A 45,503-nucleotide genomic window follows, 5' to 3' on the forward strand; every position below is an offset into this window, starting at 1 on the left:
AGATACAAAGCACAGCATCACCCATTCACATCTATCAAAGAAGAGGATATGGAGATGTTCTTGGCTGGAGACCAGATGGATAAAGTAAGAACTAACTCTTATGATATCATCTTAAACGGTTTCGAAATTGGTGGAGGAAGTATCAGAATCCACGATAGAAAAGTACAAAAAGTTGTATTTGAACAATTAGGATTAACTGAAGCTGAGATCAAAGAAAAATTTGGTTTCTTCGTAGAAGCATTTAAATACGGTGCTCCTCCTCATGGCGGATTAGCATTTGGTGTGGACAGATGGTTAATGGCAATGTTAAAGCAGGACTCTATAAGAGACGTAATTCCATTCCCGGTAACAAACAAAGGACAATGTCTGTTGACAGAAGCTCCTGGAAATGTAGATATAGAACAATTAGAAGAGCTGTCATTAACTAGTACTTATGAAGAAGCGACTAAGTAACGCCCTCTAGATCTTCCTCTTTATAAAAGGGGAGACTTGGGAATTGAAAAAAAAATATAAAATTTTAGGAGTGGTGAAAACTACTCCTTTTTGTATGGGGCTTTATTATGTTATAATTAGCATATATAAAACATAATGGAAGGGGATACAAATGAATATTTCAAAGAGAGAAGTAAAATTAATTGCAGGAGATATTAGTAATTATAATCGTGGATTAAAATCTTTTAAAAGTAATCTATGTGAAATTGAAAATGCAGAATATAACTGGGATGATTTGGAAATTGAATTTCAGGGGACCGCTTTAGGAACGAAAATGTATAATTTTGATATTAAACTCAATATAGATGTAAAAGCTAAAGATGATAGAATAATGGATTATAATTGTAATTGCCCGGCTTTTGATCAATATGACAGGGCATGTAAACATATTATAGGTGGTCTATTAACCTTTGAAGCAGGAGGTTATTTAGATGGGATAGAAGAACATATTTTAGAAAGCTCTTATTCCCAACCACTTTTAGAAGTTGAAGATCTAGAACTAATTCATATTGACTGTGATGAACTAGAAGGGCTTGAAGAATTTGAATACTATCCCTATGATGAACCTGATTATAACACTCCAAATAAATCGAGAGAAACTTTATTATATGAGTCATTAAAAAAATATGAAAAGAGTTTAGAAAAGACAGAAAATATAGAAGAAAAGATTGAATTAGAAACAGAATATTATCTCGAGAGAGAAAATATATATTCATACAGACCCAATTATTTCCTAAAAATTAAAATAGGGATTGTTGGGAAAAGAAAATACGTAGTAAAAGATGTAGTTCAATTTATAGATTCCTATAAACATGGAAAAATATTGGAGTTTGGAAAAGAGTTTGAATTTAACCCGGCAGAACATAAATTAACTGATTATGATTATAAATTATTAGATCAAATCTCTAGGATGTGTAAAATTACCGAAGAGTTCTTAACTAAATACAATGGATATCATATTTCTAGTGTTAGAAAAGGAAAAATTAGTTTAACTAATGAATGGTTTAAAATGTTTTTAGAGAATATTAGTGGGAATGAAAATATAAAATTAGATAATGAGAAGATGAAATTATCATCATTAGAAGAAGCAAACTTCACTTTCATAAATAAAAAAAGTTTAGGAGTTGAACCATTTTCTGTATTGACAGATGGAGCAGAGTTTATTGCCACACAAGCAGAGATATATCCCATAAAAAAGAAGGATAGAGAATTAATTAAAATACTATATGATGCTGCATCATTACAAAATGGTAGTATATCGAGAGCCGGTGAGTTAGGGAAAACACTGACAAAATTGGTAAAAAATACCGATTTAGGAACGATAGAGTTTTTAGATCAGGTAGGTGAACCTATAATATTTATTGATGAAAATAGAGTTTATAGGAATGTATTGTCTATAGATATTAAAGTCAGCTATCAAAAAGAAATGATAGTAGAAGGTAAAAAATATTTATTAAATGAGGATAAGAAGAAAACGGCTGAAATATTTAAAGAAGTGACAGGGCTGGATCAAAGATCTGACTTTAATACTAGTCTATATGGTAAAGGGGATGTTTTAGAGTTTTTTTTGAATAAACTGCCTAAATTAAATGAAAAATACAATGTTCAAATAGATGAAAATCTGAATAGAATTAAAATGAAAAAGGTATCTATCGATGGGACTATCATTAAAAATGGAGATCTATTAGAAATAACTTTTGACACTAATGGTATCAGTGAAGATGATTTAAAAGCTATTCAGCTTGGATTATTGAATAAGAAAAAATATGTTAAATTATCTGATGATGGCATAGTAGATCTGGCTGATAAAAAATTAAGAGAATTAGAAGGTACTTTGGCAGAGTTAGATTTTGAATTAGGAACACAACAAATATCTGAATTTACAGCTAGTAAATTAGGTCTGATCTCTCCTAGTTTAAATATGAAAAATGTAGGGGATTTAAAAATAGAAAAACTTTTAAAATCTATAAAGAACAATGAAAGAGAAATTGTTCCTAAAAGCATTAATGCAACTCTCAGAAACTATCAGAACCATGGCTATGACTGGATGAAAAAATTACACGATAGTAATTTAGGAGGTATACTGGCTGATGATATGGGTTTAGGAAAGACCTTACAGGCTATTGCACTATTGACAGCAGTTCACAGTGAACAAAATGGTAGAAGTATTGTTATTGCTCCTACTTCACTGACCCATAACTGGTTAAAAGAAATAAGGAAGTTTTCTCCTGAGTTGAATGCCGTTATAGTTGAGGGCTCTGTTAAGGAAAGAAAAGAATTGTTAAATAATTTTAAAAATGGAGTTATTTTGACTTCCTATGGTTCTTTTAAAAAAGATATAGAAAATTATGAAAATTTAGAATTTTTAGTGGCTATGTTAGACGAAGCACAGAATATCAAAAACAGTGGGACTTTAGTTAAGAAAGCTGTTCAAAAAATTAAAAGTTCTTCAAGGTTTGCATTAACAGGAACACCTATTGAAAATTCTATATTTGAACTGTGGTCAATATTTGATTTTGTACTTCCAACTTATTTACACAGCAGAGAAAAATTCAAAAGAAACTACGGAAAGAAAATAAATCAAGATATGGATGAAGACTGCCTAATAAATTTAAAAAAATTGATAAAGCCGTTTATTTTAAGAAGGACAAAATCAGAAGTTTTGAAGGAATTACCTGAAAAAATAGTAACAAATATGATTTTAGGAATGGACACTGTTCAAAAAAAGTATTACCTTTCATATCTTTCAAAATTTAAAGAAGAATTAAAAGACAACTTAGAGGAAGAATTTGATAAAAGCAGGATAAAAATCCTTGCACTGCTAACCAGATTACGTCAAATTTGCTGCACTCCGGAATTATTTATAGAAAATTATAAGGGAAAGAGTGCAAAGGTGGAAGCTCTGATAGAATTATTAGAAGAATTAAAATCTGGCGGACATAGAGTCTTAGTGTTTTCACAATTTGTTAAAAGTTTTGAAATAATAAAAAAACAACTTGATTTAAAAAAAATAACACATTTTCAAATTGATGGCAGAACTAAAGCGAAAAAAAGGTTAGAAATGTGTGATTCTTTTAATGGTGGTGAAAAAGATATATTTTTAATATCTTTAAAAGCTGGAGGTTCAGGTTTAAATCTGACAGGAGCAGATGTTGTCATTCACTTTGACCCTTGGTGGAATCCTGCTATAGAGGCTCAGGCAACGGATCGTGCCCATAGAATCGGTCAAGATAAAGTGGTGCAGGTAATAAAACTTATAACAGAAGGAACTGTGGAAGAAAAAATTATTGAAATTCAGGAAAAAAAATCACACCTTATTAATTCTATGGTTGACAGTAAAGGGAAAATAGAAAAATTAACAAAAAAGGATATCCTGGAATTATTTGAGTAGAAGCAGTAGTATGCTATAAAGAATTGATGGTCAAAATGTAAAAGAGGGTGAGAAAAGCAGAGTTTCTACTTTTCTCACTCTCTTTTAGTTATTTACAGAATTTCTTCTAATATCTCCTTATAGTAAGATTCCTGATAGGCTCCCCTTTTTTCTTTAACCAGGGCCTCTAAGAGATCTATTTTTATCTCATCTCCGAGTTTTACCTTTTCTAATTTTTTTAATCGCTCCACAGTTAATGTAACTTTTGACATATATTTAAGAAGGTTTTCTTTGGTATATGAAATCAGCTTTATCCATGGGTACCTTTCCTTTAAACTTTGACCTATTAATATACCTTCAGGGTCTATATCACCGCTGTAATAAATCTTTTTATTCTGTCTTACTAATTTTTCCAAAAATAGGTGCCCGCATTGATTTATTTGACCACTTGTGCAAATTAAACTAAGCTCCTCTTTTTTTGTTTCGAGATATTCTCTAATTGCTATAAAAACATTTGGATTTTCTACAATCAATACTTTTGAATACTTTGCCTCCATATGTTTTACTTTATATAAATTTCCTATATTAATGTTGATATTTTCAGAATTTTCAAGAAGGCTGTATGTAGTGTTATCTTTAGTCACTCCTTTAAATCCGTAGATAGTTATAAAATTACTCAAAGAATCTCCTACTAATCCCATCTGTAATAACAGGGACTTCTCTTCCATGCTGTTTTGGGTATCCTCATGGAAATAGTATTTTAAGTAGTTGATTAAACACCTGTAGTTACTGGTGCCTGCATCAAAAAAGTGTGGATCATGCAGCTTTCTTCCGCCAAGATTTCCTAGAGTTATCAGCCTTTCGGGGTTTTCCTGTAAGTCGTCCATTGTTTTCACAAGTTCGTAATGGTGTTCTAACTTTAATATTGATGGAGTTTTCAAAAGATATTCCTTTAGTTTTTTAGTATGAACAGATTTAATCAATAAATCTAGTTTTTTATTTCTTTGATCGATTTCTTTTTCTAAAATGTGTTTTTTTGTTTTTAAAATTACTTTTAGTTCATCCCTCAAAAACCCTTCTAACTCCCTGGATTCTTTCATATCTAACGTTTCTAAAAACTTCTTTATAGTGAACTTAATAGTTTCATCTTTGGTTTTGATTCCCAATTTTTTGACAGCCTCTATCTCAACAAAAGTAGGATCAGATATCTTTATAGTACCCTTGATTTCTCCATAGGAGGAGTATTTTTTTACTAACTCCTTTATTACCCTTTTCATGCCTTCAGAATTAAAAAAATCAACTAACAACTATTACTCACCTCCTTTCAAGGGTTCTAAAATTAAAACCTTTGACGCTGACTAAAATCTGACTATTAAAGTGCGAAAAAATAAGACTTTATAATAGTACTAGTCCTAAAAAGTCATTTTTCAAAAGTCGTTTCAAATCTGCGTCAAGCATTTTCATTCTTTTAATCTGTGTAATCTGCGACACGTATTTACTTTTTTTCTTAGGGTTTCATTGTACATTGTCAATTATACATTATATATTTTTTCCAGATGTTCACGTCATTAGGGCAATTAGTGCGGAATATTAGTTGCTAGATTTAAGATTTCTAAAATCGATATCCCTGGTATCTCTAATCCTTTTCTTTCCATTCCATATATATTTTATAAGGGTAACGAAGGAGTCTTCAGGGGATAAATTTCTCCTTGTTGCGACATTTTCTATATGGACAATAGCAAGGTTTGGAACAGAATGATATGTTCCTGAGAGCTTTTGAGAAGCCAGTAAGTAGTTGATATTTAAACTTTCTAATATCTCAAATAATTTAGAGATATTTTCATCATCCACTACTGAAAAAGCTTCGTCCATCCCCAATATAATAGGAGCTTTACTACCAGCTTTTTTAAATTTAGCATAAAGAGCGGAAAATAGTGGTATATACATGGCCATAGCCTTTTCTCCACCACTATATGAATTTAATTTTCTTTTAGTCAGCTCTAAAGGCTTACTTTCATTATTTGCAGAAACCTTCATTTTAAAATCATACCATTTTCTATAATCCAGGATCTCTTTTATAATCTCATAACTGCTGGTGTACTCTTTATTATCTTCAGCTCTCTTTTTTAATTCATCCATCTTCTTTTTAAAGAATATTTTCAGTGCTTCTTGAGATTCCTTTCCTTTATTAGTAGGATTATATATATTTTCTATATGCTCCTTTAACTTTTTACCGTTAAATCCAAATTGAAGATCTCTGGGATTCCATTCTAAAGTATAACTTTTTCCACTATTGGTCTTGGCATTAGCCATTATCCGATCGATTTGTTTTACCCATTCCCGACTTTCTTTTATCTGAACGGCCACCTCATTATACAGGTAGTTAAACACCATCTCGGAAAAGAATCTCCCCTCTTCATCGGATAATATCTCACTGTGGATCTTAATTATTTCATCTAAATTATTATATAATTCTCCTAAATGTATCTTATTCCCTTGATAGTTTCCCACAATTATATACCGCATATTTTGATTTTGGACTTCTTCTTTCATCAGTTCTTCTATCTCTTCATACATGTATTCATTTTTTTCTATCCTATATTCCTTCAAGATAGAGGTGTTTTCTATCAATGAAGTATTTACTCTGTTGATATAGTGGAATTCATTTTTATATTCATGTTCTTTATATCTGTTATAGAGTGATTTTTTTTCCTCAAAATCTAATATTTCTCCCTCTGTAATATCATGATCGAGTTTTATTTCTAACTTTAATAATTTTTTTTCTACTATTCTTTCCATTTTTCGTGTTTCTAGTAAATCAGCATTTTCTTCCAGTGTTTTTCCCAGTACTTTTATTTCATTTTGAAGTTTTCCAAGAGTTATTGCGTTTTTATGTTTTTTATCTGGAATCTCGGCATTGATACTTTCTCTCAGAGAACATATTCTTTTCTGTAAATTAACGAGGTCTTTACTCTCTACTTCTATTTCCAGCATTTTTTTTCTTTCTATCACTTGATTTCTCTGGTTAATAGAACCTCTTCTTTCTGATCTATATCTGTCACAAATTATCTTGATGTTATCCATTGTGTTTTCTACATCCTCTAACCTGTTATAGTATGAAATGTTAGTTTCCAGGCTGAGTTTAAACATTTCTAAAGTCTGCTCAAATCGTTCCATAGATGACGTAATAGTAAGATAGCTCTCTTTTTTTATAGATATATTCAATTTTTTTTCTACTATCTCTATATTTTTATAGATTTCGGTTTTTATTTTGTTTTTTTGAAATAGCTCTTTTTCTATTTCCAATAGATCTTCTTCTTTGCTTTCTATCAAGGTTAACATCCTTTGATGATTTTCATAGATAGGTTTAAAAATTTCTAGGAATTTATCTATTATATTTTGAGCTTCCTCTTGGAGGACTGCTATCCTTTGAAAGGTCTCTTCTCTGCTAATCTTAACCAAATCTCTTCTTTCCTCTAAAATTTCTATTTCTTTGTTAATTTTCTCTATCTTTGAGAGTCTGAGTTTTTTTCTAGCTTCAATTCCAATATAGATTCCCTTCCACTGATCTACTCTACCGCTAATCAATTTATTTTTATAACTTCCATCACCACTTATGAATACATCTCCTTCTATTTTTGTAGAAATAGACTCTAAGATCCTTATCACGGCTTCTTTTTCCACGCAGTCATCTTCAACCTCTAAATAAGCAGTAAGATTTTCTAGTGTTTTACTACTGGCTTTTGCAAATTTATCAAAGATATCACTAGTACCTACCAAGGCATCTAATAGTCCCATCTCCCATAGAGCTTTTTCAATTTTCCCACTAAGATTTTCTCCTATCCCCTCTTTAAACCTTATACACTTATAAAACGGATATATACCTTCTAGGGTTTCTCTCTCTTTTTTCTTATGGGATAGTAGTTCGATCTCACTATCTTCTGACAGCTCCAACTTCGATTTCTCTTTATGGGAGACTTGTATTTCTTCATCTAATCTCTCGAGACTTCTCTCATAAGTCATCAATTCTTTAGAAAGTTCTTCTTTTTTATATCCTGCTAGCTTCCTAAATAGTTCTATAACATCATCTTTACCGCTATAATCTTCATCGAGTCCACTTGCAGTCTCTTGAAAGTTTTGAATATCTCTGTATTCAAATTCCATTTCCTGATATTTTTCACTGAAAACATCTGAAAATTCAGATACCTTGGTATTATTTAAGACTTCTATTTTATTTTTTTCCTGATAATAAGTTACTAGTCGCTTTTTTTCTGTTTCTATCTTATCCTCTGTATTAGCTATACCGATTTCTATTTTGTCTAGTTCAACAATTAAATCCATTAATTTGTTTATATTTTTTTTATGCTCTTCATATTTTTGTTCTAATATATCAACTTGAGCTATTCTCTTATTTTCAAGAAGCTCATAGAAGTCAATTTCCCACTCTAATCCTATTTCATTTTTTAATTTTTCTAGTTCTTCTATTTTATTTTGGCACTTTAACTTACTGCTATCAAATTCTTTTTTCGTAGAATAAAGTTTTTCATCGGCTTTTTTTAGATTTAATTCCTCATTTTTTATGTCTTTATCCAAAAAAGCTATTTTGCTGTCTAGTTTATTTAACTCATTTATGGAGTTTCCCAACATATTTATCAGGGTGTTATCTTCACTGCCTTCCAATTCCTTTAATTCTTTAGATTTTAATTCCAGCTCATTTCTTAATCGTTCTTCTTTTTCTATTGCTTTTTTGAACATTTCTTCTTTGATAACTTTTTTTTCCATATTTTTATTAAATTTATCATCCATCTCAAAATAATTTTCACGGGCTTTAAAATATGTCTTGAGCCTCTTAACCAGCACTATTTTCTTGTAGGTCTCATAGTCATCCCTGATTTTTTTTAGTACCCCTAATCTAACCTTCACAGATTTTATCTCTGTAGAAATTGATTCTATATTTTCAAGAGTATCTGTCATACCTCTTAATTCGTTATCGGGTATCACTTTTAAGGAATTATTCAGTATTTCATATATTTTTTTAGGATCCAAACTCCCATTTACCTTAAGATCCGGTTTTCTCAATCCCCTAATTAAGTTTAGGGTGTCATCAAATTCATCTATTTCACCAAAGCCAAAGAGAGTTTTATTTACAGCAACCTTATATTCTTGAGGTTTATCATAAAATTCATAGTATCCATCTATTTTATTTTTAAGATTTCTCTTGAGGTTTGGTTTGTCTAGTGGAATCAGGGAGTCTCCCTCGGATTTATATATGTCAAAATCCATCCCGACTCTTTTACCCTTAGTTATCAAAAACCACTTTGAAACTAAAGATTGGTTTTTAGACCTTATTCCAATAATTAAATTTATATATTTTTTATTCCCATTACTATCTGTCCTGCTCAGTTCACAATAAAGATAGGAAATGCCTTCTTTGGGCAGATAATAATCTATCTTTCGGGAGCTGTCTCCCTCTGTGGATAAGTTTCTGGATGACAGATCTCCATCAAAAATTAAGGGGATAAAACTCTGAAGAGTAACACTTTTTCCACTTCCATTTTCACCATTGAGAAGCAGGTTTCCTTCACAGGTCTTTATTTCCTCCTTATCAAACAGCCAAAAATTAAAAAATCCATATTTTTCTATCTTCCATCTACTCATTTTCATCCCCTTCTTCCAATATATCTATTGTGAAATGTTCTATATATTTACTGAGTTTTAGATAAGTTTCATCTACCTCTATGATTTTCAGCTCCATACCTAATTCTAATATTTCATTTAATAGGGTTTCCTCTTTTTTATTGAGATTTCCCTTAGTAAATGTAGGTTTATAAATTTCTTTATACTCTATAAACTCATTTAATACCTCTTCTATCTGATAATTGTCTCTATCTAGATATTTAAAAAATTTCAATCCTATTCTTTCTAAATTATTTTTAGGGCTGGGAAAATTTTGCGATACTTTGATGCTTTCATCACTTCTCAATAAATAAGCAAGTTCATCAAATATAATTAATTTCATTCCAAATAATTCTTCAAATAAATCCTCTACCTCATCTCTAAATTCCAGAAGTGAGCTAAAATACGGGTATTCTTTAGTTATCAAAAAATTTTCCAGAAGACCCCTTCTGAGTATCTGGACTTTTTCTAGATTTTTAATGTTGTATTCCCTGGCACTATTAATATCAAACCCCTCTAAATCATAGGGTAATGTTTCCATGAAGTGCTTTGATATCCCTGTATTTTCATAGAGTACTTCCTCACAATCCTTTTCATAACCATCCTCGGAGCCATCTAATTTATAAATGAAGTTTTTTTCTTGGCAGTATTTAAGAACTCTTACAAGTTTTGAACTTACTCTCCTATTTTCCCAGTCTCTTTTTTCTGGAAAATTATTGACAACATGTTCAGCAATCTCAGATATTAACAGGGTTTCCATATCATACTTATCCTCCAAATAATTTAATACCAGGGGTAGTATTATGTACTCATCTAAGTTACTAAAGCCTTTTATTCCTTTGGTTTTATCACCGATAACACTGTATTTATTGAGGCTTATCACATCGTTAGAAACACATAAAGTATATCCAAAGGTATTTTGTATATATTCCTCTATCTCTTTTTGATATTCCTTGAGTCTATACCATTCATCATAACTGCTTCTATATAGATAGTCTTTAATAAATAAATCTTCCAGGATATCTTTGTACCTTTCTATATTCCACATTAGTCTTCCTCCTCCCTTATAAACTCTATTCTAAAGTTAGGAGCATCATAGTTTCCATCAAATGTTTTTAAAATTGTTCTTTCATTTTCATCTTCAGGTCTAAATAACTTAAATAAAAACACATGATAACGGGCTTTTCCATACTCATAGTAGAGTTTATCGCCTTTTAGGGATATTTTCTTTTCTTCGTATACTTTTGTTAAGCCTGTTTTTATAAGGTTTATTATAGTGTTTTTTATATCTGTAGTGACTACAGGCAGAGAATCTAATGTTAAAGTATCGTTATCTATATACCTTTCTAAGTTTTTTACCTCGTTCTGCTTTTTTTTCTCTTCTATAATCAAACTTTTAAGTTTTTCATTGGTTCGATCTTTTATTTGGTAGCTAACCTTTGTCTTTTTTCTTTCTTTTATAGGTTTCATCATCATAGTAATGTTTGGAGAATCCTCTATTTTTAATACTTCTACTTGCTGCGGGTAATCAGCTTTGAGATGACGGATGTTAAAGTTTCCAAAAATTATAGATGAAATCTCTTTGACCTTCTCTATGTCATTGGTATCTAACAATAACTCTGCCACTCTTAGATAGCTGTCTTTTCTAGAATAACTTACCTTTTTCTTATCTAAAAACATTTTAGCCATCTTAGTAATTTTCTGTATTATATTTATGGTAGCTTTATTTAAAAAATCTACTTCACTGGGTTCTCCATCTACCGATAAAAACCAACTCTTTAGTCTGTTATATTGATTTATATAATTTTTCTTGATTTGGCTATATTGTACATCACCAGTCAGTTCTCTTTTTTTAAACTCTCTATTTATGGCTGTATTCAGGATCTCCTCTACTCTATTTGTTTTCTCCAAGGTAACTATTATAGTTACAATATCTTGGGTTTCATCCAATAAAACCTTAATAAAATCCTCTAAATATTCTCTTAACCGAGCTTTTTTCAGTAAAAATCTATCTTCTTCCATCATCTTTTCATATTCAAAACTATTGAGTTCCATAAGATATCCCTTATAGTTTTCCCTCAAAAGATTGAAGGCATAGATGATGTTATTCCACTTAGAATGTATATCATCTTCTCCACCATGAAATTCTAATAGCCCCTTCAATTCATCTTTGAACCTGATGAGTAAGTTTGGGTCTAAAGTAGTAGACAGCGAATTAACCTTATTTAGTTTATTTAGTATAAACTCCTCTATAAGTCTTCCTCTTTCTGTTAGTTGATACCGATACTTTTTTTTCCTTAACTCTTCTAAACTTTTAATCTGAGAATAGTCATTTTTATACTTTACTACACTCCCTTTTTTAAATAGAAACTCAAGATCTTCATTGCAAGTTTCTTCATCATAGTCACTGTATATAGATTCCATTTTTTCAGCTATCTCATGGGAAAAGAGGTATTCCTTTCTCTCTAAATCTAGATACATTATTCGTATTATATTTCTATAATAACCGCCTCTTCCGACAGATCCTAAATAATCAAATTCACTAAAACCTTTCATTGTTCCAAAGTCATTTTTCATCTCTTCCACCCTAATTTCATTATTCTTTTTATAATTATTGTTTTATTATACTTTAATTGCTTCTTCTAATCTATTTGATATACATTATAGTATATAATCTTTTGATTGTAAAAATTATCCTTTTACTGTATCTTTATTAATTATGATACAATAGTTTCAAAAGAGAGGTTTCTTTTGATTAAGTTTATTATAGACGAAAGGAGGAACAGATGAAAAAAATAAATTTTGGGATAATCGGGACCGGCAGGATAGCCCAGCAGTTTCTGGATGAGGCTCGAAAAAATAAAAAAATAGGCCTGGTTGGAATATGTGCCAGAAATTATGAGAAGACAAAAGATATAGCAAAAAAATATAATATAGATAGAGCCTATGAAAGCAGCAGTGAGATGTTAGAAGATGAAAGTATAGATGCTGTTTATATTGCTACCATGCATCCCACACATTTTGCCTATACTATGAAAGCTCTAAATGCAGGGAAACATGTGTTGTGCGAAAAGCCGGCAGTGTTGAAAAAAGAGGAGCTGGAAGAGGTAATAAAATCAGCTGGAGAGAAAAAACTACTGTTTATGGAGGCTGTGACAGTAGGGTTTAATCCCCTTTATAAGCAGATGAAAGAGTTGATAAAAAGCGGTGAAATAGGAAATGTAGTCCATGTAGAGTCATCCTATGGGAGCAGGAGTACCAAGGTTCATAAACATAACCCTAAACAGGCCGGAGGAGCTCTCTATGATATAGGGATCTATAACATATTTTTCTTGACCGATCTATTGGGTATACCTTCTGAGCTAGGTGCCAGTGCAAGGAAAAATGAGTGGGGAGTAGAGGGGAGTGTCACAGGGCTCCTGGAATACCAGGGAGGAGTTACCGGCAGTTTCTATGCTACTATGGATTCTATCTCTGGAAACAGTGCCAAGATAATAGGGACAGAGGGGATGATAGAGATTCCTGACAGCTGGACAGTGGCTGAAAAGTTCATTTTAAAGAGAGCAGGAGAAGAAGACAGGAATTTTGAAATGAGTGAGGATAAGTGGCTGGGGTATGAGATGGACTCCTTTGTGGAAACCCTTCTAAATGGGAAGACTGAAAATGAAATTATGACCTATGAAAAGTCATTAAAACTCCACGAAACCATAGATATGATTAAGGAAAAATTGGGATTTAAATATGAAGGTGTAGAAGTGGAAGTCTATTAACTAGAAGGAATTATTTTTTATGCTATAATTAGACAAAATTAATAATAAGAAAAAGAGGAGACATATAATGATTGTAGGATTATTTATAAGGCACTACAAAATATTTAAAGGGATGAATTTTATTCCAATTTGTAATAATAAAAATGAAAAATATTCTATGATATTAGGAAATAATGGTGTGGGAAAAAGTTCAATATTAGAAGCAATGGATACATTTTTTAATAATTCAAACTGGAATTTAACAAAAGATGGGAAAAAAGATGAAGCATTAATAGCTCCAATTTTTCTTATAAACAAGAATGAAATAAAAGTAGAGAAAGCTTATAAAGAAGTTTTTGAAGGAATTAGTAATTACTTTTGGAATGTAACTAAAAAAGAAAATTTTAATTTAACAGATAAACCATATCAAGATTTTTTTGAATTAAAAGATAGATTAAAAGAAAAGTATTCTAGTGAGAATTATTATTTAATTTTAGCAGGAGTTCAGTATTCTGATAGACAAAATGCGTTTTTTACTACATTCAATAAGTCTGTAGAGGAAATAATTAGTACGTTTGACTCTACCAATAAAATTAAAGGAAGAATATTATCAAAATTAAAAGAATTTTATTCATATATTTATATTCCTGTAGAATCTAAAATAAATGATATTTTAAAATTAGAAAATAAAGAAATGCAAAAATTAATGAATGAGGACATTTTAGAAAAAATTGATATGGTTTTAAATAAAAAAAGTTTTATACCTAATAAAGGAAGAAATAATAGGGCGAAAAAGAGTTTGATAGATATTATAAATGTCAGTCTTGATGGATATCTTGAAGGTATTAATTCAAAAATAAGCGATATTGATAAAGGGTATGATTTTAAGAGAGAAAGTGGACATAAAAAGAATTTAACTTCTTTAGATGTAAGGGAAAAAATATTAGAAGCATATTTTATAATAAGGACTTTAAAAAAGGATAATAAAGATATATCACAACTAAGTTCAGGAGAACAGAGAATAGCTTTAATAGATATGGCTACAGCATTTTTAACAGGTGAAAAATCGAAGAATAAAAATATTATTTTGGCAATAGATGAACCGGAAAATTCTTTGCATTTATCAAAATGTTTTTCACAAATACAAAGATTAAGTAAATTATCAGAAAACAATCAGGTGATTTTAACTAGTCATTGGTATGGATCACTACCAATAACGCAGAGAGGAATGTTAAATCACTTAGAAAAGAATTTCCAAACTAATAAAATAGATATTAAAAGTTTTGAATTTAAAAATTATTTTGAAAGTAGAAGAGGATTGCCAAAAGATATAATGATCAAAAGTTATTTTGAATTAAGTTCTTCTATTTTAAACTCAATGAGAGCAGATGGAACTAATTGGATTATTTGTGAAGGAAGTTCAGATAAATTATATATAGAGAACTATGTTGGTGATAATATAAAAAATTTAAGGACATTTGCGGTTGGTGGATGCGGAAATGTGAGAAAGTTATATCAATATCTTTTCATTCCATTTAATGAAAAAAGTGAAGATGATGATATAAAAGGAAAAATATTATTATTGGTTGATAGTGATGAAACACTTAATGTTTTAAGTGTTGATTCAGAAACTAATAATAAAAAAATGAAAATAGCTAGACTTCATTTATCAGAGAAAAAAAGAAAAACATGTCTTAATGATTTAAAAGCGAATGGAGAATACTGCCAAACAGAAATAGAAGATTGTTTAAATCCACTTTTATTTTATCAAGCATTTAAGGAATCCATTAGTGAGCATGGAACGGATATGCAAAAAGAAGGGATTAATTATTTTGAGTTAAATATTGATGTTTATGGTTCTAGAATAAAGGGAGAAAATTCGATATTAAAACTTAATGATTTGGCAGGACAAGATCTAAAAAAACATCTTCTTGAATTTATTGATGAGTCAGAGCCAAAAAATATAATTGCAAATCGATATATAGAATTACTAAAACAAGATGAAAAGAAAAATGTTCCAGAATTATTTGAAAAGATAACTGAATTTTTTTGTGATTAATTTAAATATAATTTTGGTTGTGAATTAGGAGGAGTGATGGCAGAAATAAAATTTGAGATAGAGGAAAAAATGGGGATACTCAGTGAAAGAAAGGGATGGACCAAGGAGTTAAACATGGTTTCGTGGAATAACAGGAAGGCCAAGGCTGACATCAGAGAATGGGATGAAACCCATGAGAAGATGGGAAAGGGAATAACCCTATCATGGGAAGAACTGGTAGAATTAAAGAAAATATTGAATAATATGGATTTATAAAGAATAGATCTAGTATAAATTGAAAAGAGCGGTTTTTACCGTTTTTTTTTTGTGCTGAAAACATAAATGTTATGTTATAATGAAGAAAATAAAAGGAGTTGAGATGATGTTTGGAGTAAATAGAAAAACTAAATTGGAAATAAAAAATATCAATATTTTTGGAGGTAAAAATGAGTTTAAAGAAGTTAGGGTGGTTAGGAGAACCTAGAGAAAATTTAGGTCGAATATCCGCAATTTATAGGGACCAATATAGAGTAATTATGGAAAATGAAGAGTTTTTGACAACTATTACTGGGAAGATGAGATTTGAAGGTTTATTTCCTGCTGTAGGAGATTGGGTTATTTTAGAAGAAGGTAGAATTAATAATATTTTAGAAAGAAAAACTAAAATTTCAAGAAAAGCAGCAGGAAATGATGTAGCAGAGCAGGTTATTGCAGCTAATGTAGATTATGTATTTATAGTTTCATCATTTAATGATGATTTTAATCTTTCAAGATTAGAAAGATATTTGACTATAGTATATGAAAGTGGAGCTACTCCAGTATTTATTTTAACTAAAAAAGATATAGGGGAAAATATAGATGAGAAAATATCTAATCTTTCTGATATAGCTTTTGGAGTTCCAATTCACGGAATTACTTCATATGACGATATGGAGATAGATGAGTTGAGAAAATACTTTATAGGAAATAAAACCATAGCCTTGATAGGGTCTTCAGGAGTCGGAAAATCAACTATTATCAATAAATTATTAGGTAAAGAAATTATGAAAACATCAGGAATAAGAGAGTCGGATGCAAAAGGACGCCATACAACAACAACAAGGGAATTATTTGTATTAGAAAAGGAAGGTTTTATTATAGATACACCTGGAATGAGAGAGTTGCAGTTATGGAGTGCAGATATTGAGCAAGGATTTTCTGATATAGAGGAATTTTCAAAACGGTGCAAATTTGTAGATTGTAAACATGAAAATGAGCCTAAATGTGCTGTAAAAAAAGCTGTTCAAGATGGATTATTAACTCAAAAAAGATTGGATAATTATAAAAAATTACAGTCGGAAATAGAGTATATAGAAGCCAAACAATGTGGTGGTCATAAATATGCAGAAAAAGCTAAAATTACTAAGATGATGGGAAGCTTAGGAGCACGTAAACAGATAAAAAAAATTAAAGAACATAGATAAAATATAGAGCTAGAGTCGAGGATAAAGCCCTTTACTCTAGCTTTTATACGAAATTCATGATAAAATTATTATAAATGTTTTATAGTATTTAGGATGTAATTATAGAGAAAATTAGTATATAGGAGATAAATTTTTATGAGTATTTTAGATGTAAGCAGGGTAAGTCACGGGTATGGTGCTAGAACAATTTTAGAGGATGCTTCTTTCAGACTTTTAAAGGGAGAGCACGTAGGATTAGTAGGAGCCAATGGAGAAGGGAAATCTACTTTTTTAAATATAATAACAGGAAAACTTATGCCCGACGAAGGAAGGGTAGAGTGGTGTAATCATATTACTACGGGATATTTGGATCAGTACAGCAGTCTGGAGAGCGGTAAAACTATCAGAGATATCTTAAAGTCAGCTTTTGCTCCCATGTTTGAACTGGAAAAAGAAATTATGGAACTCTATGAAAAGATGGCGACGTGCAACGAAGTCGAGATGGAGATGATCTTGGAAGAGGTAGGAGAGATCCAGAGTATCTTGGATAGTTCTGAATTTTATAATTTAGATTCAAAAATAGAATCTTATGCAGCTGGTCTGGGTCTTATGGACATAGGGCTAGAAAAAGATGTAGCAGAACTTTCCGGCGGGCAGAGAGCTAAGATCTTACTGGCTAAAGTTTTATTGGAAAACCCTATGATCCTGATCTTAGATGAACCTACTAACTTTTTGGATGAGGATCATATTATCTGGCTGAAGAATTTTTTACAAAATTATGAAAATGCATTTATCCTGGTATCCCATGATATCCCATTTTTAAACGATGTAACCAATGTAATCTATCATATTGAGAAAGCAGAATTGACTAGGTATACAGGTGGATACCATCAGTTTCTAGAGATGTATGAATTGAAAAAACGTCAAATAGAGCAGGCTTATAAGAAACAGCAAAAAGAGATAGCACATTTAGAGGATTTTGTAGCCCGGAATAAAGCTCGGATAGCAACTACTAATATGGCTAAGAGTAGACAAAAAAAATTAGACAAAATGGATGTAATAACCATAGAGAAGGATAAACCAAAACCGCAATTTTATTTTAAAACTGCCAGAACCCCGTCAAGGGAAGTTATCACGGTAAAAGACCTGGTGATCGGTTATAATGAGCCGCTGACAAGGGAACTTAACTTTACCATAGAAAGAAATCAAAAAATTGCAATCAAAGGAGTAAATGGACTGGGGAAATCTACCCTGATAAATACAATTTTAAGAAAGATAAAGCCTATCTCCGGGAAGATCGAGCATGGTCAATTTTTAGAAGTGGGATACTTTAAACAAGAGGAAGAGAGCAGTGGAAAGACTGCCTTAGATGAATTTTGGGATGAATTTCCATCAATGACTAATGGAGAGGTAAGATCTGCATTAGCTAAATGTGGGTTGACTAAAGATCATATTGGGACGAAGATGAGAGCTCTGTCTGGAGGAGAAAATGCCAAGGTAAGATTAGGTAAGATAATGAATCGTGAGATCAATTTCTTAGTGCTGGATGAGCCGACAAATCATTTGGACGTGGATGCCAAGGATGAACTGAAAAATGCCATAAAAGAATTTAAGGGAACTGTATTTATAGTGAGTCATGAACCTGAATTTTATATGGATATAGTAACAGATGTTTGGAATGTAGAGGACTGGACAACAAAAATTATATAAGTTGGAATAATTAAATAGATAGTTAACAACTTTTGTGTTTTCATTCAAATCTTAATTAATAAAAAAAGACTCTCAGAATATTTATTCTAAACTGTAACCTTTGTCAAGGACACTAAAAAAAGAGTGGGACAATAATTTATGCAACTAAAAGGTGATTTCTGTATTCTACAGGAGTCATCTTTTTTAAATCCCATTGGTATCTATGATTGTTGTAATAATCCATAAATTTCTTCATTTCTTTTTTCACTTCTTTTAAATTTTTACATTCTTTTAATTCTAAATGATCTTTCATATGACCAAAAAAAGATTCCATAGGAGCATTATCCCAACAATTGCCTCTTCTAGACATCGATTGCTTTATTCCTTTTCGCTTTAATAAATTTTGAAATTTAGGGCTTGTATAATGAACTCCTTGATCTGAATGAATAAAACAGTTTTCTGCTAATTTAAATCGTTTTCTGCATAATTTTTTAATTGTATTAGTTGCTAATTCTAATTTTAAATTACTTGAAACTTCATAAGCTAGTATTTCATTGGTGGAACCATCTTTAATAGCTGATAGATAAGCTCTCTGCCCTTTGCCATAAGGTAAATAACTGATATCAGTTAATAGTACCTTTCGCGGAAGATTCTGTTTAAATTGTCTATTTAAAGTATTTGGTAAAGTGCTATGTTCTTTAGTGGCTTTTGCTATTTGTTTATATTTATTTGCTTTTCTGTGAGGGCAAACAATATTATATTTCCGCATTATTCTACCTATTTTTTTTAAACTATAGATGATGTTAGAATCCCTTTCTAAGTTCATTTTTATTGATCTAGCACCTCTTTTATATCCTTTTTTACCAAAAGCTTTCAAAATGTGTTTTTTAGCTTTTAAATCTTCTTTTTCTTTTAGCATCAAAGAATTTTTAGAATTTAGATAATTGTAAAAACCAGATCTAGAGACTTTTGCTTGATAACATAAAAATGCTGTCATCTTATTCAAATTGTATTTGTTTATTGTTAGTTCGATCATTTTAAAAATATCTAGTTTTTTTACCACCCCCTTCTCATCTTTTTTAACTTTTTTAAAAACTCATTCTCGATTTCCAAAAGTCTGATTTTAGCTTCTAGTTTTTCCATTTTTTCAGCATCAGTTAATTCTCTATTTTTGGGTCTTCCTGATGAGTGCTCTCTAGAGTCCTTTAAACCTAAAAGACCGTCTTTGTTATATGATTTCTTCCACCTTTGCGCAGACTGTTCAATCCTTTTAATACCAAGAATTTCAATATCAAATCCATTTTCTTCAAAGATTATTCTGGGTAATTTACCTTTTGAATATTCTTCAATAAATTTTTCTTTAAATTCAAGAGCATAAATAATAGATTTATGTGAAACTTTTAGAATGTTTTTATTCTTTGACAATATTTTAATTTCTTTTTCAGTAAATAATTTTTTAGACATTTGAAACTCCTTAACCTTTATTTTAAAGTATACAAAAAACCTGTAAACTTTGACACTCTTTTTTTCTAGTGTCTAGTTTACAGGTTACAGTATATTCTGAGAGTCTTTTTTTTATATTTAATTGCCAATTGTCCTAATACCTGATCTCAGCTCCTTTTAAAGCTCCTATTACATTAATCCAACTGTATGTTGCATCATATATATATTCTGACTCTCACGGCTTGCTTTGAGTAGGATTATGCATTTAGATTTCTTATCAACTAATGTTACTATTGTTGATTTTCTTTTTTCTCCGATTATTATATTAAGACCTTTGAAAAATAAGGTCTTTTTTTTTCAAACAAATTTATATTCCTGGAATTTTTTATAAAAATAATAGGGTTTTCTATTTTTAGATCTATTTAAATCTTATTTCGCTATAAATTTATTTTAAATTCTGTAAAAAAAAACAGATTTTTGACAGACTTATCCCATTAGTTTATTATATAAATTTTTTATATAATTTCATTTTGCTACAAGCTACAAGCTATAAGATTAACTTAATAAAAAATATTAGACCATGCAGGAATCTTTATGGTCTGGCGGTAAATAAAATTAACAATTAACAGAAAAAAATTAGGAGGTGAGACCATGAAGGGAAAAAAGGAAGAGGAAAATTTAATGTTTGAAAGAGATGAGATGGAAGACAACACAGACTTTATGAATCTAGAATTTTTCATGAACCTAGTATTTCTACTTCTTAAAAGATGGAAAGTTATCATAATAGTGGCAGTACCGATAATGATATTGGGAGTGAATTATGCTAGAACCAGACCTAATATTTATAAAGCTGAAGCTACCCTTATGCTGTCTAGTGGGCAGCGTAAATTGAACACTGCAGAGATGTCTAGAAATCAAAGAATGATATCCTCCTATACAGAAATAGCCAGAAGTAAGAGTATTATGAGAAATGTAATTGCAAAATTAGATTTAGATATGGAGCCTGAAAATGTGGCTAATTTGGTAAAGGTAACTCCTATAGATGATACAGAATTTATTAAAATTAGTTATATGGATGGTAATCCTCAAAAAGCAGCTCTTTTAGTAAATGAAGTAGCCAGGGAATTTATCACAAAGATAAAAAAAGTGATGATTTTTGAAAACTTAAAAATTATAGAAAAAGCAGAGGTCCCTAAAGAAGCTATACCTATAAAAAGAAAGCTCATTATAGGAGTTTCAACGATATTAGGGCTTATGTTAGGAATCTTTGTAGTTTTGGCGATGGAATTTTTTCATACTAAGTTGAGAAAGGCAGAAGATATAGAAAAAATAATGGGATGTTCGGTAATATTGAATATACCAGATTTTGATATCCTGGAAGAAGGTGAGAAATAATGGCAGAGAGAAACATATTTTTTAAAAAAGGTCAAAATAATCAGATGGCAGAACTATTTAGGATTCTTAGAACTAATATTTATTTTATGGGAAAAAAAAAGAATAGGGTGGTAGTAGTTACCAGTACCATTCCAGGGGAAGGAAAGAGCACTGTAGCGTCAAATTATGCCATGTCTGTGGCCATAGGTAAAGAGAAAGTGCTTTTGATAGATTGTGATATAAGAAAACCTAGAGCTCACAGCAGTTTTGGGATACAAATAAATCATGGTATGGGGGAGGTTCTTTCAGGAGAAAAAAAAATAGATGAGGTAATCCTTAAGGGAGTGGAGAAAAATTTAGATATTCTACCATCGAAACATATGGATCAAAATGTAAGTGAACTTTTCCTGGGAGATAGAATGAGGAATATCTTGGAGAAGTTAAGGAAGAAATATGATCTTATAGTACTGGACACCCCCCCCCTTATGGTAGTCACAGATGCACTAATTCTTTCGCAATATGGAGACGGAGTATTGTATGTTTGTGGATATGATATGGTGACTAAGCAAGAAATGAATCAGGCAAAAAAAATGTTAGATTCTGCAGGGGTAACTCTTTATGGTGTAATTGTAAATAGGATAAACAAGGACGGTTATTCCCATGGTAATTATGGATATTATAACTATAAATATAAAGATTATCAGGATTATTTTAATGGTGATAAACAATGACCGATCTTCATTGCCATATTCTACCAAAGATAGATGATGGAGCTAGAAATATATCTGAATCCATAGATATGGCCTTAGCTGCCAAAAAATTGGGGTATAAAAAATTATGTTGTACTTCCCACTATAGGGTTGGGAGGTATGAAAATCAAAGTTATGAAGGATCTTTTGAGGAATTAAAAAAGGAGTTGAAAACTAGGAAGATAGAGATAGAAATCTTAGAGGGAAATGAACTTTTTTTAGATTTTGAAGGATTAGAAGCTCTTAGGGATGGGAAGGTCAAGACCCTGGGTGGGAGTAAATATATTTTAGTTGAAGAGATGCCAGGGATGACAGTTATGGCACTGAACTCTACTTTGGAAATGGTGAGGGAATTAGGATATAAACCAATCCTTGCACACGTAGAAAGGTATCTTCATATAAAGATAGATGAACTCAGAAAATTAAAAGAAGAAGGTTGTATACTGCAGATGAATTTAAAATCTTTAAATAATTCTTTAAGGGAGAGGTGTAGGATATTGCTGCTCAAAGGATTAATAGATGTAGTGGCTTCAGATGCTCATAGAATAGACAGAAGAAATTATGATTTGATGGAAGAAAAAATGATTCTAGATGAGATAGTTGGGGGAGAAAATGCAAGGATTTTAATGAAAACAAACCCGGATAGAATATTAGAAGATGGAAAATTAATGGAGGTGATAACAGATGAAAAAAAAGAGTCTTATAGGAGTAGTGTTGTTGGGACTTTCCTTACAGAGTTATTCAATCGATTTAGATCTTGAATCTGCAATGAACATGGCGATCCAAGGAAATCCAGATATGAGGGTAAAAAAATTAGAAATTGAAAAGAATGAATTGGGAGAAACTATAGCTAAGAAGGCATTGCTGCCAAACATAGGTGTTAGTTTAGGCTATGATTTTATTGAAGATGAAGACAGTAAGAGTGTGTCAACATCCATTCCAATCTATACGGGAGGAGTCCTCACCAACAATATAAAACTTGCTAAATTAAATAATAAGGTGGGACTTTCAGAATTAGAGATTCTTAAATTGGATATCAGGGAGCAGGTAATCTCTAAATATTTTCAGATACTGAATTTACAAAAAAGATTAGAGATAGGCGGGATTGTGATAGAGACTCTGGAAAAACAAAAACAAAGGCTGGAAAGTCTATTCAATGGAATTAAACTTATTCCGAAATCGGAATTATTAAAGGTGGAGTCCGATCTTTTAGCTGCTCAGGCTTCTAAATTTAGAGATGAAAAGGCCATGGAAATAGCTACTTATGATATGAAGATACTTCTTGGAATAGACATTTCGGAGGAGCTTATCTTAAGAGAATTCAAATATGAAAATATAGATGTGGATTCCTATGATTTGGAATCGGATATAATGATAGCCCTAGCCAATGGGAATAGAGCCGATATAGAAAAACTGAGGATGGAGATAGCAGAGAGGGAATTAGATATTGCAAGGGCGGATTTTAAGCCTACGGTGTCATTAAGCGCCAGTTATAATTTGGATGGTTATGATTTAAGTGGGTATGAGAAAGTCAGTGATGATGAATGGAGGGTATCACTGAGTGCTTCCTGGGAACTTTTTAGTTGGGGAAGCAGTATAGATAATATGAATCGAAGTAAAAAGTCATTGAAACAGGCTAATATAGAGATGAACAAAGGATTGGATCAGCTCTCTGTAGAGATTAGAGGAAGATACAATGAGATGCAAACTCTATATATGGAAGCTGAGACTGAGGAAAAAAAACTGGATATGTCCAAGGAGAACCTGAGAATAGATACAATGAGATATGACAGTGGTATGATCAGTTCCTTGGATTATCTAGATTCGGTAAACAGGTTAAAGGATTCTGAAGAGATGTTTTATCTGCTTCAAAGACAGTTAGTTTTGGCAAGGGTGGAGTATGAAAATTTATTGAAGTAGAGGATATAGAATTATTATAAAAAAAATCAGCCAAGAATGGCACAAACCAACAAAGTTGTTAGGTTTGTTTTGGAGGACAGATATATGAAGACAAATAAAATTATATTGTTAGCTCTAATTATTGCCATTGGAGGAATCTTCATGATGAAAAATGAAGATGTGGATGATGGTAGCAGGGCAATAAAGGCGGTAAAAATAAGTACTGTGAAGACTGGGGATTTAAATGAGAGTCTTTTTTTTGAAGGGGTCGTAACTCCCAGGGAAAGTATACCTATTTATCTGAATTTTCCTGTTATTGTGGATAAGATATTGGTAAGAGAGGGAACAGAGGTAGAAAAAGGAGAAGAACTCATAATTTTTAGTCCCTCAACTAAAATAAATTTCGAAAGAGAACTACAAATGGCAGAGCTAGATATAAAAAATATTGAATTACAACTAGCTGATTTAAACTCGGGATCCATTAAATTAGAGTTAGAAAGTAGGAAACTTGAAATTAAGACATTAAATGAAGATATAAAAGCTCTCAATAGACAACTTTCTATTATAATTTTTGAAGCTAAAAATTCTAGGAAAGAAGCGAATGCAAAGATGAAACTTTTAGATAATGATGCTATTTCATCGACAGATGTTAATATGGCTATTACTGCTGCTAATAGAAATGAGATGGAGGTAGTAGATACTAAGACTGCCCTAGAACTTTCCAAACAAAAATATGAACTTATGATATCGAGTTATGAGAGACTTAAAAGAGAGCTGAATCTTCAAAAACTGAGGATTGAGGGAGAATATCAAAAACAAAAATTAAAAAAACAAGATATAGAGGAAAAATTGGAAAAAGTAGGGAAGCCATTGACAGCTCCTATAAATGGAATAATTACAGAACTTCTTGTAGAAAAAGGAACACATGCAGGAGCAGGAATTAAGTTATTATCTATAGCTGCTATAGGAGATAATATGGTTAAATTGAATATTCCTGTGCAACAGGCAAAGTGGATAAGGAAGGGTCAAAATTCTAAAATAATAGTTAGAGAAGGATTTGAAGAACAGGTTGTTTCAGGAAGGGTAGAGAGTGTAGCTAGAGTTGCCAAAACCATAGGAGGGGCAGATTATACAGAGAGGATAATAGAGGTAGAAATATCTTCAAATAATAAAAATCTTAAACTTGGGTACTCTGTAGGAGTAGAGATAGAGGGAGAGAACAGAATAAATCTTAAGTTAATAGATGCTTTTTCTATTTTTCAAGAAGATGAAAAAAATTATGTATATACAGTAGAAGATAATAGGGTGAAAAAAACCTTGGTAGAAATAGGAGCTAAAACAGTTTCAAAATTTGAGGTATTAAATCTTGCTGAGGGAACTCAAATAGTGGTAAATCCATTTAAAGTAAAGGATGGGGATAGGATAAAAATAAGAAAATAAAGGTAGGAGGGAAGAGGATGAGTTTCTGGATAGCATGGAGATTGATGTGGGGAAATAAAATTAGAATTTTCTTTCCCTTTGCAGGTATTACAATAGGAATAGCTTCTCTTATACTTATATTTTCTTTGGGAGAAGGAGGGAAAAAAGCCATAAAGGCTGACCTGGCAGCCCTTGCAGAAAATAGAATCATGTTAGGAGGGGAACGATTTGACATATCCGATGTTAGGCTTATTGAAGAAATTCCATATATAAGTTATGTCTATCTACCTCAAGGAACTTTAGGAAATAATGATATAAGAATAAAAGGATATTCTCAAAGAGCCCTTTCTCAACTTGGAATAAGTCGGAAATTGAGGGAAGGAGAGGTGCTTATAGAGAAGAATTCAGTAGAAATACTCAAGGGAAACGGACTTTTAAAAGGAAATCAATTGGAGGTTCAATTAGGAGCAAGTAGAGTAAAATTAAGGGTCATAGGAGAATACCACGAAAAAAATCCTGTTGAGATGATTAGACCGGGAGGGAAGGGAATCATAGGGTTAGAAACTTTGGAAAACATTTTGAATAAAAAAAAATATGACCAGATGATAGTAGCTTTTCAAAATGGAGAGAATACAGAGGATCTTCTTCCCATGGTAATCCAACAATTGGAAAGAAAATATGGGAGAAGGGGTGAATTTTATATTTTAGAAGGTTCGGCAGGGTATAAAAAGATTGAGAAGATAAAAAAAACTCTTGATATTTTTTTAAAAGCAATAGGAATTATAGCCATGATAGGGGGAGGGCTAGGAATTAGCAATCTTATGGCAGCAAATGTCAGAGAAAGATCGAGTCATATAGGAATTATGAGAGCTGTTGGAATAAGCAAAAATATTATTTTGAAGATATTTCTTCTAGAAGGAAGTTTTATTTCCTTAGCGGGAGGGATAACAGGTATTCTGGCAGGAATTTTAGGAGGGATAATTATAGGTAGAATTATAGGAGTCCCTCCAATTTTTAAGATAGAACATATAACAGGGATATTAATTTCTGCTCTTTTTACAGGAATTATATTTGGGCTGCTTCCTGCCAGAAGAGCTTCTCAGATGGAAGTGGTGACTGCCCTCAATATAGATTAAAAAAATAAGGTGATGAGGATGATAAAAGATGCTAGGACAAGACACATAATCAAATTATTTTTAGATATGCTGCTACTGAGTTCTGCTTTTGTATTTTCTTTTATAATAAAATTTGAAGGTGATTGGGGGAAATATTTTAAAATTAAATATGTACTTCATTTTTTATTTGCTTATATTATTTTAAATTTAGTTTTAAAAATAAATTTAAAAAGTTGGAGATATATGGATTCGTTGGATGTATTTAATATAATTTCTACAGTTGCATTATCTAATATACTGTATGTCTTAGGAATAGTATTTTTAAATCTAGCTAAATTTCCTATGGGATTATTCTCACTTTTAATAATATTTGAAATAGGATTTTTGTTGATGGGAAGATATATAATCAGGATAAAAAGAACCTTAATGAGTATTCAGAGGAAAAGAAAGTGTGAAATTGATAAAACCAGGGTTTTAATAATGGGTGCAGGAGAAGCAGGAGAAGCACTTTTAATGGAAGCTAGAAAAAATTCTGATTTTAAACTGCAAATAATAGGATTAATAGATGATGATCCTGAAAAAAAAAATATGATCCTTCATGGTAAAAGAGTCTGGGGAAACAGATTTGATATTCCGAGATTAGTGGATGAATTTGACATTAGGGAGATTATAATAGCTATCCCAACTATGAGGGGAAAGGAAATAAAGAAAGTCTATAAATTAATAGATACGGAGAAGGTAGAAGTCAAGATATTACCTGGTTATAATGAAATCTTAGAGGGAAGTTCCTACCTGAATCAAATTAGAAATGTCAAGGTAGAGGACCTTCTGGGGCGTGAAATAATAGATGTAAATAGTAAAGAGGTAGCTAATGGTATAGAGGGGAAGGTAGTATTAATAACTGGAGGAGCAGGATCTATAGGATCGGAACTTTCAAGACAGGTAGCTAAATATAATCCTAAAAAATTAATAAATATAGATCTAAATGAAAATTCTATATATTTTTTAGAATTGGAATTAAAAAGAAAACATCCTAATTTAGATATTATAAGTGAGATAGGAAATATAAGGGAAAAAGAAAAAATGGAGTATTTATTTAAAAAATATAGACCTAATATAGTTTTCCATGCTGCTGCACACAAACATGTACCATTGATGGAACATAATCCAGAGGAAGCCATTAAAAATAATATCTTTGGTACTAAAAATATAATAGATTTATCGGATAAATACGAGGTGGAAAGATTTGTTGGTGTATCTACAGATAAGGCAGTAAATCCTACTAATATCATGGGAGCTACTAAGAGGGTAGTTGAGATGTTGGTGGAGGATAAGGATACAAAAAGTAAAACTAAATTTATAGCAGTAAGATTTGGAAATGTGTTGGGAAGTAATGGGAGTGTGATTCCATTATTTAAAAAGCTAATAAATGAAAGGGAAAATATTACAGTAACTCATCCAGAAATAACAAGATATTTTATGACCATACCAGAAGCCGCAAGTTTGGTTATAGAAGCTGGAATCATGAGTAAGGGTGGAGAAGTATTTATCTTAGATATGGGAGAATCGGTAAAAATAATGGATTTAGCTAAAAATCTGATTGAATTATCCGGATTGACCTTGGGAGAGGATATAGACATAGAAATAATAGGACTGAGACCTGGGGAAAAATTATATGAGGAATTACTCTATGACGTGAAGAGTGCAAAAAAAACAGAGAATAAAAAAATATACATAGCTAAATTAGATGATAAAAATGAAATGGATAATTTAGTTTATTTAGAAAAACTGGAAGAAAAATTAAACTCCCATGAATATGGAAGATTAAAAGAAATCATGAAAAAGATGGTAGTAACCTTTAAAGAACCTGAGGAAGTGAATAAAAACAATTGCGAAAAATAGAAAGAGGATAAATATTCTGATTAATTTACTTTAGAAAAAGTATGAATTAAAAAGGAGAGGAGTCAAGATGGGAATTTATTTTAAAGAAGAGTATGCCAAGATTTATGAGTTGAATGGGGATGGAAAGGTTGAAAAATTCCAATATGAAGGTGGGGATGGGAGGGTAGAATATCTCTTTTTAAAAAGGGATATTGAATTATCAGAAGGAAGATATTATGACATCACTACCCCTTATGGATATGGAGGTCCATTGTTTTTTCCTGAAAGTTCAGAAAAACTCACTAAGTTAATATCAAATTTCAGAGAAGAATTCGAGAGTTACTGCAAAAAAAATAAAATAATTTCAGAGTTTATAAGGTTTCATCCCATATTAAGGAACCACAGGTTTATGGAAAGATATGTCAAGACCATAAATGCCGGGGCTACTGTATACATAGATTTGAGTTCCGAAGAGGAGATCCTTTTAAATATGAAGAGAACTTGTCGCAAAAGTATAAAAAGATCCATGGAAAAGGGGTTCAAGGCAGAAATGGATAACAGCAACCAAGCCTGGGATAAATTTATAGACCTCTATTATATGACAATGAATAAAAATAATGCAGAAAATTATTACTATTTTCCCCGGGAGTATTTTGAAAATATGAGAGCTCTTTTGAGGGAAAGGGCACTCATATTTAAAACTACTTATAAAGATAAGGTTGTTTCTGCTATTCTTGTTTTAGCTGGAGAAGATGGAATACATGGGCACTTACATGCTACCGATCCTGAATATTACAGGGAATCACCCAACAACATTCTCATATATACTGTTGCCCTATGGGGTTTAAAAAATGGATATAAAACCTTTCATTTAGGCGGAGGATACGGTGGAGCAGAGGATACCCTCTTTAAGTTTAAGAGTTCATTCAATAAAAATGGAGCTTTGGAATTTTACATTGGAGAAAAGATACATGATCACAAAGTATATAACAATCTTACTAAACTTCATGAGAAGAAAAGGCCGGAGAAAAAAGGAGAAAATCTTGAATTCTTTCCTCTCTACAGGAGGTAAGATGGGAGGAAAAACATTGAATCAGAGGGAGGTAAATATGAAGGAAATTAAAGGATTCTGGGAAGGGAAACAATCAGATATATCCCTGTCTGTTCCCAATTTATCAGAGGATGCTCTTGAAAATATAAGGGAGTGTATAGGGACAGGGTGGTTAGTTAGAGGGAGATTTGTGACGGAATTTGAGGAGATGCTTGCCAGATATACCAATTTAGAAAAGGTAGTCACTGTACAGAGTGGAACAGCTGGTTTACATGAGGCCTATAGATTGCTCGGCATAGAGGATGGAGATGAGTTTATAGTTCCCAATGTTACTTTTATATCTACTGTAAATGCAGCAGTATATTTAAAGGCTCATCCAATATTTATGGATTGTGACAATAGTCTGAATATGGATCTGGATAAGTTGGAAGAATTTTTGAAAATAGAATGCGAAGAAAGGGAGGAGGGCATCTACAACAAAAAAAGCGGGAGAAGAATAAAGGTCATAGCCGTTGTACACCTCTTTGGCAATCTCATCGATATGGAAAGGGTAATGGAAATAGCTGAAAGATATGGATTGAAGGTTCTTGAAGATGCAGCCCAAGCCATGGGAAGCTTTTATACAGCAGGGGAATACAAGGGAAGGCATGCAGGAACCGTGGGTGATCTGGGAGTTATTTCCTTTAATGCCAATAAGATAATAACAGCAGCAGGAGGAGGAGTTATTCTTTCGAAAGATTTAGATCTTTTGCAGGAAGCAAGGTTTCTTGCAGCAGTGGCAAAAACACCATCTCCTTATATCTCTCATGATGAGGTGGGGTATAACTATGGCCTTACCAATGTTCAGGGAGCTTTTGGTGTAAGTCAGATGAAAAAATTAGAGGAGTTTGTAGAGGTGAAAATAAAAAATTATAACCTTTATAAAACTATGATTGAAGATATAGAAGGTATTGAGCTTCTTTCCGTTAATAAGGGGACCCGCTCCAATCATTGGTTCTATGCGATAGTTATAGATAAGGAAAAGTATGGAATCAGCAGGAATGAGCTTTTTGAAAAACTTACTGAAGCTGGAATCCAGACCTGTCCTCTCTGGGGACTTATGTCTGAACAGAAACCATTTAAAGATTATCAGAGTTATAAGATAGAAAAATCAAAATATTATGTAGAAAATACCCTCAACATACCTTGCAGCACAAACCTTAAAGAAAAGGAAGTGGTGAAGGTGGTTGAAAAACTGAGGGAGTTTTCCAAATAATCTTGGCTAAAATGATAAAGGAGGGAAGGGTGTATAGGAAATATTTCAAGAGATTAATGGATATTGTATTTGCTTTAATAATATTTTCCGGATTCTGGTGGGTCTATCTCATAGTGGGGGTACTGGTGAGAATTAAACTGGGATCCCCTGTCATCTTTAAACAGGACAGACCTGGAAAGGATGGCAAAATTTTCACCCTGTATAAGTTTAGGACTATGCTGGATACAGCGGACGCTCTGGGAAAACTTCTTCCAAATGAAAAGAGGTTTACCAAGTTTGGGTTATTGCTCAGGTCCACCAGCTTGGATGAACTGCCCCAGGCGTGGAACGTACTTAGGGGGGAAATGAGCTTTGTAGGGCCAAGGCCATTATTCATAAGGTATTTAAGCAGGTATTCCAAGGAACAGGGAAGAAGGCATGAGGTGAAGCCGGGGATTACCGGGTGGGCCCAGGTAAAGGGAAGAAACAGTATTTCCTGGGATGAAAAATTTAAAATGGACGTGGAGTATGTAAATAACTATAGTTTTCTCATGGACCTGAAGATAATACTCCTCACAGCGAAGAAAGTATTTTGTAGAGAGGGAGTTTCCCCTGAAGGACAGATAATAGTTGATGAATTTATGGGAAATGAGGAAAAAGAGTAATTGAATGAGAGGTTCTCTTAGGAAGGTGAGGAGGGATGAAAAAGGTTCTCGTTGTGGCAACACTCCAAAAAACCATTAAAGGTTTTTTAATTCCACATATAAAAAAATTGGAAGAAAATGGTTATGAAGTTTGGATAGCAACAAACTGTTCAGAATGTTTAGAGATAGAGGAGCTGAAAGATAATAATTGGATAAATATTGAATTTAGTAGAAACCCTTTTTCTATCTATTCCTTACAAGCACTAAAACAGATAAAAAGATTGCTCTCGGAAGAAAAATTTGAATTCATACATTTCCATACACCGGTAGCAGCTTTTATAGGAAGAGTGGCAGCTAGATTTTTAAAGTTAAAAAATATTACATATACAGTTCATGGATTTCACTTTTATGATGGAGCACCTCTGCTCAATTGGTTGTTATATTATCCGTTAGAGTATATAGCTATGAGATGGACAGACAAAATAATAACTATAAATCAGGAAGACTTTGAAAGAGCACAGAAAATGGCTGGTAGCAGAACCAAAGTATATAAAATAGATGGTGTGGGATTAGATCTAGAAAAATATTCTAAAGGCAATAGAGAAAAGGTAAGAAAAGAATTTGAATTATCAGAAAAAGACTTTATTATTACTACAATAGGAGAGCTTAATAAAAATAAAAATCAAATTCAGCTAATAAAAGCTATTGAAGTGTTAGAGCCTAAATTTAAAGCTTTGATAGTTGGAGTTGGAAACAAGGAAAAAGAATTAAAAAGTTATGTAAAAAATAAAAAGTTAAAAAAAAGAGTATTATTTTTAGGGTTTAGAAAAGATATAAATGATATTATAGCAACTAGTGATGTGTTAGTTTCTATGTCCTATAGGGAAGGACTTCCGAGGAATATAATGGAGGGGTTGGCTCAAGGTAAACCTTTTGTTGTGACTAATATAAGAGGAAATAGAGATATTATAATAGATAATAAAAATGGTTATTTAGTAGAGGTTGATGATTATGGCAAAACAAGTGAAATGATAAAAAAATTGGGAGTGGGAGGAAACTATAGAAGAATAGAAAAGAATAATTTAAAGTATGCAGAAAAATATTCTATAAAAAAAATATTGCAAAATATGGAAGGTATTTATAATGAAGGTAGCATTAGTAAATCATAATTTAGGATCAGGCGGAGTGGAAAAATTAATATATGATATGGCTGTTGAAATGAAAAATAATAATATCGATGTAGACATAGTTCTTTTAACCAGCGTAAATGGAGTATACGATGATTTTTTGAAGGGAAAAGGAATTAATATAATACATCTAAGTAATAAATGGGATATATATAGTCCTAAAAATATTTTTAGATTGGTTAAAGTATTAAAAAAATATGATGTAGTTCATACACATATTTACTCAGCACAATTATGGACAGCTTTTGCCAGTTATTTATTACCTAAAGAGATTAAGTATATTACTACAGAACATAGTACGACAAATAGAAGAAGAGGTAATAAGATATTTAGAATTATAGATAGGTGGATGTATTCTAGATATGATAAGGTTGTCTCCATTACCTCTGAGGTGAAAAAAGAGTTAGAAAACTGGATTGGGAAAAATAAAAACACAGACATTGTAATAGAAAACGGAATTAAATTAAATGATTATATTACTGCAAAGCCAAATAAAAGGGAAGAATTTAATCTAGAAGTAGGGGATAAAATACTGATAATGATATCTAGATTTTCTCCACCAAAAGATCATGCTACACTAATAGATGCAATGGCGCATTTAGATCCTGAATATAAGTTACTTTTAGTGGGGGAAGGAGAATTAAAGGAACAATGTATAAATCAAGTAAAGAATCTAAAAATAGAAGATAGGGTTTTATTTTTAGGGTACAGAAGAGATGTTCCTAATTTGTTAAAGATGTGTGACGGAGCTATTTTATCCTCATTTTATGAGGGATTACCAATATCGGCTCTTGAAATAATGGCCAGTGGGATCCCGTTTATAGCTAGTGATGTTCCAGGATTAACAGATTTAGTTAAGAACTGTGGGATTTTATTTAAACAAGGTAAAACCCTCGAATTAAAGGGGAAAATAAAAGAAGTAATGGAAAATAAAAAAATAAAAGAGGAGGTAGTTGCTAGAGGTACTGAAAAATCAGAAAGATATTCTATTGAAAATAAAGTAAAAGAATATTTAACTCTATACAAAAATTAAAAAAGAGGTGGTAAAATTGAAGTTAACAATTTTTACTCCAACATATAATAGAGCATATACTTTATATAAATGTTATGAAAGCTTAAAAAGACAAAGTGAAAAAAATTTTAAATGGTTAATAATAGATGATGGATCAAGTGATGGGACAGAAAAAATGGTTGAAAAATGGAAGGGTGAAAAAAATGATTTTGATATATTATATTATTATCAAAAGAATCAAGGCATGCACGGGGCACACAATACAGCCTATAGTTTGATAGATACTGAATTAAATGTATGTATTGATTCAGATGACTATATGACGGACGATGCGGTGGAAAAAATATTAAAATTTTGGCAAACAAATAAAGATAAAAAAATCTGTGGTTTCGCAGCATTAAATGCTAAAGAAAATGGAGAATTAATAGGAACAAGATTTCCAAAAGATTTAAAAACTAGTAAGTCGTTTGAACTTTATAGTAAGCATGGTGTGAGAGGGGATAAGAAATTTATTTATAGAACAGAAATAACTAAATTATATCCTTATCCTTTGTTTAAAGGAGAGAAATATGTAGGATTGGATTATAAATATAAAAAATATGACTTAGATTACGAACTGGCATTAATGAATGAAGTAGTATGTATAGTAGAGTATTTAGAAGATGGATCATCTAAAAATATGTTAAATCAATATCTAAAAAATCCAAAGGGATTTTCTTTTTATAGAAAAGAAAATATGAAATATCCAAATACCGGACTACTGTATAAATATAAAGAATGTATACACTATGTAGCCAGTAGTATAATATGTAAAAATAAATCTTTTTTGAAAGAAAGTCCGTTAAAAATACTGACATTTTTAGCACTGCCCGCAGGATATATCTTTTTCCTTTATATCTTAAAAAATGCCGGGGAGGATAACAAAGGAGCATTTTTATGGAAATATTTTATATAACCTTATTCTTTTCTACATTAATATCCTATGCAGGAAGAGTTAATGGAAAAAGGAATGAACTAAATCGTTATTTTAAAGAACCAAATATAATATTTTTTTATATAACAACTAGTATTTTAATTTTAGTCTCAGGACTAAGGTGGAATATAGGAGACACATATTTTTATAAACATAGTTATAGATTAGCAGGACTGGGCTATGATGTAGGATATGAATATGCCTTTAATAGATTAATAATAATATTGAATAAAATATCATCAGATCCACAGCTTTTGTTGTTGGTAACAGCATTAATAACTAATTTATTTATATTGGGGGCTATAAAAAAATATTCCACATATTTTGAACTTTCAGTATATATGTATATAACATCTGGATATTATTTAGTAACTATGAATGGGATAAGACAGACATTAGCGGCTTCTATCTTCTTTTATTTTGGGATCAAATACATAATAGAAAAGAAATTCATAAAATACCTTATTCTTCTGGGTATATTGTCGCTATTCCATTCAACAGTCCCCTTCCTGTTGATTTGTTATTTCTTTGGCCAGGAAAAGCCGTGGAGTAAGAAGATGGGATTATTTATTGTTGGTTCGTTGTTTGGAGCGGTATTTTATAATATGCTAATAGGTGTAGGAGCAGCAGTAATCGGTGAATATTCCATTTATTTAACCAATTTTAATGAGGGGGGAGCTCATATATTAAGAATAATAATCTCAGCAGTACCGGTAGCTTTAGCATTCTATAAAAGAGAAGTATTGGCAAAGAAGTGGAAGTTTTCCAATGTGTTTATAAATATATCATTATTAAATTTTGTATTTATGATTTTTTCACTCCATAACTGGATCTTTGTGAGATTTAGTATGTACTTAAGTCTTGTAAATTTAGTACTACTGCCGTATATAATTAAAAATTGTTTTAAGGGGAACGATAGAAAGATACTTTATATAGGGTGTGTTGTTGCTTATTTTGTATACTTTTTCTACGATCAAGCAATAACAATGGGAATTCATTATAGGAGTGTAATACTAGGAATATATTAGGGAGTATAGCATATGAGAGTAAGAGTTTCATGTATTTAATAACTTTTTAAACTTTAGTGAGGAGGAGTATATGAAAGTAAGTATAGTAGTTCCAATTTATAATGCAGAAAAATATTTGGAAAAATGTATTGAATCAATTATAAATCAAAGTTTTAAGGATTTTGAACTTATTTTAGTTAATGACGGCTCTACAGATAAGAGTTTAAATGTATGTAATAAATATAAGAATAGAGACAGTAGAATAAGGGTGATTGATAAGGAAAATGAGGGATCAATATTAACTAGAAGGAGAGGAGTAAATTTAGCCGAAGGGAAATATCTGATGTTTTCTGATGCTGATGACTATGTTGAAAAAGAAAGTCTAAAAAAAATGGTAGATGAAGCCGAAAAACATGATTTAGATATAGTAATAGGAAATAACTGTCAATTCCTAGATAGATTTTCAATTATAAAGAGAAATTATATTTATTTTAAAGAAAATAAAATTATAGTTGGAGATAAAATAAGAACAGATATTGCATCGGCATACTTGCATGGGGATCCTTTTCCTGCAAGTTTATTTGGAAAGTTGTATAAAAGTGAATTGATAAAAAAATCGGGGAAATATCTCAAAAATATCGAGTTTTTCGGGGATGATTTGTACTTGAACCTAGAAGTATTTTTAAAAGCTAAGAAAATAAAGATCATAACCGATAATGTTTATAACTATAGATATGGCGGAAATACAAGTAGATATATGAGCTATATGTTTAGTGATGTGGTTAATGGATATAAGATACAAAAAGAAGTGATCGAAGAGTTTTACCAAGATAGTAGAGAGAAAAGATATGGAGGGATTAGTATATTGCTTTTAAAGTTCTTAAAAGCCTGTATAGAGAATTGTTTTGCAGGCAAATTACCTAAAAGAGAAATAGAAAGCTCAATTTTGAAATATTTAAGCGATGAAAATATTATAGAAGCAAGTAAAAATAAAGATTCAATTAAATGTTTTACCAAGGAATTCATAGGAGCCATTAAAGATAAAGATATTGGTTATTTTTATGAAAAAATTAATGGCGAATATAAAAAGAAATTTTTATTTAGAAAACTTAAGTATATTGTTTCAAAGCTATAAGGGTTTATTAGGATAATATTAATAATTGAATTCAATAAAGATTTAGGTGTGGGAGGTTTAAGAATGAAGGATAACCCTTTAATAAGCATAATAACAGTATGCTATAACAGTGAGCACTGATGCATCTTTAAATTCTAAGAGAATAATAGAATACTATGGTCGTAGATGGGAAATTGAAGTCATTTCTTATGTATATAAAAAAGCTTTGTCTGGAGGAAAGTTAGAGGAACTTTATGAAGAATTTAGAGTTCCTGCTTAAATTTGCACAAGTTGAGTTAATTAATTTTTTAAACTCTAGTGAGGAGGAGTATATGAAAGTAAGTATAGTAGTTCCAATTTATAATGCAGAAAAATATTTAGAAAAATGTATTGGATCAATTATAAATCAAAGTTTTAAGGATTTTGAACTTATTTTAGTTAATGACGGTTCTACAGATAATAGTTTAAATGTATGTAATAAATATAAGAATAAAGACAGCAGAATAAGAGTGATTGATAAGGAAAATGAGGGATCAATATTAACTAGAAGGAGAGGAGTAAATTTAGCTAAAGGAAAATATCTGATGTTTTGTGATTCTGATGACTATGTTGAAAAAGAAAGTCTAAAAAAATTGGTAGATGAAGCCGAAAAACATGATTTAGATATAGTAATAGGAAATACCTGTAAATTTATAGATAGATTTTCAATTATAAAAAGAAGTAGCAAAAATAATATTTATTTTAAAGAAAATAAAATTATAGTTGGAGATAAAATAAGAACAGATATTGCATCGGCATACTTACATGGGCATCCTTTCCCTGCAAGTTTAGTTGGAAAGTTGTATAGAAGTGAATTGATAAAAAAATCGGGGAAATATCTCAAAAATATCGAGTTTTTGGGTGAGGATCTGTACTTGAACCTAGAAGTATTTTTAAAAGCTAAGAAGATAAAGATCATAACCGATAATGTTTATAACTATAGATATGGCGGAAATACAAATGGATATATGAGCTATATGTTTAGTGATGCTGTCAATGGATATAAGATACAAAAAGAAGTGATCGAAGAGTTTTACCAAGATAGTAGAGAGAAAAGATATGGAGGGATTAGCATAATGCTTTTAAATTACTTAAAAACCTGTATAGAAAATTGTTTTGTAGGCAAATTACCTAAAAGAGAAATAGAAAGCTCAATTTTGAAATACTTAAGCGATGAAAATATTATAGAAGCAAGTGAAAATAAAGGTTCGATTAAATATTTTACCAAGGAATTCATAGGAGCCATTAAAGATAAAGATGTCGGTTTTTTTTATGAAAAAATTAATGGCGAATATAAAAAGAAATTTTTATTTAGAAAACTTAAGTATATTATTTCAAAGCTATAAGGGTGAATTAATATGAGTGATAAAATTAAAGTTTTACATGTTGTTGGAACAATGAATATGGGGGGAGCGGAAACAATGCTTATGAATTTATACAGGAATATAGATAGAAAAAAGATTGAATTTTCATTCCTTCAATATGTAGATAATGGATCCTATTATGATGATGAAATTATAAAACTTGGTGGGAAAATAATAAGATTAAAGCCAGTTCGAGAAAGAGGGGTATTAAAAGCTATATCAGATTTAAAGAGTGTTATTGAAAAAGAAAAATATGATGTTGTTCATGCACATACATTATTTAATTGTGGAATAGCAATGATCGCAGCTAAGAGAGCAGGAGTAAAGATAAGAATCTCACATGCTCATACAAGTCAAGAAACTAACTTTGGATTGGTAAAAAAAATATATTATTTATTTATGAATTTGATGATAAAATATGCAACTACAAAATATGTCGGTGTTAGTGAAGGAGCGGGTAAATTTTTGTTTGGAAACTCTATTGTTAATTCCAATAAATATAGTTTTTTACCTAATTTTATTGAATATAAAACTATATTAAATAATTCTAATAGAAAATCAATAAGACAGGAATTAGGTGTTGATAAAAATGAATTTGTTATTGGAAATGTAGGCAGATTTATTCCTCTAAAAAATCAGAAACTTATAATAGAGATTGCAAAGAAATTAAAATCCAATAATGAAAAAATTAAAGTCTTGTTAGTTGGTGATGGAGATGAAAGAGAAAACTTATTAGCTTTAGTTAGAAAATATAATTTAGAAAAAGAAGTTATTTTTACAGGATATCGAACAGACACGGATAATTTGTTGGGTGCTATGGATATATTTATTTTTCCATCATTATTTGAAGGCTTTGGGATGGTTGGGGTTGAAGCACAAGTTGCTGGATTACCTTGCATTGTTTCGAGCAACCTTCCAAAAGAAATTGATTTAGAATTGGGATTGATAGAAAGAGTAAGTTTAAACGATGCTGTTGAAAAATGGGTTGATGCAGTAACGAGTAAAAAAGATAAAAGAGAATTGGATAAAAGAAAAATAGAAAAAGCTCTAGTTGACGTAAGTTTTACAAAAGAAAAGATAATAGAAGAATTTTATAAATTATACGAAATTATTTAAAGTGGAGGAAATCTATGAATAAAATATTGATTTCGTCTTTCGATATGCAAGTAGGAGGGGTAGAACGAAGTCTAATTAGTATGTTAAACAACTTTGATTATAATAATAACGAGGTTGATCTCATACTCTATAGTCATACAGGGGATTTTATGGAGCTTTTACCGAGTACCCCAAATCTTCTCCCTGAGATAAAAAAATATAAAACATTTAGGCAAGGGATAGGGAAGGTGATAAAGGAAGGAAATATTGGAATAGGGCTGGGAAGATTAATAGCAAAGAAAAAGGGGATAAAAAATCAAAGAAAAAATAAAACTAATAATGAGGATTACTCACAGATGCAATATATGTGGAAATATACTCTTCCATACCTACCTAAGATAGAAAAAAAATACGATGTAGCAATCAGCTATCTTTGGCCGCATTATTTTGTAGCTGAAAAGGTAAATGCTAAAACAAAGATAGCTTGGATACATACAGATTATTCCAATATAAGGACAGATATAGAGTTGGATCTAGATATGTGGAATAAATTTAATTATATAGTTTCTATATCGGATTCTGTGACAACTTCTTTTTTAGTCAAGTATCCATCTTTAAAAGATAAAATTATTCTGATAGAAAATATAACATCACCTGAATTTATACAAAAAATGTCTGAAGAAGAGTTAGAAGAAGACGTATTCAAGGAAAACTTCAATTTACTTTCTGTGGCAAGGTTATCCCATGCAAAGGGAATAGATAACGGAGTAAGGGCTTTAAAGATACTCCATGACAGAGGTTATAAAGATATTAAGTGGTACGTCATAGGATACGGTGGGGATGAAGAGATGATAAAAAGCCTAATAAAAGAAAATCAACTGGAAGACAGCTTTATAGTATTGGGTAAAAAGATAAATCCCTATCCATATATGAAAAAATGTGATATTTATGTACAGCCTTCAAGATATGAAGGGAAAGCTGTAACCGTAACAGAGGCACAGATCCTGGGAAAACCCATTGTTGTAACAAACTACCCTACTGCGAAAAGTCAGGTGAAAGATGGTATAGATGGCTATATTACAGAGATGGGATCTGAAGGGATAGCCGATGGAATAGAAAAACTTTATCTGGGCAAAGAATTAAGAGAAAAATTAGCGGAAAACTGCAGGGATACGGACTATGGAAATAATGAAGAGTTAGAAAAACTATATAATATAATTTAGGGGGTGAAATAGCATGAAGATGATATCAGTGTTAGATACAAGTGTATGTACAAGAAATGTGGGAGATGAAATAATTATGGAGTGTGTAAAATCACAACTTAGAGATATTTTTCCTAGAACAATGTTTTTAAAAGTTCCAACTCATGAGAGGGTTACAAAAATAAGCTCTATTAAGATGAGGGAGACAGAAATAGGATTTGTAGGAGGTACAAATTTATTAGCATTTAATATGTGCTATCCAATAAATCAATGGAATATACATCTATGGAATATTAAAAATTTTAGTAATAATGATATAGTATTGATGGGAGTAGGTAGTCAAAATTATGGAGATAAAATCAATTGGTATACCAAATTGCTATATAAAAAAGTACTAACACCTAAATATTTACACTCTGTAAGAGATAGTTATACAGAAAATATGCTTAAAAAAATGGGTATAAATAATGTAATTAATACAGGGTGTCCTACTTTATGGTCATTAACTGAAAAACATTGTGAAAATATACCTACTAGAAAATCCAAAAATGTAATATGTACTTTTACTGATTACAGGAAAGATATCGATAAAGATAAGGAATTAGCAGAAATATTATTTAAAAATTACGAAAATGTATATTGTTGGATACAAGGATCGAATGATTTTGATTATATAAAATCTATCTCAGATAAATTTATATTAGTTGATCCCCATTTGGAAGAGTATGATAGGATATTAGAATCGGATATAGATTTAGACTATGTTGGAACTAGACTACATGCAGGTATTAGAGCTATGCAAAAAGGAAGAAGAACTATAATACTATCTATTGACAATAGAGCAAGAGAGATGGGGAAAGATTATAATATGAATGTTTTAGATAGAACGGACATAGATAAATTAGAAAAATATATACATAGTGAATTTAAAACTAATATAAAATTAAACATAGATAATATAAACATGTGGAAAAACCAATTTAATAAGAAGGAGTGATTATATGAAAACTCAAGGACATGTTAGGTTAGATAAAGTAGATATAATAGGAAATAGAATAGATTATTTTTTTTCAGTATCAGATGACCTTAAAAAGTTTTTTGAAGATGAACTTCATATGTTTGTAGAGTATGAAGAAAATATTGAAAATATCCCACTAAGCATATTAGTAATACCATTTGTAGCAAATATTATGCCTTTAATGTGGATTACAAATTGTATTTTATGGATAGAAGAAATTGACAGAGAGTATTATGATTCACTTAAACAAATAAAAAATGCATATCAAGATATGTATTTTAGCTATAAACTAGGTGGAGTAATAGTTCCAGTAAAAGTCATTACCAATAAATATGAAGTGAAGAGACCAGCAGCACAATTATTTAGTGGAGGATTAGATTCAATAGCAACATGTATAAGGATTGTTGGCAAAAACCCTTTATTAATAAATATATATGGCTGGTATAAGAATAAGATTATACAAAATGATGTATTCGATTCAGATAAAAAAAATATAACAGATTTCGGCATAAAAAATAACCTTGAAACGAAGTTTGTAAAGTCAAATTTTGCTACTTTTATTATTTCAAAAGAAGTAGATAAAAAGTATAGTAAAAAATTAAAAAGTTCATGGTGGTTTGGTTTACAACATGGAATGTCATTTATAGGACATGCTATACCATTAGCATATAAATATAATGTAGAAAATATATATATTGCTAGTAGTTATTCTTTAGGAGAAGAAAGAGGTTCTTGTTCATCTGATCCAGTAGTAGATATAGAAATTAAATATTCTTCGGGAGGAGTTATACATGATGGGTTTGAATTAATTAGACAAGATAAAATAAGGTTAGTTGTCAAAAAACAAAATGAAATAAATGATAAGTATACTCTTAGGGTGTGCTCGTTTAATGACAGAAACTGTTGTAAATGCGAAAAATGCTTTAGAACTATTTTAGGATTAGTAGCTGAAGGCAAGAGCAAAAAAGAACTAGAGCAATTTGATTTTTATATTGACAAAGAATTAAAAGAACATTTTAGTGAATTAATGGATGAAAAAATACATTTATTTGGTGTAGATGAAGAATATAATGATTATTGGATTGATATAAAAAAAAGAATATTAGAAAACAAAAATAATATAACTGAAGAGGAATTTGTGAAGTGGTTTTTGGGTTATAACTTTTTTAAACAAAGAAAAAGAGCTGTACTAAGGTATAGGATAACTAATATAGTTCCTATATTAAAAAGAAAAATATTTGGAGAAAATAAACAATAAGAGTAAGAAATTCTATTAACAATATGGTATTTGGAATAGGAAGTCAAATAATAAGTAGTATTTTAGCATTTATTACTCCTAATATATATATTAGGAGTTGAATATTTAGGGATAGAAGGATTATTTACTGATATATTATCTATTTTATCATTAACAAATCTAGGGATAGAGTCAGCGATTATATTTAGCCTATATAAACCACTTAATAGAAATAAAAGGATACATGGATTTATATGGAAAAGCATATAGAACTATAGGTGCAATAGTATTAATATTAATACTAATTCCATGCTTACCTTATATTATAAAAACTGATATAGGAATAAAAGAAAACATAATATATATATACACTATGTTTTTGTGAAATTCAAGCATTTCATACTTCTATGTATATAAACATTCAGTACTTAGAACTAGTCAGCAAGTTTACTTAATTTCTAAAACACACACTTATTTTATTTTTATATCCAATATTTTACAAATAATTTCACTTGTTGCATTTAATTTGATAATCTAGGAATTATTAGGAGTAAAATCCGACCCTTATCCATTTATAAAAAACTGTGATATATATGTTCAAAGCTCCGGATTTGAGGGGTTTGATATTACAATTGCAGAGGCAAGAATACTTAACAAACCAGTAGTAGCAACGGAATTTAATGCTGTATATGATCAGATGGTCAATGGAAAAAATGCATTAGTAGTTGAAATGAGTTTAAACGGAATTTATGAGGGAATAAAAAGGCTTGTTGAAGAGAATGAATTAAAAAAAATTTATCATTTGATAGAAAACTAAAATGAGATGCCTAAGGATAAATATAAGATAACTATATTAATGTTAGAGAAATATGGAGATTTTTTAGAAAATATTCCTAAGGATGTTGAAGTTAAATATTTAGAAAATTTATTAAAAAGGATTAAATTATGAGAATTGAAAATTCAATAAAAAATATATATATGAGTTTATTAACCCAGGTAATAATAACAATTCTAGGCTTTATATCAAGGAAGATATTTTTAGATAATCTTGGATTAGATTATTTAGGTGTTAATGGAATATTGTCTAGTATTCTTTCTATGATGAGTTTAGTGGAAGGTGGAATAGGATCAAGTATAGTCTATAATTTGTATAAGCCGTTAGCTGAAAATAAGGAAGAAGAAGTTATAGCATTAGTTCAATTATTTAAAAAGTTATACAGTATACTAGCTTTAGTTATATTTGGATTAAGTTTATTAGTATATCCATTTATAGGTTTTGTAATGAAGGGAAATAAGGGAGTTTCATTTATAGGAATAATTTATTTTATATTTGTTTTCAAGAATATGATAAGTTATTTAAATGCACATAAATGGGCGCTAATAAGTGTAGATCAAAAGGAGTATATTTTAGCCAAATATAATTTGGGTTTTTATATAATAACAACGATAGTTAAAATAATGGTTTTAACAATAACTCAAAATTATATATTATATCTATCGATAGAAGTTGGAATATTTATAATTCAAAATATTTACAATGGAGCTATTGTAAATAAAAGATATTCTTATATAAAAACTAAGAAAAAATATGAAGTTGATAAGGCAACAAAAGAAAATTTAATAATGAATGTAAAAGCAATATTTTTACATAATATAGGGATTTGGATTGTTTTTGGAACGGATAATTTGCTAATCGGTGGATTTATAGGTGTTGTAACTGTGGGACTATATTCAAATTATACAATGATTATAGGACAATTAAGAACATTATTAACTCCGATTATTGATAGTATTGGTGCGAGTGTTGGAAATCTTGTTGCAACTGAAAGTAAAGATAAAAGTTTTAAGATTTTTAAAATAATTTATTTGATTAACTTCTGGATATATTCATTTACTGTAATATTTTTATACAATCTTCTGGAACCATTTATAAATTGGTGGTTAGACAGAGGGCTTTTATTGAATAAATTAGCATTTGTTTTTATATTGATTAATTTATATATAACGGGATTGAGAGAATCTATTCTTATGTTTAAAAATAAAGCAGGAATATTTACTCAGGATAAATATATGCCATTAGTAGAATCAATAATAAATCTAGGAACTTCTTTAATGTTAATTAAATATTTCGGATTAGCAGGAATATTTATGGGGACGACTATAAGTACAATCGTAATTCCGTTCTGGATTCAACCAAATTTAGTTTATAAGTATGTGTTTAATAAATCCTCAATAGAGTATTTTAAAAAATATGTTTTTTATATAGTTTTAACTTTAGGAGTTGGAACTTTAACTACTTATCTATGTAACTTCATAGAGAAGGGGAGTTTGTTAGCTCTAGTCATAAGAGGATCAATATGCGTATTTGTAGTCAATTTAACTTATTTAATAATATTTTTTAAATCGGAAGAATTTCAATACCTACTAGGAATTGTAAAAAATATTGTGGGAAGCAAAATTAAAAAAAATCAAACCGTGAAAATAAAATTAAAAAGTTTTAAGCTAATCTTAAAGAAAACAAAAAAAAGAAAGGATATTTAAAAATGGATTTTATTTTTTTATGGTCATGGCTAAATATGATGGTAAAAATTTTAAATGTTGGATTATCAAAAGAAGAGCATCACTTTAGGTGTATTATTGAAACAAGTACACCACCTAAAATAAAAAATCCCTCATAAAGAAAATCCCATAAAATGTAATCACCAAAACAACCTTTAAAAGGAGTTCCCTATAAAAGAATATAATTATGTTAGCATAACCGAAAGAGAAAAAATGGTAATTCTTTATACTTAAAATTTTTCTAAAAGAGAAATAAGTTAGAAGAATCAAACATTCACACTATTGTTTTTATCTATAGAACTTAAAGGAGCATTCCTGTATAATAAAAAAGTAAATGGTTGAAAAAAAAAGATACCTCGATGTAAAATTAAGACGACTAAACCCTAATATTTTACGGAGGTATCCACATGAAGTTTAACCAAAATAGCAAA

Annotated in this window: 34 protein-coding genes and 1 pseudogene (1 of these 35 only partly in view); 30 read left to right on the plus strand and 5 right to left on the minus strand. The window is 30.5% G+C overall.

What is annotated here, in order from left to right:
* On the plus strand, positions 1-453 hold the end of the coding sequence (aspS, locus tag DYH56_RS06655; protein WP_233500002.1) for an aspartate--tRNA ligase. It extends 1,332 nt beyond the left edge of the window; only the last 453 of its 1,785 coding nucleotides appear in the window; its start codon lies off the left edge, out of view; its stop codon occupies positions 451-453.
* Between the two features lie 151 nt (positions 454-604).
* Positions 605-3,883, plus strand: coding sequence for an SNF2-related protein (locus DYH56_RS06660; RefSeq protein ID WP_114642089.1), 3,279 nt, complete (start codon positions 605-607; stop codon positions 3,881-3,883).
* Positions 3,884-3,975: 92 nt separating this feature from the next.
* Here DYH56_RS06660 and DYH56_RS06665 read toward each other — a convergent pair whose 3' ends face one another.
* From DYH56_RS06665 to DYH56_RS06680, 4 genes are all read right to left on the minus strand, one after another.
* Complete coding sequence (locus DYH56_RS06665; protein WP_114642090.1) at positions 3,976-5,169, minus strand: DUF2399 domain-containing protein; 1,194 nt, start codon at positions 5,167-5,169, stop codon at positions 3,976-3,978.
* 283 nt (positions 5,170-5,452) lie between these two features.
* A complete protein-coding gene (locus tag DYH56_RS06670; RefSeq protein WP_158539086.1) occupies positions 5,453-9,520 on the minus strand; it encodes an SbcC/MukB-like Walker B domain-containing protein in 4,068 nt (1,355 codons plus the stop codon).
* On the minus strand, positions 9,513-10,586 hold the full coding sequence (locus tag DYH56_RS06675; RefSeq protein WP_114642092.1) for a DUF2398 family protein: 1,074 nt from the start codon (positions 10,584-10,586) through the stop codon (positions 9,513-9,515). Before DYH56_RS06675 ends, DYH56_RS06670 begins: the two co-directional genes overlap by 8 nt.
* Positions 10,586-12,115 (minus strand): TIGR02677 family protein, encoded by a 1,530-nt coding sequence (locus DYH56_RS06680; RefSeq protein ID WP_114642093.1) that lies wholly within the window; start codon positions 12,113-12,115, stop codon positions 10,586-10,588. The genes DYH56_RS06675 and DYH56_RS06680 overlap by 1 nt, the downstream gene beginning before the upstream one ends.
* A 209-nt stretch (positions 12,116-12,324) precedes the next feature.
* Between DYH56_RS06680 and DYH56_RS06685 the strand changes: the two genes are divergently transcribed.
* The 6 genes from DYH56_RS06685 to DYH56_RS06705 all read left to right on the plus strand — a co-directional run bounded on the left by DYH56_RS06685 (position 12,325) and on the right by DYH56_RS06705 (position 18,477).
* Positions 12,325-13,308, plus strand: a complete 984-nt coding sequence (locus DYH56_RS06685) for a Gfo/Idh/MocA family protein (protein ID WP_114642094.1) — start codon at positions 12,325-12,327, stop codon at positions 13,306-13,308.
* A gap of 67 nt (positions 13,309-13,375) precedes the next feature.
* The gene (locus DYH56_RS06690; protein WP_114642095.1) at positions 13,376-15,346 is read left to right on the plus strand and encodes an AAA family ATPase; all 1,971 of its coding nucleotides are present in this window, start codon (positions 13,376-13,378) and stop codon (positions 15,344-15,346) included.
* A gap of 36 nt (positions 15,347-15,382) precedes the next feature.
* Entirely contained in the window at positions 15,383-15,601 is a 219-nt protein-coding gene (locus DYH56_RS06695) for a YdbC family protein (protein WP_114642096.1), read from the plus strand.
* 79 nt (positions 15,602-15,680) lie between these two features.
* On the plus strand, positions 15,681-15,809 hold the full coding sequence (locus DYH56_RS16360; RefSeq protein WP_255414686.1) for a hypothetical protein: 129 nt from the start codon (positions 15,681-15,683) through the stop codon (positions 15,807-15,809).
* Complete coding sequence (gene rsgA / locus DYH56_RS06700) at positions 15,772-16,788, plus strand: ribosome small subunit-dependent GTPase A (protein ID WP_114642097.1); 1,017 nt, start codon at positions 15,772-15,774, stop codon at positions 16,786-16,788. Before DYH56_RS16360 ends, rsgA begins: the two co-directional genes overlap by 38 nt.
* A 135-nt stretch (positions 16,789-16,923) precedes the next feature.
* Positions 16,924-18,477, plus strand: coding sequence for an ABC-F family ATP-binding cassette domain-containing protein (locus DYH56_RS06705; protein WP_114642098.1), 1,554 nt, complete (start codon positions 16,924-16,926; stop codon positions 18,475-18,477).
* Positions 18,478-18,613: 136 nt separating this feature from the next.
* Here the strand turns inward: DYH56_RS06705 and DYH56_RS06710 are convergent.
* Positions 18,614-19,920, minus strand: a protein-coding gene (locus DYH56_RS06710; protein WP_369928199.1) for an IS3 family transposase whose coding sequence is annotated in 2 segments (ribosomal slippage) — positions 18,614-19,539 and positions 19,539-19,920 — 1,308 coding nt in all. Because the reading frame shifts where the segments join, the coding sequence is not laid out codon by codon here.
* A 630-nt stretch (positions 19,921-20,550) separates the two neighbouring features.
* On the opposite strand from DYH56_RS06710, the gene DYH56_RS06715 reads away from it, so the two are divergent.
* The 22 genes and pseudogenes from DYH56_RS06715 to DYH56_RS06820 all read left to right on the plus strand — a co-directional run bounded on the left by DYH56_RS06715 (position 20,551) and on the right by DYH56_RS06820 (position 45,054).
* Complete coding sequence (locus DYH56_RS06715; protein ID WP_114642099.1) at positions 20,551-21,294, plus strand: YveK family protein; 744 nt, start codon at positions 20,551-20,553, stop codon at positions 21,292-21,294.
* Complete coding sequence (locus tag DYH56_RS06720) at positions 21,294-22,004, plus strand: CpsD/CapB family tyrosine-protein kinase (protein WP_114642100.1); 711 nt, start codon at positions 21,294-21,296, stop codon at positions 22,002-22,004. Before DYH56_RS06715 ends, DYH56_RS06720 begins: the two co-directional genes overlap by 1 nt.
* Complete coding sequence (locus DYH56_RS06725) at positions 22,001-22,783, plus strand: tyrosine-protein phosphatase (RefSeq protein ID WP_114642101.1); 783 nt, start codon at positions 22,001-22,003, stop codon at positions 22,781-22,783. The genes DYH56_RS06720 and DYH56_RS06725 overlap by 4 nt, the downstream gene beginning before the upstream one ends.
* Positions 22,707-23,942, plus strand: coding sequence for a TolC family protein (locus DYH56_RS06730; protein WP_114642102.1), 1,236 nt, complete (start codon positions 22,707-22,709; stop codon positions 23,940-23,942). Before DYH56_RS06725 ends, DYH56_RS06730 begins: the two co-directional genes overlap by 77 nt.
* An 84-nt stretch (positions 23,943-24,026) precedes the next feature.
* Positions 24,027-25,361 carry an efflux RND transporter periplasmic adaptor subunit gene (locus DYH56_RS06735; protein ID WP_158539087.1) on the plus strand — a complete coding sequence of 445 codons (1,335 nt, stop codon included), beginning with the start codon at positions 24,027-24,029 and terminating at the stop codon, positions 25,359-25,361.
* Positions 25,362-25,378: 17 nt separating this feature from the next.
* The gene (locus tag DYH56_RS06740) at positions 25,379-26,476 is read left to right on the plus strand and encodes an ABC transporter permease (RefSeq protein ID WP_114642104.1); all 1,098 of its coding nucleotides are present in this window, start codon (positions 25,379-25,381) and stop codon (positions 26,474-26,476) included.
* Between the two features lie 18 nt (positions 26,477-26,494).
* The gene (locus DYH56_RS06745) at positions 26,495-28,357 is read left to right on the plus strand and encodes a polysaccharide biosynthesis protein (RefSeq protein ID WP_158539088.1); all 1,863 of its coding nucleotides are present in this window, start codon (positions 26,495-26,497) and stop codon (positions 28,355-28,357) included.
* Between the two features lie 67 nt (positions 28,358-28,424).
* A complete protein-coding gene (locus DYH56_RS06750) occupies positions 28,425-29,408 on the plus strand; it encodes a GNAT family N-acetyltransferase (RefSeq protein WP_114642106.1) in 984 nt (327 codons plus the stop codon).
* Between the two features lies 1 nt (position 29,409).
* Entirely contained in the window at positions 29,410-30,642 is a 1,233-nt protein-coding gene (locus DYH56_RS06755; RefSeq protein WP_233500003.1) for an aminotransferase class I/II-fold pyridoxal phosphate-dependent enzyme, read from the plus strand.
* 11 nt (positions 30,643-30,653) lie between these two features.
* Complete coding sequence (locus tag DYH56_RS06760) at positions 30,654-31,286, plus strand: sugar transferase (protein WP_202922759.1); 633 nt, start codon at positions 30,654-30,656, stop codon at positions 31,284-31,286.
* A 35-nt stretch (positions 31,287-31,321) separates the two neighbouring features.
* Positions 31,322-32,434: a glycosyltransferase family 4 protein gene (locus DYH56_RS06765; protein WP_114642108.1), complete on the plus strand. Its 1,113-nt coding sequence runs from the start codon at positions 31,322-31,324 to the stop codon at positions 32,432-32,434.
* A complete protein-coding gene (locus tag DYH56_RS06770; protein ID WP_114642109.1) occupies positions 32,409-33,485 on the plus strand; it encodes a glycosyltransferase in 1,077 nt (358 codons plus the stop codon). The genes DYH56_RS06765 and DYH56_RS06770 overlap by 26 nt, the downstream gene beginning before the upstream one ends.
* 16 nt (positions 33,486-33,501) lie before the next feature.
* Complete coding sequence (locus tag DYH56_RS06775; protein WP_199532985.1) at positions 33,502-34,419, plus strand: glycosyltransferase family 2 protein; 918 nt, start codon at positions 33,502-33,504, stop codon at positions 34,417-34,419.
* Positions 34,401-35,465: an EpsG family protein gene (locus DYH56_RS06780; RefSeq protein ID WP_114642111.1), complete on the plus strand. Its 1,065-nt coding sequence runs from the start codon at positions 34,401-34,403 to the stop codon at positions 35,463-35,465. The genes DYH56_RS06775 and DYH56_RS06780 overlap by 19 nt, the downstream gene beginning before the upstream one ends.
* 70 nt (positions 35,466-35,535) lie before the next feature.
* A complete protein-coding gene (locus tag DYH56_RS06785; protein ID WP_114642112.1) occupies positions 35,536-36,579 on the plus strand; it encodes a glycosyltransferase family 2 protein in 1,044 nt (347 codons plus the stop codon).
* A 311-nt stretch (positions 36,580-36,890) separates the two neighbouring features.
* Positions 36,891-37,943: a glycosyltransferase family 2 protein gene (locus DYH56_RS06790; RefSeq protein WP_158539089.1), complete on the plus strand. Its 1,053-nt coding sequence runs from the start codon at positions 36,891-36,893 to the stop codon at positions 37,941-37,943.
* Positions 37,944-37,955: 12 nt separating this feature from the next.
* Positions 37,956-39,077: a glycosyltransferase family 1 protein gene (locus DYH56_RS06795; protein WP_114642114.1), complete on the plus strand. Its 1,122-nt coding sequence runs from the start codon at positions 37,956-37,958 to the stop codon at positions 39,075-39,077.
* A 14-nt stretch (positions 39,078-39,091) separates the two neighbouring features.
* Positions 39,092-40,279 (plus strand): glycosyltransferase, encoded by a 1,188-nt coding sequence (locus DYH56_RS06800; protein ID WP_114642115.1) that lies wholly within the window; start codon positions 39,092-39,094, stop codon positions 40,277-40,279.
* A gap of 13 nt (positions 40,280-40,292) precedes the next feature.
* Positions 40,293-41,255 carry a polysaccharide pyruvyl transferase family protein gene (locus DYH56_RS06805; protein ID WP_114642116.1) on the plus strand — a complete coding sequence of 321 codons (963 nt, stop codon included), beginning with the start codon at positions 40,293-40,295 and terminating at the stop codon, positions 41,253-41,255.
* A gap of 4 nt (positions 41,256-41,259) precedes the next feature.
* Positions 41,260-42,534 (plus strand): peptidase, encoded by a 1,275-nt coding sequence (locus tag DYH56_RS06810; RefSeq protein ID WP_114642117.1) that lies wholly within the window; start codon positions 41,260-41,262, stop codon positions 42,532-42,534.
* Positions 42,535-43,069: 535 nt separating this feature from the next.
* Positions 43,070-43,330 (plus strand): annotated as a pseudogene (locus DYH56_RS06815) (glycosyltransferase); the annotation flags it as partial.
* Positions 43,331-43,458: 128 nt separating this feature from the next.
* Positions 43,459-45,054: a lipopolysaccharide biosynthesis protein gene (locus DYH56_RS06820; RefSeq protein ID WP_199532986.1), complete on the plus strand. Its 1,596-nt coding sequence runs from the start codon at positions 43,459-43,461 to the stop codon at positions 45,052-45,054.
* Positions 45,055-45,503 lie beyond the last annotated feature (449 nt).

Origin of the sequence: Psychrilyobacter piezotolerans, from assembly GCF_003391055.1 — a bacterium.
GTDB classification, from domain to species: domain Bacteria; phylum Fusobacteriota; class Fusobacteriia; order Fusobacteriales; family Fusobacteriaceae; genus Psychrilyobacter; species Psychrilyobacter piezotolerans.

Excerpts from the sequence above, each read along its gene's own strand:
- DYH56_RS06660 (WP_114642089.1), top strand. The coding sequence starts at position 605 with ATGAATATTTCAAAGAGAGAAGTAAAATTAATTGCAGGAGATATTAGT.
- DYH56_RS06670 (WP_158539086.1), bottom strand. The coding sequence starts at position 9,520 with ATGAGTAGATGGAAGATAGAAAAATATGGATTTTTTAATTTTTGGCTG.
- DYH56_RS06675 (WP_114642092.1), bottom strand. The coding sequence starts at position 10,586 with ATGTGGAATATAGAAAGGTACAAAGATATCCTGGAAGATTTATTTATT.
- DYH56_RS06680 (WP_114642093.1), bottom strand. The coding sequence starts at position 12,115 with ATGAAAAATGACTTTGGAACAATGAAAGGTTTTAGTGAATTTGATTAT.
- DYH56_RS06685 (WP_114642094.1), top strand. The coding sequence starts at position 12,325 with ATGAAAAAAATAAATTTTGGGATAATCGGGACCGGCAGGATAGCCCAG.
- DYH56_RS06690 (WP_114642095.1), top strand. The coding sequence starts at position 13,376 with ATGATTGTAGGATTATTTATAAGGCACTACAAAATATTTAAAGGGATG.
- DYH56_RS06695 (WP_114642096.1), top strand. The coding sequence starts at position 15,383 with ATGGCAGAAATAAAATTTGAGATAGAGGAAAAAATGGGGATACTCAGT.
- DYH56_RS16360 (WP_255414686.1), top strand. The coding sequence starts at position 15,681 with ATGAAGAAAATAAAAGGAGTTGAGATGATGTTTGGAGTAAATAGAAAA.
- rsgA (WP_114642097.1), top strand. The coding sequence starts at position 15,772 with ATGAGTTTAAAGAAGTTAGGGTGGTTAGGAGAACCTAGAGAAAATTTA.
- DYH56_RS06705 (WP_114642098.1), top strand. The coding sequence starts at position 16,924 with ATGAGTATTTTAGATGTAAGCAGGGTAAGTCACGGGTATGGTGCTAGA.
- DYH56_RS06715 (WP_114642099.1), top strand. The coding sequence starts at position 20,551 with ATGAAGGGAAAAAAGGAAGAGGAAAATTTAATGTTTGAAAGAGATGAG.
- DYH56_RS06720 (WP_114642100.1), top strand. The coding sequence starts at position 21,294 with ATGGCAGAGAGAAACATATTTTTTAAAAAAGGTCAAAATAATCAGATG.
- DYH56_RS06725 (WP_114642101.1), top strand. The coding sequence starts at position 22,001 with ATGACCGATCTTCATTGCCATATTCTACCAAAGATAGATGATGGAGCT.
- DYH56_RS06730 (WP_114642102.1), top strand. The coding sequence starts at position 22,707 with ATGAAAAAAAAGAGTCTTATAGGAGTAGTGTTGTTGGGACTTTCCTTA.
- DYH56_RS06735 (WP_158539087.1), top strand. The coding sequence starts at position 24,027 with ATGAAGACAAATAAAATTATATTGTTAGCTCTAATTATTGCCATTGGA.
- DYH56_RS06740 (WP_114642104.1), top strand. The coding sequence starts at position 25,379 with ATGAGTTTCTGGATAGCATGGAGATTGATGTGGGGAAATAAAATTAGA.
- DYH56_RS06745 (WP_158539088.1), top strand. The coding sequence starts at position 26,495 with ATGATAAAAGATGCTAGGACAAGACACATAATCAAATTATTTTTAGAT.
- DYH56_RS06750 (WP_114642106.1), top strand. The coding sequence starts at position 28,425 with ATGGGAATTTATTTTAAAGAAGAGTATGCCAAGATTTATGAGTTGAAT.
- DYH56_RS06755 (WP_233500003.1), top strand. The coding sequence starts at position 29,410 with ATGGGAGGAAAAACATTGAATCAGAGGGAGGTAAATATGAAGGAAATT.
- DYH56_RS06760 (WP_202922759.1), top strand. The coding sequence starts at position 30,654 with ATGATAAAGGAGGGAAGGGTGTATAGGAAATATTTCAAGAGATTAATG.
- DYH56_RS06765 (WP_114642108.1), top strand. The coding sequence starts at position 31,322 with ATGAAAAAGGTTCTCGTTGTGGCAACACTCCAAAAAACCATTAAAGGT.
- DYH56_RS06770 (WP_114642109.1), top strand. The coding sequence starts at position 32,409 with ATGAAGGTAGCATTAGTAAATCATAATTTAGGATCAGGCGGAGTGGAA.
- DYH56_RS06780 (WP_114642111.1), top strand. The coding sequence starts at position 34,401 with ATGGAAATATTTTATATAACCTTATTCTTTTCTACATTAATATCCTAT.
- DYH56_RS06785 (WP_114642112.1), top strand. The coding sequence starts at position 35,536 with ATGAAAGTAAGTATAGTAGTTCCAATTTATAATGCAGAAAAATATTTG.
- DYH56_RS06790 (WP_158539089.1), top strand. The coding sequence starts at position 36,891 with ATGAAAGTAAGTATAGTAGTTCCAATTTATAATGCAGAAAAATATTTA.
- DYH56_RS06795 (WP_114642114.1), top strand. The coding sequence starts at position 37,956 with ATGAGTGATAAAATTAAAGTTTTACATGTTGTTGGAACAATGAATATG.
- DYH56_RS06800 (WP_114642115.1), top strand. The coding sequence starts at position 39,092 with ATGAATAAAATATTGATTTCGTCTTTCGATATGCAAGTAGGAGGGGTA.
- DYH56_RS06805 (WP_114642116.1), top strand. The coding sequence starts at position 40,293 with ATGAAGATGATATCAGTGTTAGATACAAGTGTATGTACAAGAAATGTG.
- DYH56_RS06810 (WP_114642117.1), top strand. The coding sequence starts at position 41,260 with ATGAAAACTCAAGGACATGTTAGGTTAGATAAAGTAGATATAATAGGA.
- DYH56_RS06820 (WP_199532986.1), top strand. The coding sequence starts at position 43,459 with ATGAGAATTGAAAATTCAATAAAAAATATATATATGAGTTTATTAACC.